At 46.1% G+C, this 57,671-nt stretch carries 50 protein-coding genes, 1 tRNA gene, 3 rRNA genes and 1 riboswitch (2 of these 55 running past the window's edge); of the genes, 27 read left to right on the top strand and 27 right to left on the bottom strand.

All coding sequences use genetic code 11. The annotated features are described in order from the left end of the window. Positions 1 to 314 carry the 5' portion of a 16S rRNA (guanine(966)-N(2))-methyltransferase RsmD gene (gene rsmD / locus GZN30_RS12165; RefSeq protein WP_075649202.1) on the bottom strand. Its footprint begins 286 nt before the window's first position, so only the first 314 of its 600 coding nucleotides appear in the window; its start codon is at positions 312 to 314; its stop codon lies off the left edge, out of view. A gap of 209 nt (positions 315 to 523) precedes the next feature. On the opposite strand from rsmD, the gene ftsY reads away from it, so the two are divergent. The 6 genes from ftsY (at position 524) to glpG (ending at position 5,959) form a co-directional block, all read left to right on the top strand. Next, positions 524 to 1,711, top strand: a complete 1,188-nt coding sequence (gene ftsY, locus GZN30_RS12160) for a signal recognition particle-docking protein FtsY (protein ID WP_075649203.1) — start codon at positions 524 to 526, stop codon at positions 1,709 to 1,711. 27 nt (positions 1,712 to 1,738) lie between these two features. After that, the gene (gene ftsE, locus GZN30_RS12155) at positions 1,739 to 2,413 is read left to right on the top strand and encodes a cell division ATP-binding protein FtsE (RefSeq protein ID WP_075649204.1); all 675 of its coding nucleotides are present in this window, start codon (positions 1,739 to 1,741) and stop codon (positions 2,411 to 2,413) included. Further along, positions 2,403 to 3,365 (top strand): permease-like cell division protein FtsX, encoded by a 963-nt coding sequence (gene ftsX / locus GZN30_RS12150; protein ID WP_075649205.1) that lies wholly within the window; start codon positions 2,403 to 2,405, stop codon positions 3,363 to 3,365. Before ftsE ends, ftsX begins: the two co-directional genes overlap by 11 nt. Before the next feature lie 193 nt (positions 3,366 to 3,558). Then, on the top strand, positions 3,559 to 4,416 hold the full coding sequence (rpoH, locus tag GZN30_RS12145) for an RNA polymerase sigma factor RpoH (RefSeq protein WP_075649206.1): 858 nt from the start codon (positions 3,559 to 3,561) through the stop codon (positions 4,414 to 4,416). Between the two features lie 392 nt (positions 4,417 to 4,808). After that, positions 4,809 to 5,129, top strand: coding sequence for a thiosulfate sulfurtransferase GlpE (glpE, locus tag GZN30_RS12140; protein WP_075649207.1), 321 nt, complete (start codon positions 4,809 to 4,811; stop codon positions 5,127 to 5,129). Positions 5,130 to 5,137: 8 nt separating this feature from the next. Beyond that, complete coding sequence (gene glpG / locus GZN30_RS12135) at positions 5,138 to 5,959, top strand: rhomboid family intramembrane serine protease GlpG (protein ID WP_075649208.1); 822 nt, start codon at positions 5,138 to 5,140, stop codon at positions 5,957 to 5,959. Between the two features lie 47 nt (positions 5,960 to 6,006). On the opposite strand, the gene GZN30_RS12130 is transcribed toward glpG, so the two are convergent. Further along, the gene (locus GZN30_RS12130) at positions 6,007 to 6,417 is read right to left on the bottom strand and encodes a flagellar basal body-associated protein FliL (RefSeq protein WP_075649209.1); all 411 of its coding nucleotides are present in this window, start codon (positions 6,415 to 6,417) and stop codon (positions 6,007 to 6,009) included. Positions 6,418 to 6,578: 161 nt separating this feature from the next. On the opposite strand from GZN30_RS12130, the gene GZN30_RS12125 reads away from it, so the two are divergent. Together GZN30_RS12125 and ubiA are read left to right on the top strand one after the other, a co-directional pair. After that, positions 6,579 to 7,118, top strand: a complete 540-nt coding sequence (locus GZN30_RS12125) for a chorismate lyase (RefSeq protein ID WP_075649210.1) — start codon at positions 6,579 to 6,581, stop codon at positions 7,116 to 7,118. After that, positions 7,119 to 7,973, top strand: coding sequence for a 4-hydroxybenzoate octaprenyltransferase (gene ubiA / locus GZN30_RS12120; protein ID WP_075649211.1), 855 nt, complete (start codon positions 7,119 to 7,121; stop codon positions 7,971 to 7,973). It abuts the gene before it with no gap. Positions 7,974 to 8,056: 83 nt separating this feature from the next. Here ubiA and plsB read toward each other — a convergent pair whose 3' ends face one another. Next, entirely contained in the window at positions 8,057 to 10,513 is a 2,457-nt protein-coding gene (gene plsB, locus GZN30_RS12115) for a glycerol-3-phosphate 1-O-acyltransferase PlsB (RefSeq protein ID WP_075649212.1), read from the bottom strand. Positions 10,514 to 10,706: 193 nt separating this feature from the next. Between plsB and GZN30_RS12110 the strand changes: the two genes are divergently transcribed. The 4 genes from GZN30_RS12110 (at position 10,707) to dinF (ending at position 14,069) form a co-directional block, all read left to right on the top strand. Next, on the top strand, positions 10,707 to 11,069 hold the full coding sequence (locus tag GZN30_RS12110) for a diacylglycerol kinase (protein ID WP_269472801.1): 363 nt from the start codon (positions 10,707 to 10,709) through the stop codon (positions 11,067 to 11,069). Positions 11,070 to 11,154: 85 nt separating this feature from the next. Then, positions 11,155 to 11,778: a transcriptional repressor LexA gene (gene lexA, locus GZN30_RS12105; RefSeq protein WP_075649213.1), complete on the top strand. Its 624-nt coding sequence runs from the start codon at positions 11,155 to 11,157 to the stop codon at positions 11,776 to 11,778. Positions 11,779 to 11,875: 97 nt separating this feature from the next. After that, the gene (locus tag GZN30_RS12100; protein ID WP_075649214.1) at positions 11,876 to 12,688 is read left to right on the top strand and encodes a class I SAM-dependent methyltransferase; all 813 of its coding nucleotides are present in this window, start codon (positions 11,876 to 11,878) and stop codon (positions 12,686 to 12,688) included. A 76-nt stretch (positions 12,689 to 12,764) separates the two neighbouring features. After that, the gene (gene dinF / locus GZN30_RS12095; RefSeq protein WP_171972061.1) at positions 12,765 to 14,069 is read left to right on the top strand and encodes an MATE family efflux transporter DinF; all 1,305 of its coding nucleotides are present in this window, start codon (positions 12,765 to 12,767) and stop codon (positions 14,067 to 14,069) included. Between the two features lie 56 nt (positions 14,070 to 14,125). Here dinF and sthA read toward each other — a convergent pair whose 3' ends face one another. After that, a complete protein-coding gene (sthA, locus tag GZN30_RS12090) occupies positions 14,126 to 15,526 on the bottom strand; it encodes a Si-specific NAD(P)(+) transhydrogenase (protein WP_075649216.1) in 1,401 nt (466 codons plus the stop codon). A gap of 278 nt (positions 15,527 to 15,804) precedes the next feature. On the opposite strand from sthA, the gene fabR reads away from it, so the two are divergent. Both fabR and GZN30_RS12080 read left to right on the top strand, forming a co-directional pair. Further along, positions 15,805 to 16,446 (top strand): HTH-type transcriptional repressor FabR, encoded by a 642-nt coding sequence (fabR, locus tag GZN30_RS12085; RefSeq protein WP_075649217.1) that lies wholly within the window; start codon positions 15,805 to 15,807, stop codon positions 16,444 to 16,446. Beyond that, entirely contained in the window at positions 16,446 to 16,832 is a 387-nt protein-coding gene (locus tag GZN30_RS12080) for a YijD family membrane protein (RefSeq protein ID WP_075649218.1), read from the top strand. Before fabR ends, GZN30_RS12080 begins: the two co-directional genes overlap by 1 nt. A 66-nt stretch (positions 16,833 to 16,898) precedes the next feature. On the opposite strand, the gene trmA is transcribed toward GZN30_RS12080, so the two are convergent. Continuing rightward, a complete protein-coding gene (gene trmA / locus GZN30_RS12075) occupies positions 16,899 to 18,005 on the bottom strand; it encodes a tRNA (uridine(54)-C5)-methyltransferase TrmA (RefSeq protein ID WP_075649219.1) in 1,107 nt (368 codons plus the stop codon). 185 nt (positions 18,006 to 18,190) lie between these two features. Continuing rightward, a riboswitch (cobalamin riboswitch) is annotated at positions 18,191 to 18,392 on the top strand. Between the two features lie 51 nt (positions 18,393 to 18,443). On the opposite strand from trmA, the gene GZN30_RS12070 reads away from it, so the two are divergent. From GZN30_RS12070 to murI, 3 genes are read left to right on the top strand one after another with little or no spacing between them, the layout of a single operon-like run. After that, the gene (locus tag GZN30_RS12070) at positions 18,444 to 20,252 is read left to right on the top strand and encodes a TonB-dependent receptor domain-containing protein (RefSeq protein WP_075649220.1); all 1,809 of its coding nucleotides are present in this window, start codon (positions 18,444 to 18,446) and stop codon (positions 20,250 to 20,252) included. 38 nt (positions 20,253 to 20,290) lie between these two features. Then, on the top strand, positions 20,291 to 20,983 hold the full coding sequence (locus tag GZN30_RS12065) for a Dph6-related ATP pyrophosphatase (RefSeq protein ID WP_408646836.1): 693 nt from the start codon (positions 20,291 to 20,293) through the stop codon (positions 20,981 to 20,983). Between the two features lie 30 nt (positions 20,984 to 21,013). Beyond that, positions 21,014 to 21,808: a glutamate racemase gene (gene murI / locus GZN30_RS12060; protein ID WP_075649222.1), complete on the top strand. Its 795-nt coding sequence runs from the start codon at positions 21,014 to 21,016 to the stop codon at positions 21,806 to 21,808. Here the strand turns inward: murI and GZN30_RS12055 are convergent. Further along, positions 21,774 to 22,229, bottom strand: a complete 456-nt coding sequence (locus tag GZN30_RS12055) for an RNA recognition motif domain-containing protein (RefSeq protein ID WP_075649223.1) — start codon at positions 22,227 to 22,229, stop codon at positions 21,774 to 21,776. The two genes, murI and GZN30_RS12055, sit on opposite strands and share 35 nt — an antisense overlap. 559 nt (positions 22,230 to 22,788) lie before the next feature. On the opposite strand from GZN30_RS12055, the gene GZN30_RS12050 reads away from it, so the two are divergent. The 4 genes from GZN30_RS12050 (at position 22,789) to GZN30_RS12035 (ending at position 27,918) form a co-directional block, all read left to right on the top strand. Further along, a 16S ribosomal RNA gene (locus GZN30_RS12050) occupies positions 22,789 to 24,343 on the top strand. A 305-nt stretch (positions 24,344 to 24,648) separates the two neighbouring features. Beyond that, a 23S ribosomal RNA gene (locus GZN30_RS12045) occupies positions 24,649 to 27,539 on the top strand. A 92-nt stretch (positions 27,540 to 27,631) separates the two neighbouring features. Then, positions 27,632 to 27,747, top strand: a 5S ribosomal RNA gene (gene rrf, locus GZN30_RS12040). The 16S, 23S and 5S rRNA genes sit together here with 1 tRNA gene alongside, the layout of an rRNA operon. Positions 27,748 to 27,841: 94 nt before the next feature. After that, positions 27,842 to 27,918: transfer RNA gene (locus GZN30_RS12035), tRNA-Asp, on the top strand. A 354-nt stretch (positions 27,919 to 28,272) separates the two neighbouring features. Here the strand turns inward: GZN30_RS12035 and GZN30_RS12030 are convergent. Together GZN30_RS12030 and GZN30_RS12025 are read right to left on the bottom strand one after the other, a co-directional pair. Continuing rightward, positions 28,273 to 28,842: a uracil-DNA glycosylase family protein gene (locus tag GZN30_RS12030; RefSeq protein WP_075649486.1), complete on the bottom strand. Its 570-nt coding sequence runs from the start codon at positions 28,840 to 28,842 to the stop codon at positions 28,273 to 28,275. Continuing rightward, positions 28,842 to 29,768, bottom strand: a complete 927-nt coding sequence (locus GZN30_RS12025) for a D-2-hydroxyacid dehydrogenase (RefSeq protein WP_075649485.1) — start codon at positions 29,766 to 29,768, stop codon at positions 28,842 to 28,844. Before GZN30_RS12025 ends, GZN30_RS12030 begins: the two co-directional genes overlap by 1 nt. Positions 29,769 to 29,840: 72 nt before the next feature. On the opposite strand from GZN30_RS12025, the gene GZN30_RS12020 reads away from it, so the two are divergent. Further along, a complete protein-coding gene (locus GZN30_RS12020) occupies positions 29,841 to 30,428 on the top strand; it encodes a YjaG family protein (RefSeq protein ID WP_075649484.1) in 588 nt (195 codons plus the stop codon). A gap of 54 nt (positions 30,429 to 30,482) precedes the next feature. Here the strand turns inward: GZN30_RS12020 and GZN30_RS12015 are convergent, their stop codons facing one another. After that, positions 30,483 to 31,586: a CNNM domain-containing protein gene (locus tag GZN30_RS12015; protein ID WP_075649483.1), complete on the bottom strand. Its 1,104-nt coding sequence runs from the start codon at positions 31,584 to 31,586 to the stop codon at positions 30,483 to 30,485. A gap of 351 nt (positions 31,587 to 31,937) precedes the next feature. Here GZN30_RS12015 and hupA point away from each other — a divergent pair, with 351 nt between their 5' ends. After that, positions 31,938 to 32,210 (top strand): nucleoid-associated protein HU-alpha, encoded by a 273-nt coding sequence (gene hupA / locus GZN30_RS12010; RefSeq protein WP_075649482.1) that lies wholly within the window; start codon positions 31,938 to 31,940, stop codon positions 32,208 to 32,210. A gap of 46 nt (positions 32,211 to 32,256) precedes the next feature. Continuing rightward, a complete protein-coding gene (locus tag GZN30_RS12005; RefSeq protein WP_075649481.1) occupies positions 32,257 to 32,952 on the top strand; it encodes a DUF1481 domain-containing protein in 696 nt (231 codons plus the stop codon). Between the two features lie 56 nt (positions 32,953 to 33,008). Here the strand turns inward: GZN30_RS12005 and purD are convergent, their stop codons facing one another. Both purD and purH read right to left on the bottom strand, forming a co-directional pair. Further along, the gene (purD, locus tag GZN30_RS12000; protein WP_075649480.1) at positions 33,009 to 34,298 is read right to left on the bottom strand and encodes a phosphoribosylamine--glycine ligase; all 1,290 of its coding nucleotides are present in this window, start codon (positions 34,296 to 34,298) and stop codon (positions 33,009 to 33,011) included. A gap of 282 nt (positions 34,299 to 34,580) precedes the next feature. Beyond that, positions 34,581 to 36,173, bottom strand: a complete 1,593-nt coding sequence (purH, locus tag GZN30_RS11995; protein WP_075649479.1) for a bifunctional phosphoribosylaminoimidazolecarboxamide formyltransferase/IMP cyclohydrolase — start codon at positions 36,171 to 36,173, stop codon at positions 34,581 to 34,583. 261 nt (positions 36,174 to 36,434) lie between these two features. Between purH and zntR the strand changes: the two genes are divergently transcribed. Then, on the top strand, positions 36,435 to 36,872 hold the full coding sequence (gene zntR / locus GZN30_RS11990) for a Zn(2+)-responsive transcriptional regulator (protein ID WP_075649478.1): 438 nt from the start codon (positions 36,435 to 36,437) through the stop codon (positions 36,870 to 36,872). Positions 36,873 to 36,887: 15 nt separating this feature from the next. Here zntR and GZN30_RS11985 read toward each other — a convergent pair whose 3' ends face one another. The 11 genes from GZN30_RS11985 to GZN30_RS11935 all read right to left on the bottom strand — a co-directional run bounded on the left by GZN30_RS11985 (position 36,888) and on the right by GZN30_RS11935 (position 49,071). After that, entirely contained in the window at positions 36,888 to 37,871 is a 984-nt protein-coding gene (locus GZN30_RS11985; RefSeq protein ID WP_075649477.1) for a sensor domain-containing diguanylate cyclase, read from the bottom strand. Positions 37,872 to 38,052: 181 nt separating this feature from the next. After that, entirely contained in the window at positions 38,053 to 39,069 is a 1,017-nt protein-coding gene (gene adhP, locus GZN30_RS11980) for an alcohol dehydrogenase AdhP (protein WP_075649490.1), read from the bottom strand. A 310-nt stretch (positions 39,070 to 39,379) separates the two neighbouring features. Beyond that, on the bottom strand, positions 39,380 to 39,676 hold the full coding sequence (fis, locus tag GZN30_RS11975; RefSeq protein ID WP_000462885.1) for a DNA-binding transcriptional regulator Fis: 297 nt from the start codon (positions 39,674 to 39,676) through the stop codon (positions 39,380 to 39,382). A gap of 23 nt (positions 39,677 to 39,699) precedes the next feature. Continuing rightward, positions 39,700 to 40,668, bottom strand: coding sequence for a tRNA dihydrouridine synthase DusB (gene dusB, locus GZN30_RS11970; RefSeq protein WP_075649476.1), 969 nt, complete (start codon positions 40,666 to 40,668; stop codon positions 39,700 to 39,702). 139 nt (positions 40,669 to 40,807) lie between these two features. Further along, positions 40,808 to 41,695, bottom strand: a complete 888-nt coding sequence (prmA, locus tag GZN30_RS11965) for a 50S ribosomal protein L11 methyltransferase (protein WP_075649475.1) — start codon at positions 41,693 to 41,695, stop codon at positions 40,808 to 40,810. A 108-nt stretch (positions 41,696 to 41,803) separates the two neighbouring features. Beyond that, positions 41,804 to 43,147, bottom strand: coding sequence for an acetyl-CoA carboxylase biotin carboxylase subunit (accC, locus tag GZN30_RS11960; RefSeq protein ID WP_075649474.1), 1,344 nt, complete (start codon positions 43,145 to 43,147; stop codon positions 41,804 to 41,806). Between the two features lie 14 nt (positions 43,148 to 43,161). After that, the gene (accB, locus tag GZN30_RS11955) at positions 43,162 to 43,620 is read right to left on the bottom strand and encodes an acetyl-CoA carboxylase biotin carboxyl carrier protein (protein ID WP_075649473.1); all 459 of its coding nucleotides are present in this window, start codon (positions 43,618 to 43,620) and stop codon (positions 43,162 to 43,164) included. A 59-nt stretch (positions 43,621 to 43,679) separates the two neighbouring features. Further along, complete coding sequence (gene aroQ / locus GZN30_RS11950; RefSeq protein WP_075649472.1) at positions 43,680 to 44,129, bottom strand: type II 3-dehydroquinate dehydratase; 450 nt, start codon at positions 44,127 to 44,129, stop codon at positions 43,680 to 43,682. A 293-nt stretch (positions 44,130 to 44,422) separates the two neighbouring features. Continuing rightward, complete coding sequence (acs, locus tag GZN30_RS11945; RefSeq protein ID WP_075649471.1) at positions 44,423 to 46,375, bottom strand: acetate--CoA ligase; 1,953 nt, start codon at positions 46,373 to 46,375, stop codon at positions 44,423 to 44,425. Between the two features lie 225 nt (positions 46,376 to 46,600). Beyond that, positions 46,601 to 47,233 carry a 3'-5' exonuclease gene (locus tag GZN30_RS11940; RefSeq protein WP_075649470.1) on the bottom strand — a complete coding sequence of 211 codons (633 nt, stop codon included), beginning with the start codon at positions 47,231 to 47,233 and terminating at the stop codon, positions 46,601 to 46,603. Between the two features lie 11 nt (positions 47,234 to 47,244). Next, positions 47,245 to 49,071 carry a DUF294 nucleotidyltransferase-like domain-containing protein gene (locus tag GZN30_RS11935; protein WP_075649469.1) on the bottom strand — a complete coding sequence of 609 codons (1,827 nt, stop codon included), beginning with the start codon at positions 49,069 to 49,071 and terminating at the stop codon, positions 47,245 to 47,247. Positions 49,072 to 49,259: 188 nt separating this feature from the next. Here GZN30_RS11935 and GZN30_RS11930 point away from each other — a divergent pair, with 188 nt between their 5' ends. Together GZN30_RS11930 and GZN30_RS11925 are read left to right on the top strand one after the other, a co-directional pair. Further along, positions 49,260 to 50,447: a 3-phenylpropionate MFS transporter gene (locus GZN30_RS11930; protein ID WP_075649468.1), complete on the top strand. Its 1,188-nt coding sequence runs from the start codon at positions 49,260 to 49,262 to the stop codon at positions 50,445 to 50,447. 75 nt (positions 50,448 to 50,522) lie between these two features. After that, complete coding sequence (locus GZN30_RS11925; protein WP_075649467.1) at positions 50,523 to 53,954, top strand: hybrid sensor histidine kinase/response regulator; 3,432 nt, start codon at positions 50,523 to 50,525, stop codon at positions 53,952 to 53,954. Between the two features lie 13 nt (positions 53,955 to 53,967). On the opposite strand, the gene GZN30_RS11920 is transcribed toward GZN30_RS11925, so the two are convergent. From GZN30_RS11920 to GZN30_RS11900, 5 genes are all read right to left on the bottom strand, one after another. Then, the gene (locus GZN30_RS11920; protein ID WP_075649466.1) at positions 53,968 to 54,453 is read right to left on the bottom strand and encodes a hypothetical protein; all 486 of its coding nucleotides are present in this window, start codon (positions 54,451 to 54,453) and stop codon (positions 53,968 to 53,970) included. A 150-nt stretch (positions 54,454 to 54,603) separates the two neighbouring features. Then, positions 54,604 to 56,331, bottom strand: a complete 1,728-nt coding sequence (locus GZN30_RS11915; protein WP_075649465.1) for a sodium:solute symporter family protein — start codon at positions 56,329 to 56,331, stop codon at positions 54,604 to 54,606. Positions 56,332 to 56,343: 12 nt separating this feature from the next. Further along, on the bottom strand, positions 56,344 to 56,607 hold the full coding sequence (locus GZN30_RS11910; RefSeq protein ID WP_075649464.1) for a DUF4212 domain-containing protein: 264 nt from the start codon (positions 56,605 to 56,607) through the stop codon (positions 56,344 to 56,346). 217 nt (positions 56,608 to 56,824) lie between these two features. Then, positions 56,825 to 57,451, bottom strand: coding sequence for a MarC family protein (locus GZN30_RS11905; RefSeq protein ID WP_075649463.1), 627 nt, complete (start codon positions 57,449 to 57,451; stop codon positions 56,825 to 56,827). A gap of 191 nt (positions 57,452 to 57,642) precedes the next feature. Continuing rightward, positions 57,643 to 57,671 carry the final stretch of a response regulator gene (locus tag GZN30_RS11900; RefSeq protein ID WP_075649462.1) on the bottom strand. The gene runs 607 nt beyond the window's last position, so 29 of the gene's 636 nt are visible here — the last part of the coding sequence; its start codon lies off the right edge, out of view — the gene reads right to left on this strand; it ends in the stop codon at positions 57,643 to 57,645.

The raw sequence follows: 57,671 nt of genomic DNA, 5'->3' as shown, positions 1-57,671 counted from the left end.
AGTGATGCGATATTCTGCGCCAATTGTTTATATGCCGCAGGGTTGAGCTCAATCAACGTAACCATTTCAGCTTGGCGTGAAGCCGCTTCAAAACCGAGACCACCAGAGCCGGCAAAAAGGTCTAAGCACTTCGCTTGCGGCACATCTTGTGCTAACCAGTTAAATACCGTTTCTTTCACGCGGTCAGTGGTAGGGCGTAGCCCTTCAGCGTCATGAACGGGTAATTTTCGTCCACGCCATAAGCCACTAATAATTCGGACAAAGCCGGTTGAAGTTTTTTTTTGTGATGTGTTTTGCTGGCGACGTCTTACCATAGATTTTTTGACCGCTAATAAAGTGATACTATACCCAGTCGCTCAGCGTTTACGCGCTGAGTACAGCCAAATTTCATTGATGACAAAGTGTAACCTTAAATTGCCTTTAAGGTGGTAACTTTTCACTCTGTTGTCATTTTCTTTTTCAATTTGCGTAAGCTTAACGAGAAAGACTTAGAATTAATTAAGACAATCTAGGATATCCCCAGATGACGGAAAAAAAGAAGCGCGGATTGCTCTCTTGGCTTGGTTTTGGTGATGATGACCAAGCGAAACAACCAGAACAAGAGCAAAAGGTAGAACAGACTCAAGCTGAAGTGGTGCCAGAAGAGGTTGTTGAGCAGGTTGAAGAGCAAGAAACCGTTGCCGAACCAAAGCAAGAGCAGCAAGCTGCTAAAGCAGAAGCAGAAGCAGAAGCAGAAGCACCAGTCGTTGCTCCAGCAGAGCCACGAGTGCAAGAGCAAGCAAAACCAACAGAAAGCTTTTTTGCTCGCCTAAAGCGCAGCCTTGCGCGCACGAAAGCAAACATCGGTGCTGGTTTCTTTGGTTTGTTCAAAGGTAAGCAGATTGATGACGAGCTGTTTGAAGAGCTGGAAGAACAATTGCTGATCGCTGACGTCGGTATGGACACCACGCTTAAAATTATTGAGAACCTAACTGAAAAAGCGTCTCGTGCCGATCTTAAAGATGGTGAAGCGCTTTATGGTCTACTCAAAGAAGAAATGGCGGAGATCTTGTCTAACGTTGAGCAGCCACTTGAAGTGGACACCAGCAAAACGCCTTATGTGATCTTAATGGTTGGCGTAAACGGTGTAGGTAAAACCACCACCATCGGCAAGTTAGCGAAGCAATTCCAATCGCAAGGTAAAAAAGTGATGCTTGCGGCAGGTGATACCTTCCGTGCTGCGGCGGTAGAGCAGTTGCAAGTATGGGGTGAGCGTAATGATGTTCCGGTTATTGCTCAGCACACTGGCGCTGACAGTGCATCGGTTATCTACGATGCTATTGAAGCGGCGAAGGCGCGTGGTTTTGACGTAGTGATCGCAGATACTGCGGGTCGTTTACAAAACAAAGCTAACCTAATGGAAGAGTTGCGTAAGATTGTGCGTGTGATGAAGAAGATTGATGATTCTGCACCACACGAAGTGATGTTGACGTTAGATGCTGGTACTGGTCAAAACGCGATTAGCCAAGCGAAACTATTTAGCGATGTGGCACCGATTACAGGTATCACTCTGACTAAGTTAGATGGTACGGCGAAAGGTGGCGTGATCTTTGCCCTCGCCGATCAATTCCAAATCCCAATTCGTTTTATTGGTGTGGGTGAAGGCATTGATGACTTGCGTCCGTTTGAAACACAAGAGTTTATTGACGCACTGTTTAGCCGCGAAGATTGATCGGTTTGTGAGTAAGAGGAACAACGGGTGATTAAGTTTCAGCAAGTAAGCAAAGCTTACCGAGGTGGTCGACAAGCTCTGCAGAAAGTCGATTTTCATCTGCGTCGGGGTGAAATGGCATTTTTAGGTGGTCATTCAGGAGCGGGTAAAAGTACTTTGCTCAAGTTGATATGCGCCATTGAGCGTCCTACCGATGGCAAGATCAGCTTTAATGGACACGATATCACTCGTATTCCAAATAAAGACATCCCTTTATTGCGTCGCAATATCGGGATCGTTTTTCAAGATCATCGTTTATTGATGGATCGCTCGGTGTACGACAACGTCGCTCTGCCAATGCGTATTGAATCTATCTCTGAACATGAGATCAAACGTCGTGTTTCTGCGGCGTTAGATAAAACCGGTTTATTGGATAAAGCCCGCTGTTTACCTAGCCAGTTGTCTGGTGGTGAGCAGCAGCGAGTAGGTATTGCTCGTGCGGTAGTCAATCGCCCGACGCTGTTATTGGCCGATGAACCGACGGGTAATCTGGACCAAGAGTTGTCGGCACGTGTGTTGCGATTGTTGGAAGAGTTTAATCGTGCAGGGGTAACCATATTGCTTGCTACCCATGATGTTAACCTTGTTAACTCGCGCCCTCAGTATCGTCACTTGGAATTAAACCAAGGCTTTTTGAGTGAGGTCGAAGACTATGGTCGCTAATAAGCGCAACAACAAGGCGGCGAAAAAAAGCGAACGCGCTCAGCGTGATGGCTATTTTGCTATCCACTTTAAACAGGCGAAAGCCTCATTTATGAACTTATGGTCACGTCCTCTAGGTAATATTCTGACCTTGGCCGTGATTTCAATGGCGCTCACTCTACCCGCAACTCTTTATCTGTTAGGTAAAAACGTAGCGGTAGCGACAACCAATGTTGCCGGTCCTTCTCAGGTGAGTGGCTATATAAAAGAGCAGACGCCAGAGCCGCGTATCATGGTGTTGAAAGATGAACTGGAGAGTTTGTCTGAGGTAGCAAAAGTTGAATATATTTCGCCGCAACAAGGCTTAGCCGATCTCAGCCAATATTCTGGTTTTGATCAAGCGATCTCATTGCTTGAAGACTACTCGTTGCCAGGTGTGTTAGTGATCACTCCGGCAATAGACGATAAGCAAGCCGTAAAAGCTTTGGCGAAACGCATTCAAGCGGAAGAAGAGATCACCGATGTTCGCCTTGATGAAGACTGGTTTAGTCGCTTAGACGCGATTAAAAACTTGGTGACGGGTATCGTTGTGACCTTGTCTGTCTTGATGCTGGGTTCGGTGTTCCTCATTGTGGGGAATACGCTGCGATTTAATGTACAAGCCAATAAGCATGAAATTCAAACCATGAAGTTGATAGGTGCAACTGACAGCTTTATTTTGCGACCATATCTCTATTCTGGAATGTGGTTTGGCTTACTTGGTGCACTAACGGCTTGGATTCTTACAGCGTTAATCACAGTTCTGCTTAATAGCAGTGTTGAACAGTTGGCGCTTCTGTATGATAGCCGCTTCCGATTAATCGGGCTGAGTTGGGATGAGACCTTACTGCTATTGATGTTGGGTACCTTCCTTGGGTGTTTAGCGGCGAAAGTCTCTGCCCAGCGCCATCTCAATGAGATAGAGCCTGTATGATCAAGTGATCAAAAAATTATCACTATTTATCTTGAAAAAAGTATACGCTACCGTATACTTTTTCTTTCTTTGCACTATTAGTTAAAACTTTTGTTTCAACTATTTTGGTTCTGACTGCTTGAATCCTGTTCATTTTGGGTTCAGTATTGATGGGCTAAAACATACTCCAGATCATAGTTTGATGAGGACTTGAATGACTAACCAAGCGTATTCGATAGCTGTAGTTTCACAAGATAGCTTAGATAGCTACATTCGCTCAGTGAATGGCTACCCAATGCTAACAGCTGATGAAGAGCGTGAACTAGCTGAACGTTTACATTACGACGGTGAGATCGATGCCGCTAAAGGCTTGATCCTTTCGCATCTGCGTTTCGTTGTCCATGTGGCTCGTGGCTACTCAGGTTACGGTTTGCCAATGGCTGACCTAATTCAGGAAGGTAACATCGGCTTGATGAAAGCAGTGAAACGCTTCAATCCAGAAGTGGGTGTTCGCTTAGTATCATTTGCTGTGCACTGGATTAAAGCTGAAATCCATGAATATGTACTGCGTAACTGGCGTATCGTTAAAGTTGCGACCACTAAAGCGCAGCGTAAACTGTTCTTTAACCTACGTAAGTCGAAGAAACGTCTTGGTTGGTTTAATAATGGTGAAGTTGAAACCGTTGCGCGTGAGCTAGGTGTGGAGCCAGCAGAAGTGCGCGAGATGGAATCACGTCTAGCGGCACAAGATGCAACGTTTGAGTTTACGGCTGACGATGATGACAATGGTAGTGTCAGTGCGGCACCTATGCTGTATTTAGAAGATAAGTCTTCAGATGTCGCAGAGAACGTTGAAGCGGCAAACTGGGAAGCGCATACCAATAATCGATTAGGATTGGCATTAGCGAGCTTAGATGAGCGCAGCCAGCATATCGTTCGCTCACGCTGGTTAGTGGATGATAAGGCAACCTTACAAGATTTGGCTGATAAGTATGGCGTTTCAGCGGAGCGTATTCGACAGTTAGAAAAGAATGCGATGAAGAAACTGAAGATGGCAGTGGGTGAGATGTAACCCAAGCGTCAATAAGAATCACAGAAAACCGAGATCAAATGATCTCGGTTTTTTTATGCCTGATCGCCGGTGGTGATCTGTTTTTTGTTCGATAGCCTGTGGGTAACTCTGTGAGGAAATTCTTGGTTAGATGTCAGAAAGCGGGGTGAATAAAGGCTTTGAAGGGGGATTTGAATTGGGGATATAGTTCTAATTACTCACAAAAAAATAAGGATCATCACAACATCTAGTGGATCGAAATTGAATTAGACACTTTATCAACGCAATCCACAGAGTTATCCACAAATGGTGAAGAAGTGATCGCAAGTGGATAACCCTATTGCTATCGTGTACTTGTTGAGCACTGGATAGGTTACAATGCTGACATTAAATAAAACCAATAGAGAAAGTAAATGGACCAGTTTCAGCATATCGATGTACAAGCAGCACATGATTTGATGGAGAGTGCTCAAGCGCACATGCTTGATATTCGTGACCCACAGTCATTTGCGGTGGCACATGCCTCACAAGCATTTCATTTAACCAATGATACGATTAATCAATTTATGCAAGAGGCTGATTTTGAGGAACCGATCTTAGTGATGTGTTATCACGGGATTAGTAGTCAAGGTGCTGCACAGTATTTGGTTAACCAAGGCTTTGAGCAGGTGTATAGTGTTGATGGTGGCTTTGAAGCTTGGCATCGCGCCAACTTACCCGTTGAAACTAACTAGGTAGTACTATGATCAAACTGATTACTCTTACCCATCCAAGAATGGCACAAGCCTTTATTGACTATATGGCATCACGTCATGTCGATATTAAGATGATGCCCGAGGGGGGAGGTCAGTTTACCTTATGGCTGGTGGATGCTCAGCATCAGGTAGAAACCGAAGCCGAGCTTAAGATGTTTCTCGATAACCCCAACCATGCTAAATACCAAGCCGCATCATGGGATATGGCGGAATCACGACAAAATAATTTCCGGTATAACTCGCCAAGTATGCTCGCGATGGTTAAAGCGAAGGCGGGACCATTTAGCTTATTGATCATGGCAAGCTGCATCCTGATCTTTGTCTTGCAGCAGTTCGGTGCGGGGCGACCGGTTTTTGATGCGTTGCATTTTCCAGCCTTTGCTGGACAAGAGTGGCAAATTTGGCGTTGGTTTAGCCATGCCTTATTGCATTTTTCAGTAATGCACATCGCTTTTAACTTGTTATGGTGGTGGCAGCTTGGTGGTGATATTGAACAGCGCTTAGGCAGTGGCAAGCTGATCAAAGTGTTTTTGCTGTCGGCTGCCATTTCTGGCTTTGGTCAGTATTGGGTCGAGGGGGCGAATTTCGGTGGTTTGTCTGGCGTTGTCTATGCGTTAGTCGGTTATATCTGGATGTTTAGCTACCGAGCTCCGAGTCGAGGGCTACTTATGCCCAAACCCATTCTCGGTTTTATGCTGGTCTTTTTAGTGCTTGGTTTTGTGCAGCCATTTATGGCCATCGCCAATACAGCACATCTAGTTGGGTTACTTTCGGGCATCGCCATCGGTTTATGGGATACTCGAAAATAGAAAAAGCGGCATGCGCCGCTTTTTTTGTATCTGCAGTTTGCTTATCGTTATTGGTAGAGATACTTGGTAAACAGTAAATCTGCGATAACCGTTTTACCGGTTTCAGGTAAGAGGATTTTGTTCAGTTCCGCAACTAAGCTTTTACGCATATCTTCGCGCCCTGCTAAAGATTTCACGGTTGCTTCCGTCTGTTTACCGAGCATTTCAATCACTGCATCACGAATTAAAGGTTGATGCTTTTCAATGATCGGTAAGTCGATTTGGTTGGCGACCATGATGTCGATACGTACTTGGATATAGCCCAGTCTGTTGCCTTGAGTATAGAAGTTCGTGGTTAAATCAGGTTCTAGGGTAAAGTAAGCAAGCTGCGGTGTACTCGGCTCTTCACTTGCCATGCTAGGTGCTGCGAAAATCAATGCAACAGCTGCAAATATTTGGACTAGGTAACGTTTAAACATATTTCTAACTTTTCTTTCTTCTGATCACGATATTCGAATCGCCGGAGTCTTGTTACAATAGAGCATCTATTTGTAAGGAATAATGGTGAATTGCTTGCTCTGCAGTTCACCCATAAATTGTAGCTTTATTGTACGCGATAGAGCGACTGATTGAATACTGTATGAATCAAATGATTGCGCTTTATTTGTCTTCACTGCGCCAAGTGGAATGGCAACAGCCTGAAAAGTTTAACTTTCCTTCTGAGATAGCAAAGGAATGGTTACAAGAACAAGGCTCACTGTCACGCTTACTCGAAACTTATTGCCAACAATTGAATGTAGATCTATTCCACAATGATATTGTTGCACCCACTCAACTTGATCAACAGGAATTGAGTTTGTTGACTGCTGAGCAATGTCTGTTGCGCAAAGTGGTACTCAAAGGCGATGGTGAGCCTTGGGTTTTAGGTCGAACCCTGATCCCAGAATCCTCATTAGTCGACCAACCGCATGATTTGACTCAGCAAGGGGAAATTCCACTAGGTTTGACCGTGTTTAGCTCGAACAATGTTAAACGTGATGCCTTGCAAGTCGCTTGGGTGAAGACGCCAAGCGGTTTGTGTTTAGCGAGACGTTCGCGTTTGTGGATGAATGATAAACCGATGCTGGTCGCCGAACTGTTTTTACCGAGTGCACCGATTTACTCAAAGGAGAGAGCATAAATGACTGCCACAAAAGCGCGTGCTTATTGGCAATTAATGCGAATGGACAAGCCGATAGGTACGCTGTTATTACTTTGGCCGACGATGTGGGCATTGATTATCGCGGCACAAGGTATTCCGAGTATCGAAGTGTTACTGGTTTTTGTACTCGGTGTGGTATTAATGCGAGCGGCGGGCTGCGTTATCAATGACTTTGCTGATCGCAAGGTGGATGGGCATGTAAAACGAACTCAACATCGTCCGTTACCATCGGGTTTGGTTAGCAGTCGTGAAGCGGTGACATTATTTATCGTCTTGGCGCTACTTTCGTTTGTCCTCGTGCTGACGATGAATCCATTGACGATTAAGCTTTCGTTTGTCGGTATCTTTCTTGCGTTTATTTACCCGTTTATGAAGCGCTATACGCATCTGCCACAATTATTTTTGGGTTTGGCTTTTAGTTGGGCGATTCCAATGGCCTGGGCTGCGCAAGCGAATGAATTGCCGCCAATGGTGTGGTTTTTGTTTGTCATGAATGCGTTGTGGACCATTGCCTACGATACTCAATATGCGATGGTTGACCGCGATGATGACCTGAAAATTGGCATTAAATCGACCGCAATTTTATTCGGACGTTTTGACAAAATGGTGATTGGCGCATTGCAACTGATTACCCTGATGATGTTGATTGCTTTGGGGATGTGGTATTCGTTAGGCACGAGTTTTTATTGGAGTGTTTTGGTTGTCGGTGCGCTGTTTGTTTTCCAGCAGCATTTGATTCGCCATCGTCAGCGCGAACTGTGTTTCCAAGCTTTTCTCAATAACAACTATGTGGGTATGGCAGTCACACTTGGTTTGCTAGTGGCATTTTGGTAAATCGACCAAGCCAGCGTTTATAGCGAGCGACAACGAGAAATAGAAAAGGGCATCGAATGATGCCCTTTTTCGTTGCTGAGAACTTACTCTTCCGTTAGTTGCTCTAACTCGCAATGCTCTGCTGCTTGGCAGACGCTTTCACGAATGGTTAGACGAACTTCGGGGTAAAGCATGGTGTAAAGCAGTTCAGCAAATTGGCGCGTTTTCTCTAAGTCACAGTTGCCATCAATATCAAGATAGTGTTGCTCTTTCAACGTGGTAAACAACGCAGCAAAAACGCCTTTATCGAAGAACTCTGGAGCATTGATGCCATGTAGACGCCCTAGGCGCTGAGCAATATCTTGGCTCTTGATTTCAAGATCAGATTTGCCAAGCTCTGGCATTGCCACCAATAAATTCAGTGCAATTGAGTAACGTTGCAAAGTTTCAGAGATAGTTCGACCAAGCAGAACCAGTACCTGAGTATTGTTTTGCTTAATTTCCACCATCTCTTGCTCGATGCTGATCAATCCTTGGTTAGCCAGCTCGTTGACATAGGCCTCGACTGCTTGATCCAAGTTTGTTTCATCAATGCTCAAGAATAATTCTTGCTTTAAGAATGGGTACACCTGAGCTACATTGGCTTTGATTTGCGCCATGGTGAGCTTTTGGCGGCGTACTAGCATTTGAGCAATCAATGCAGGGATAGCAAACAAGTGAATAATGTTGTTACGGTAGTAAGTCATTAGGATCGATTGGTTGCGGTCAAGCGATACAATTTCACCCATAGTGTCCGTTTCTAATACAAACTTATCCAGTGACTCCGCGTGTTTTACTAACGTTTCTGCATCTTCATTTGGTACTGTACAAGTTGAAGAGTAAGGCACGTTTTTCAGCAATGACAGGTAGCAATCGATTTGTCGCACCAAGCTATCACGTGAGAGTGCGCGTTGGCGTGATGCCAGTAAAGCTGTCGCACATAGTGTTAAGGCGTTGGCAGCCGCGGCATCATTAATATGCGTCATCATCTTGGTGGCGAGACCATTCACCACCGGCGTTAACCATTGTGGTTTAGAACCGCCCATCGGGTCGATATCTTTGGTCCACTCTGGTGCATGCTCATTGAGGTATTGGTTGACTGGGATCGGCTCACCAAAATTCACATAGCCTTGACCAAAGTTGCGCAGCTTACGAATGGTGCGTAGTACAAGACCGGCATTTTCTTTCTCTTTGCGGCTGCCACGCAATTCTTTTGCGTAGGTGCCGACTTCCATGACATGCTCGTAACCAATATAAACCGGTACAAGAGTTACAGGGCGATTTAGACCGCGCAACATCGCTTGAACTGTCATTGCTAACATACCGGTTTTTGCTTGTAACAGACGACCAGTACGCGAGCGACCACCTTCACTGAAGTATTCTACCGAGTAACCTTTAGCAAATAGCTCCGCTAGATACTCACGGAAAATCGTAGAGTAAAGCTTATTGCCTTTGAAGCTGCGGCGAATAAAGAAAGCACCACCACGGCGGAAAATAGGACCAGCAGGGAAGAAGTTTAGGTTGATACCAGCAGCGATATGCGGTGGAACCATTCCCTCGTGGTACAAGACATACGAGAGTAATAAGTAGTCCATATGACTGCGATGACACGGCACATAAACAATTTCATGACCATCTTGCGCTAAGCGACGCACTGTCGCAGCGTTGTTGATGTTGAGTCCTTGATAGATGCGATTCCACAGCCACCCCAGCACTCGGTCACCATTGCGTACTAAAGAATAAGAGAAGTCAGCCGCAATCTCATCCATAATGTCATGAGCTTCTTTGCGCGCTTTTTCTAGTGAAATATCTTTACTGCTCGCTTCGTCTTCAATGGCTTTCTCAATCGCTTTGGATTTCATTAGACGATTAAATAGCGCTTGGCGACTTGGTAGATTTGGACCAGAAGCTGCCAATTTTTGGCGAGAGAAGTGGATGCGAGCGACGCGGGCAAGTTTATGTGCAATGGAAGCGTCGGTGCCATGAGAGCTCGCCATATAGCGTAATGAAACCACTGGGCTGATGCGCACTAAACAGTCACGACCTGATAGCAGGACAGCTTTGGCTTTTTGTGGTCCGTTGAGCGATTGTAGGTAAGTTGCGTGCTTACCTTCTTTACCCGGTTTACGTCCCCAAAGTACGGTAACGGGAATGACCTGAACATCCAACTCGCTGTCTTCTTTATGAAGTGCTAGTAGTTCAGAGAAGAGAGCGATAGACTCTGCGGGCACATCGCTGTCGTTGCCGATAACGGTTTGGCGCGAAGAGGTAAATACGTAGCGATTAAAGCTTTTGCCATTTATCTCAAGAGGCTCTAACGGGTCAGGTAGACCCAGTGACTTCACCTGCTTTTGCAGGCTAAGTAAGTCCACAGCAGAACGGTAAGGTAGTGCGTAAACAATGGGCTTGTTAATATCAATGCTATGATCTTCAATCGGATTTGAAGGTATAGCCGTTCCCTTTACCAGCACCGAAAGCGGCAGCTTTAAAAGCGAGCGTGATAGTGAACGTCCAGAAGACATAAAGGTTCTTTGCCTCGATTAGATAATAAGCATATTTCCAGTTCTTTGAGTCTAGAACTCGAAATATGCCCAAGCGATTTTTTTAGGCAGCAAGGATACCAGAAACTGGTCGAACCTTTTAATTATTATTGAATGGAAAACCAGCAATTCTGGTGATGATTGCGCTTAGTGATTACATTTTTGAGAGATTATTGTGAAACCAAATACCACTCATGGTTTAAAACGTTTAATGAATGCCACTCGCTATTCATGGCAAGGGTTGGTCGCAGCGTTTAAAAATGAAGCGGCTTTTCGTGAAGAGATTTTGTTGGCTGCAATTATGTTGCCGGTGGCGTTTTGGCTTGATGTGACTCAACTAGAACGCATTCTGTTGGTGGCGACTGTTGTGTTGGTATTGATTGTTGAATTGATCAACAGCGCGATCGAAGCGGTAGTTGATCGAATCGGATCTGAGCGTCATGAACTCTCGGGTCGCGCGAAAGATATTGGTTCTGCAGCCGTGCTATTAGCCATGCTATTAACGGCTTATACTTGGGCGACGATCCTGTTTTTCTAACCCTCTAAAAAATCATCAATTCGCTTTTCATTTGTTCAGTTACTGGATATACTCACAGTTAACTGTATAAAAAGACAGGTGACTTATGAAGCCGTTAACGCCCCGCCAGCAACAAGTTTTTGATTTAATCAAAAGTAAAATTGATGATACCGGCATGCCGCCAACGCGTGCTGAAATCGCAAAAGAACTCGGTTTTCGTTCAGCGAACGCCGCTGAAGAACATCTGAAAGCACTTGCTCGTAAGCAAGCGATTGAAATTATTCCTGGTGCCTCTCGTGGTATCCGTATTCTGCTCACAGATGATGCGGCAAACGATGCTCAAGGTTTGCCTCTTATTGGTCAAGTTGCTGCTGGTGAGCCTATTTTGGCGCAAGAGCATGTTGAAGCTCACTATCAAGTGGATCCAAGCATGTTTAAGCCACAGGCAGACTTTTTACTGCGAGTTAACGGCGAGTCGATGAAAGATATCGGTATTATGGATGGCGATCTGCTTGCTGTGCATAAAACCCAAGATGTACGAGATGGACAAGTTGTGGTTGCCCGTGTAGACGATGATGTGACCGTTAAGCGTTTAGAACGTAAAGGCTCTACCGTGCTGCTACATGCAGAAAACCAAGAATTTGAACCAATCAAAGTGGATCTAACCAGCCAGCACTTAGCGATTGAAGGCATTGCGGTGGGTATTATTCGTAACACCGATTGGATGTAATTATTAACTGCAAGCTAATGAGAAAGATTATCATTAGCTTGTTTTTCTAATTGATATTCATTATCATCTTTATTATTGCTAATTAAGGAAGATGATAATGGCTGGCCCGCAACGACCCCCTAAAACTCGCTATCAGATCCCAGCGAATTTGCTACAGCCATTATGGTTTCGCAGCCGAGAGAGTTTGGCTGATGATGGCTTGGTTTACGATCCAATCGCCGCCAGTGCGTGTCACCGCTGTAAGCTCGCCCCAGAGTGTTTTTCAGGTGATATCGCTCAAAAGCAACTCCTACATGCCACACTCACTCAGTTATGTGATGAGCAAGTGAACGCCTTCCTTAAACAAAACCCTGATGGCTGGATTATTAATGTCGGCGCCGGTCTCGATACGCGCTTTTATCGGGTCGACAATGGCTTATGCCATTGGATAGAGTTAGATGTCACTGAAAACTTACTGTGGAGACAGAAGCTGTTCCACAATAGTGAGCGTTATCATCACCAGTGCGGCAGTGTGACTGAACTTTCATGGCTCGATGAGCTGAATATTCCTGAAAAAGCACCAGTAATGTTGGTGTGTGAACACGCATTGCTCGATATTCAGCAGCCTCAAGTCGCGAGTTTTGTTCAAGCACTTGGACGCCATTTTGATGATGCCCGAGCCTGTCTCGTTCTCGCTGGAGATTTAAGCCAGACTAAACTCGGACAAGGAATGGGCTCTGGACAATACGCTCACGGCTACGAGTCGGCTCGAGATGCGATGCTGCAATACCTACCATGGCTCCGCCGAGTGAGGATCTTTTCTCCTTTAGATAAACATTGTCACCGCTGGAAGTGGTGGCAGCGTCTATTAACTAATTTTTCAGCGATTAAACGTCGTCTCACGCCAGTAGTAGTTCTGCTTCGCTGGTGATCCAGTTACACTTTGCGCATCTTGAGTGCAAAGTAGTAATTTCGTGGATATTTTTCAAACTCTTTCTAATCGAGCGATGCATAAGCAAGTGCTATCGCTCGCGATTCCTATGGTGCTATCTAATGTGACGGTTCCGCTACTCGGTTTGGTCGATGCCGCGGTGATTGGTCATTTGGAGCATGCCTGGTATTTAGGCGGTGTCGCGTTAGGTGGCATGGTGATCAGTGTGACTTTCTGGCTACTCGGCTTTTTACGCATGTCGACGACAGGGTTAGCCGCTCAAGCATGCGGTGCCAGTGAACGTCATCAACTTGGTCTTGTTTTTGTCCAAGGTCTAATGATGGCGTTGGGTTTTGCTTGCTGTATCTTAGCGTTACACCCTTGGCTCAGCGATTTTATCTTCAATTACAGTGATGCCAGTGCGGAAGTGAAGCACTATGCTGAGCAATACTTCACTGTGCGTATTTGGAGTGCGCCTGCTGCATTGGCAAACTTTGTACTATTGGGTTGGTTGCTTGGTACGCAGAATGCCAAAGCACCGATGTGGATGGTGATCATTACTAACCTAACCAATATCCTGCTCGATATCCTATTTGTTATTGGCTTTGGTTGGAAGGTGGAAGGAGCGGCGCTCGCTTCGGTTATTGCGGATTATTCCGGAGCAAGTTTTGGTCTTTTATGCGTCGCCCACACGTGGAGAAAGCAGCAACTGCCGGCGTTTTTCTCACTGTTGAAAGAGACCTCTAATGGCATTATGCGTTTTGTGAAGCTTAATCGAGATATCTTTTTGCGTTCCTTATGCTTACAGGCGACATTTACCTTTATGACTTTTCAGGGGGCGAGCTTCGGTGATGAAATCGTTGCCGCTAATGCTGTTTTGATGAGTTTTCTGATGTTGATTTCCTATGGCATGGATGGGTTTGCCTATGCAATGGAGGCGATGGTTGGTAAGGCGATTGGCGCAAAAGATCGACAACAGCTATCTCAGTCATTAGTAGGGACGTTTTTCTGGAGCTTCATTATCTGTACCACATTGACAGTCATTTTTGCTGCGGCAGGATCAGGGTTGATCAATTTGATCACGGATATTGATTCGGTTCATGATACCGCTTTGAATTATTTGCCTTGGTTGGTGGCAATGCCGCTTGTCTCCATGTGGTGCTTTCTATTGGATGGCATTTTTATTGGCGCGACGAAAGGGCGAGAGATGCGAAACGGTATGTTTGTTGCCACAAGCTGCTTCTTTGCGATGTTTTACTTGTTCTCTGATCTTGAGAATCACGCATTATGGCTGGCGATGCTCAGTTTTATGGCGATGAGAGGTATTACTTTAGCGATAGTATTGGCTTACCAGTGGCAGAAAGACCGTTTTCTTGCGTAAGCTTACAATGAAAAGCCGCTGATTAAAGCGGCTTTTTACGGACGTATCACCGTCGATTAAAACAGTCGATTTAAGCCATTTAGTGCGGCTACGCGATAAGCTTCAGCCATCGTCGGATAGTTGAATGTGGTATTGACGAAATACTCAATGGTATTCGCTTCGCCTTTTTGCTCCATAATGGCTTGCCCGATATGGATGATTTCCGCAGCACGCTCACCAAAACAATGGATGCCTAGGATTTCTTTCGTCTCGCGATGGAAGAGAATCTTTAAGCTACCAATATCTTTACCCGCAATTTGTGCACGAGCAAGGTGTTTGAAAGACGATCGACCTACTTCATAAGGTACTTTAGCGGCAGTCAGTTCTTGCTCGGTTTTACCCACTGAGCTGATTTCAGGAATGGTGTAGATCCCGGTTGGAATATCGTCAATAAGGTGGTTTTCCGCTTGCCCTTTAGTGATCGCTTGGGCGACGAATCGACCTTGGTCATAAGCGGCACTTGCTAAACTTGGGTAACCAATCACATCACCCACAGCAAACACATGTTCGACTTCAGTTTGATAATTGCTGTTAACCTTTAACTGACCGCGAGAGTCGGCGGCAAGTCCTAGTGCGGCAAGATTGAGTTTTTCTGTATTACCTGTGCGGCCATTGGCGTATAGGATACAGTCCGCCTTCATCTTCTTACCGGATTGTAGATGGACAATCACGCCATCTTCGGTCCCTTCAATTTGTTCGTAAGTTTCGTCATTACGAATCACCACGCCACTATTCCAAAAGTGATAAGAAAGGGCATCAGAGACTTCATTATCTAAGAAGCTCAGTAGGCGATCTCGTGTATTGATTAGATCGGTTTTAACCCCAAGTCCACGAAAGATAGAGGCATACTCACAGCCAATTACGCCCGCGCCATAAATAATGATATGGCGAGGGTCGTGTTTAAGGCTGAGAATGGAATCACTGTCGTAGATGCGTTCATGGTTAAAGTCGACATTTTCTGGGCGATACGGGCGAGAGCCAGTTGCAATCACGAATTTATCGGCAGTGTATACCTCTTCGCTACCATCACTCTGCATGACCGCAACCGTATGACTGTCGGTGAAGCGGGCTGCGCCAAATAGGAGTGTACATTCGTTACGGTCGTAGAAGCCTTGGCGAAGACGAGTCTGTTTATCAATGACAGTTTTGGCGTGGTTGAGGATATTGGAGAAGGTGGAGTGTAAGCTGGTGTTATTTTTGCAAAATAATGGGTTGTTGTTAAATTCAATGATACGACTGACAGCATGACGAAGTGCTTTTGAAGGAATGGTTCCCCAGTGTGTACAACCGCCCCCAACACTGCTCTCTTTTTCTATGATTGCGACGTTAAGACCGGCTTTAGTCAGCCCCATTGCGGCTCCTTCGCCGCCAGGTCCGCTCCCTATTACAATGACATCAAAATGATTGCTTACGGCCATAACTTATTCCTTGTTATACTGTTTTAACATTGCTTTAGCGTGATTTTAACGATTTCTCGCTGTGGGTAAATGTTTGTCACACTAGAGAGTCGACGTGATCACGTGGAACAGATGAAATTTGTCGTTTTTACTCTGTGTGAGATCTCTAATTTGAGGAGAAAGGATTGTATTTGCTACCCAACTGGGGTTTATTTCACCCTAGCGAGGAAAGGCTTAAGTCATAAGGAGAATCATTGTATATTAGGGAATCCCTTGTCAGGAAAAGTAGAAAGTAGAACATGAAAACCATGGGAATTCGCGCGCAGCAGAAAGAGAAAACGCGTCGTTCATTAATTGATGCCGCATTCAATCAGTTGAGTGCAGACCGAAGCTTCTCAAATTTAAGTCTTCGGGAAGTCGCGCGTGAAGCGGGAATTGCTCCTACCTCATTTTATCGTCACTTTAAGGATATGGATGAGCTAGGATTAACCATGGTCGATGAAGGTGGCTTGTTGCTGCGTCAATTGATGCGTCAAGCTCGTCAACGGATTGTCAAAGAGGGCAGTGTCATTCGTACCTCTGTGGAAACCTTTATGGAATTCATCGAGAGTAGCCCTAACGTTTTTCGTTTATTACTACGAGAACGCTCAGGAACCTCTTTTGCTTTCCGAACCGCTGTAGCGCGAGAAATTCAGCATTTTGCGGCTGAATTAACCGAATTTTTGATCAGTACAGGAATGAGCCGCGACGAAGCCTTCACCCAAGCAGAAGCGTCAGTCACATTAGTATTCAGTTCAGGCGCGGAAGCTCTAGATCTCGATCGACGTGAGCGTGAAATTTTAGCTGAACGTTTGATCATGCAGTTGCGAATGATAGCCAAAGGGGCTTATTGGTATCGCAAAGAACGTGAACGTAACCGACTAAAAGGCGGGATAGATTAATGTCTAATGAAAATAATCCAATTAATCATGGTTCGGAAAAGAAAACACTGGTTCTTGCTCTAATTGCAGGTATGTGTGGTGACTCATTGCTTTCATGGCTAACAATGAGTGAGGTTAGTTTCTCAATTTTCCCAATCATTGCGCTGGTATTGGCTGTTCAAGCGCTATACAAAGAGTATCTAACTAACCCAGTTTCTGAGGACATCCCTCTAGTAGGACTGGCGTGTTTCTTTGTCGGTGCATTTGGACACTCGGCTTTCTTAAAAGCTCAATACCCAGAAGCAGGCTCTAACTTCTTTGCCATTATGGTATCAATGTTACTGATGCTATGGATTGGTAAGAAACTTGGCTATATGTCTAAGAAAGAAGAAAAAGTCGCTGAATAAGCACAAAAAAACGAGCCTAAGGGCTCGTTTTTTTATCGCTATAATTGAACGTTGAACGGTTATTCGTTACTTACGTTCAAGCATCACACCCGCTTCCATATGGTGGGTATATGGGAACTGATCGAACAGAGCGAAACGGGTTACTTTATGCGTTTCACTTAGCACATCTAAGTTCTCTTTCAATGTCTCTGGATTACAAGAGATGTAAAGCACGCGCTCGTAACCTTGCACCATCTTACACGTATCAATATCCATACCCGAACGCGGTGGATCAACAAAGATGGTGTTGCAGTTGTAGCTGTTTAAATCGATACCCGCATCTTTCAAACGACGGAACTCACGTTGACCTTCAATCGCTTGGGTAAACTCCTCCGCAGACAGACGAATAATTTGTACGTTATCGATCTTGTTAGCCGCGATGTTGTACTGCGCAGACTCAACCGATGGTTTCGCTAGTTCTGTCGCCAGTACGCGGTTAAAGTTTTGCGCCAACGCCAAAGAGAAGTTGCCGTTACCACAGTAAAGTTCAAGTAAGTCACCTTCGCTGTCTTGCGTACAGTCGACCGCCCACTCTAGCATTTTGGTGGCGACTTTAGCGTTAGGTTGGGTAAAGCTGTTCTCAACTTGTTGGTAGATATACGGCTTACCATTAACATCCAGCTTCTCTACTACGAAGTCCTGGTCGAGAACGATCTTCATTTTACGCGCACGACCGATCAGGTTTAGGTTGAAACCTTCATCGTTTAGGCGTTGTTTGAGTGCTTTTGCTTCAGTAATCCACGCATCATCCAGTTGACGATGGTAAAGCAGAGAAACCAGAACTTCGCCGCTCAGTGTCGATAGGAAGTCAACTTGGAATAGCTTACGACGCAGTGACTCGTTATCTTTCATTGCTTCCATTAGTAATGGCATCAAATCATTGATTAGGCGGCTTGCGGCAGGGAACTGATCAACACGGTATTTTTCACGAGTTTCTTGGTTAAACATGATGTAGTACATGTCTTCACCTTCGTGCCACACGCGAAACTCTGCACGCATACGGTAGTGCTGCTCTGGTGATTCAAACACTTCTAACTCTGGCACATTGTATTGAGCAAACATCTCATTGAGACGTTCAACTTTCTCAGCCAATTGTTGCTGATAGTGCTGTGGATTTACATCAAGACTCGCCATAGTAATAACCTTTGTATGGTGCATTTTAGTTAAGAGCGCAGATTTTATTCGATATCAACCATATGTCCAGTTTTGCGAAGGCGCAGGGCAAACTTTCGCGTAATAAAATGAGACATCAATTCTATCAATGGTTACTAAATTATAGCGCCATCAGATATTTGCTGGACAAATAACCAACGGTTCAATACCATCTCTGCGAAGCTGGTGCTATCTAGAAGTATAGATGGCTGAAAAGGGAATCTGGTGAAAATCCAGAACTGACGCGCAGCGGTAATAGAGAACGAACTCTCATAAGACACTGCACCTAGCATGGTGTGGGAAGTCGAGTTAGTAGATTACGATGTAAAGCTCTTAAGTCCGAATACCTGCCAGCAACTGAGCACACTATTGGAAGCAAACCTTCAGCTCAGTAGGATTTACGCGATTTAGGATAAAAAAATGAACCGTTCTATTCTAGCTGTGACTGTTGGGTCACTGCTTTCTTACGCCCCTTATTCTCTAGCCGAAACAGCCGATGAAACGGTTGTGGTCACGGCGAACCGTTTTGAGCAGCCGATTAAAGATATAACAGCATCGATAACAGTAATCGATAAGCAAGAAATTGAAGATATTCAAGCAAAATCTATCGTTGATATATTAAAACGAGTTCCAGGTATTGAAATAACACAAAACGGTGGTCGAGGTCAGAATGCTTCAATTTATATGCGTGGCTATAACAGCGACCAAGTACTAGTTCTTGTCGATGGCGTTAGAATACAGGGTGCATCTGGTGGTGTCTCTTTTAATTACATACCTGTTAATCTGATCGAACAAGTAGAGGTTATCCGCGGTGCTAGTTCTGCTTTGTATGGTTCAGATGCTATTGCTGGTGTAATTAATATCATCACAAAATCTACAGTTGCAAAGAATGGAGCGCAAGCTTCTATTGGAGCAGGTAGTGACAGCCAAAGAGAAGGAAACTTCGTTGCTGAAAAAGTTTTTGAGAACGAAGGTAGCTTGAAGTTCGCTGGTGGTTATGAGTCTACAGATGGCTTTGATATCATTGAATCAGGTACAGGAATGGATTTTGGTTATGAAAACCAAAACCTATATGCAGCGTATTCAAACAACCTTACAGGAAACTTTTTTGGCAATTTATCTGTAATGTGGATTGATAGCTTGTCCCAATATAATCAAGGTGGCAAGTACTACAATTCAACAAAGAATCTAAGCATTACCGGAGATATAGAGTATCGAGGTGAAAACCTTAGTTCAGTTTTTCGTCTAAATCAGCAAGCGATAGAATCTATTGAGTACTCGCAGGCTCAAGGGCCTGATAATGCGGGTACTGTGCGGGATATCGACTTGACGACAGTCCAGTTTTTTAATCTCTACGATTTAAACGAGAGCGTTAATTTTGGCGCTGGTGCTGACTGGCGAAGAGAAGAGCTTTCGAAAGACTCTATGGGTTGGGGGCTTGATAGCTTGGCTGGTGATCATAGAGATACGATGGGGGCGTACTTGTCTTCAGATGCGACGTTTGGTGGCGTGCAGTTAACTGGCGCAGTACGACACGATAAGCATGATGAATATGATAGCTACAATACATGGTCACTGGGTGGTGCATATCATTTTAATGAAAATCATCAAGTAAGAGTAAATATTGGCACTTCATTTAAAGCTCCAAGCTATGCTGACCTATCGAATAATCCAGATCTTGAGGCTGAAGAAGGGCTAAATAGAGAAGTTGGTTACCTTGGCGAATATGAGCTCTTTAGTTTAGAGTTATCAGTATACGACAACGATGTTGATAATCTGATTATTTGGTATGAAGGCTCACCATGGTATCCACTAAATGTGGATGCAGAATTAAAAGGTGTAGAGGTTATTGTTGGGTTTGATACAGCAATGTTAAGCCATACACTAATCGCAGAGTTCAAGGATCATCAAGACTCTAGTGGTACCAAATTAGCGAAGAGAGCAGATGAAAACTTTAAATGGTTGGTTGATAGCTCTTATGGTGATTTTGATTTCAACGTTACTTATACCTACACAGGAGAGCGTCTTGGTAGCCCGAAGGAAAGCTATGACCCAGAAAACATTATGTCTTCACTGAGTCTGTGGGATGTTTCTGTTGGTTACTGGATTAGTCCAGAGCTCGTGGTTAGAGGTCGAGTGGACAATTTAATGGATAAAGAATACCAAACGTCTCCTGGGTACAATGCTCCAGAAAGACGATTTTTTGTTAATGCAACAATGCAATTCTAATCCCAAAACCGCCTTCGGGCGGTTTTTTCCTGTCCGAGATAAAAATGAAGAAAAACGTCATCGTTAGTTGGTCTTCCGGTAAAGACTCAACCCTTACCTTAGAACGCTTAATGGACAGCGACCAATATCATGTTGTTGGTCTATTCACCACTTACCTAGAAGACGAAGTTCCCTTCCAAGCGACACCGATCGAAGTGGTAGAGATGCAAGCAGACTTGCTTGGAATACCGCTAGTGAAAATTGCATTGCCGGAAGTCTTTCCGAGTAATGAGGTTTATCAATCTCTAGTCGTCCAAGGTTTAAGAGGCGCAAAGCTTGGGTTTAGTTGTGTGGCATTTGGTGACATGTTTTGTAATGGCATCGCCGACTATCGTCGTAGCTATATCGAACCAGCGGGGTGGGAGTGCGTCTTCCCACTGCTTGGCCAAGAACCAAAAATGTTAGCGGATGAGATAATTGCAAGAGGTATCCAAACGATGCTGGTTACGGCAGACAGCTCGCGAATCTCAAGAGAGTTGTGCGGTCGTTGGTACGATCAAACTCTACTGGCTGAATTACCAAGCGATGTGGACCCTTGCGGCGAAAATGGTGAGTTCCATACATTAGTCACTGAAACGGCGAGCTTCAATGGTGTGTTGGCGCTGCAACTAAATCAGGTAGAGCATGGAGAGCGTTTCTCTCACCAAAGATATACCGCCAAGATATTGCGAAAAGTAAATCCGAGGGTATGATCGCGTCATCTTCTCTACTGGAAATATTTTGTGACTCAGCAGCAACCCAAAGTACTCATTTTTGACTCAGGTGTCGGTGGTTTATCTGTATATAAAGAGATAGTTGCCCGCTTGCCGCAACTTGATTACTACTATTTGTTTGATAATGCTGCTTACCCATATGGGGAGTTAGAGCGCCAAACTCTGATTGAACGAGTCGAGTTACTGGTTTCTGCGATGGTCGAACAGCACAGCATTGATCTTGTCGTGATCGCGTGTAATACCGCCAGCACCATCGTATTACCCAAACTTCGTGCAATTCTTTCCATTCCAGTTGTGGGGGTAGTGCCGGCAATTAAACCTGCCTCTAATCTCGCTAATAAAGCGGTGGGGCTAATTGCTACACCTGCGACAGTGCAGCGTGAGTACACCCATGATCTGATCCGAGACTTTTCGCAGAATAAACCGGTAGAGATGCTTGGTTTAACTCGATTAGTCGATATTGCTGAAGAGAAGTTAAGAGGAACTCCGGTTTGTCATGACGAAATGACGACACTGCTTGCACCACTGATCGGCAAGATAGACGTTGCCGTCTTAGGCTGCACCCATTTTCCGCTAATAAAAGAAGAAATTCAGCAGGTACTAACAGCGCAAGTATTGCTGGTGGATTCAGGGGAGGCGATAGCAAGGCGGGTACAAGAGTTACTGTCAGTAGAGTCGAGTATGGAGAAACAAGGAAAGAAAGAGATTTATTCCAGCGCAACTCCTAGGCAAGAAGATGCGCTGAATAGTGCATTAATGAAGTTAGGGTTTAGCTCAGTTCGTCCCTTTCCTCTTGAGATTTAGGCTCATTCGCAATGCGAACTTTTAAAGTCCGTTGCATGTAGTCTTTCTCGTTTAGTCCTGCGATGGCGGTCTCTGCATCAGTGGCTGCCATTACTACAAAACCAAATCCTCTTCTTTTCCCAGTGCGTTTGTCTTTCATAAGACGAACGGCAAACACTTCACCATGTTTAGCAAATAACTCCTTAACGTGAGATTCATTCGCCTTATAAGGAAGGTTCCCCACGTAGAGGGTTTTAGTCGCCGGGTCATTTAGAGGCGTGCTCATTTCAATTGTTGTTGCGTTAGAGAATTTAAGAACAAAAGCGGAAGCAACAACACCAATAACAAAGCTAATAGCAGGAGAGATATTTATCTGAGAAAAGATAATACCGCCGAGCACCGCTATAGCGATTATCAATACTATCGATTTATTTGAACTCATAATCAGAATACTACTTCTAGGTCAGAGAAAAAGTTAAGTATCTATTATTAACAAAATAGACACATAGATCTTACGTATATGGTTGGCCTTTTTCCAACGTGATGATGTGACATGACTCAAATGTTGAAATTTTATCCTATTTTTAATGATTTGCTTAGTTTTTATGCGAACAAAATGTTTTTTTGAAAAAAGCCTTGTCATGTTTTAAATCCTCCCTATAATGCCGCCTCACTGACACGGGATGAGACGCAAGTCACACTCGGTGAGGGAAAAGAAGAGAAAAGAAAGTTTGAAAAAACGCTTGACTCTCAAGTTGGGAAGCGTAATATACGCACCCCTAACGACGCGGTACTGAGTATCTCGGAAGTTAGAAAAAGCTCTTTAAAAATAAGAACCTATCAATCTGTGTGGGCACTCGTTGATGATAATCCAAATTAGAAGCTTAGGCTTCAAATTAGATTTCAATGAAACGAAGTGACCATTGAATCGAAAGATTCAGCACAGTCAATTCAAACATTACTATGTAATGTTCAGTATTCATTGAGTCGAACAAAATCTTAAATTGAAGAGTTTGATCATGGCTCAGATTGAACGCTGGCGGCAGGCCTAACACATGCAAGTCGAGCGGCAGCGACAACATTGAACCTTCGGGGGATTTGTTGGGCGGCGAGCGGCGGACGGGTGAGTAATGCCTAGGAAATTGCCCTGATGTGGGGGATAACCATTGGAAACGATGGCTAATACCGCATGATGCCTACGGGCCAAAGAGGGGGACCTTCGGGCCTCTCGCGTCAGGATATGCCTAGGTGGGATTAGCTAGTTGGTGAGGTAAGGGCTCACCAAGGCGACGATCCCTAGCTGGTCTGAGAGGATGATCAGCCACACTGGAACTGAGACACGGTCCAGACTCCTACGGGAGGCAGCAGTGGGGAATATTGCACAATGGGCGCAAGCCTGATGCAGCCATGCCGCGTGTATGAAGAAGGCCTTCGGGTTGTAAAGTACTTTCAGTAGGGAGGAAGGTTCATGCGTTAATAGCGTATGGATTTGACGTTACCTACAGAAGAAGCACCGGCTAACTCCGTGCCAGCAGCCGCGGTAATACGGAGGGTGCGAGCGTTAATCGGAATTACTGGGCGTAAAGCGCATGCAGGTGGTTAGTTAAGTCAGATGTGAAAGCCCGGGGCTCAACCTCGGAATTGCATTTGAAACTGGCTGACTAGAGTACTGTAGAGGGGGGTAGAATTTCAGGTGTAGCGGTGAAATGCGTAGAGATCTGAAGGAATACCGGTGGCGAAGGCGGCCCCCTGGACAGATACTGACACTCAGATGCGAAAGCGTGGGGAGCAAACAGGATTAGATACCCTGGTAGTCCACGCCGTAAACGATGTCTACTTGGAGGTTGTGGCCTTGAGCCGTGGCTTTCGGAGCTAACGCGTTAAGTAGACCGCCTGGGGAGTACGGTCGCAAGATTAAAACTCAAATGAATTGACGGGGGCCCGCACAAGCGGTGGAGCATGTGGTTTAATTCGATGCAACGCGAAGAACCTTACCTACTCTTGACATCCATAGAACTTAGCAGAGATGCTTTGGTGCCTTCGGGAACTATGAGACAGGTGCTGCATGGCTGTCGTCAGCTCGTGTTGTGAAATGTTGGGTTAAGTCCCGCAACGAGCGCAACCCTTATCCTTGTTTGCCAGCGAGTAATGTCGGGAACTCCAGGGAGACTGCCGGTGATAAACCGGAGGAAGGTGGGGACGACGTCAAGTCATCATGGCCCTTACGAGTAGGGCTACACACGTGCTACAATGGCGTATACAGAGGGCTGCCAACCAGCGATGGTGAGCGAATCCCAAAAAGTACGTCGTAGTCCGGATTGGAGTCTGCAACTCGACTCCATGAAGTCGGAATCGCTAGTAATCGTGGATCAGAATGCCACGGTGAATACGTTCCCGGGCCTTGTACACACCGCCCGTCACACCATGGGAGTGGGCTGCAAAAGAAGTGGGTAGTTTAACCTTTCGGGGAGGACGCTCACCACTTTGTGGTTCATGACTGGGGTGAAGTCGTAACAAGGTAGCGCTAGGGGAACCTGGCGCTGGATCACCTCCTTATACGATGATTATTGCGATGAGTGTTCACACAGATTGATGGTTTTGAAGCGAACGCTTCGAGCTATTATTGCTCTTTAACAATTTGGAAAGCTGACAAAACAACAATTTATTGTTGTTTGTAAAGTTCTCAAAGTATTCATTTATTGAATACACAAAAACACATTCAAGTGTTCTTGGGTTTTGTCTTACTGTTTTAAGTAAACAAAACATATTTGAGTCCGGCAAAATCGAGTCTGCATCATGTATAAAAATTGCAGACAACTTTGGTGATTTGATTATCAACTCGAAACTCCTTCGGGTTGTATGGTTAAGTGACTAAGCGTACACGGTGGATGCCTTGGCAGTCAGAGGCGATGAAGGACGTATTAACTTGCGATAAGCCCAGATTAGGCAGTAAAAGCCACTTGAGTCTGGGATTTCCGAATGGGGAAACCCACTAGCATAAGCTAGTATCGCTACGTGAATACATAGCGTAGCGAGGCGAACCGGGGGAACTGAAACATCTAAGTACCCCGAGGAAAAGAAATCAACCGAGATTCCGAAAGTAGCGGCGAGCGAAATTGGACTAGCCCTTAAGCTTTACACGCGTTAGACGAACGGTCTGGAAAGTCCGACGATACAGGGTGATAGTCCCGTAGTTGACGATGTGTGTTCAGTGAAATCGAGTAGGGCGGGACACGTGTTATCCTGTCTGAATATGGGGGGACCATCCTCCAAGGCTAAATACTACTGACTGACCGATAGTGAACCAGTACCGTGAGGGAAAGGCGAAAAGAACCCCTGTGAGGGGAGTGAAATAGAACCTGAAACCGTGTACGTACAAGCAGTAGGAGCAGGCTTTGTCCTGTGACTGCGTACCTTTTGTATAATGGGTCAGCGACTTATATTCAGTGGCAAGGTTAACCATCTAGGGGAGCCGTAGGGAAACCGAGTCTTAACTGGGCGTTCAGTCTCTGGATATAGACCCGAAACCAGGTGATCTAGCCATGGGCAGGTTGAAGGTTGAGTAACATCAACTGGAGGACCGAACCGACTAATGTTGAAAAATTAGCGGATGACTTGTGGCTAGGGGTGAAAGGCCAATCAAACCTGGAGATAGCTGGTTCTCCCCGAAAGCTATTTAGGTAGCGCCTCGGACGAATACTACTGGGGGTAGAGCACTGTTAAGGCTAGGGGGTCATCCCGACTTACCAACCCTTTGCAAACTCCGAATACCAGTAAGTACTATCCGGGAGACACACGGCGGGTGCTAACGTCCGTCGTGGAGAGGGAAACAACCCAGACCGCCAGCTAAGGTCCCAAATTATTACTAAGTGGGAAACGATGTGGGAAGGCTTAGACAGCTAGGATGTTGGCTTAGAAGCAGCCATCATTTAAAGAAAGCGTAATAGCTCACTAGTCGAGTCGGCCTGCGCGGAAGATGTAACGGGGCTAAGTAATAAACCGAAGCTGCGGCAATGAAGTTTACTTCATTGGGTAGGGGAGCGTTCTGTAAGCCGTTGAAGGTGTGTTGTAAAGCATGCTGGAGGTATCAGAAGTGCGAATGCTGACATGAGTAACGATAAAGGGGGTGAAAAACCTCCTCGCCGGAAGACCAAGGGTTCCTGTCCAACGTTAATCGGGGCAGGGTAAGTCGACCCCTAAGGCGAGGCCGAAAGGCGTAGTCGATGGGAAACGGGTTAATATTCCCGTACTTCTTACAATTGCGATGGGGGGACGGAGAAGGCTAGGTGGGCCTGGCGACGGTTGTCCAGGTTCAAGTGCGTAGGCTGAGAAATTAGGTAAATCCGGTTTCTCTTAAGGCTGAGACACGACGTCGAGCTACTACGGTAGTGAAGTCATTGATGCCATGCTTCCAGGAAAAGCCTCTAAGCTTCAGATTGTAAGGAATCGTACCCCAAACCGACACAGGTGGTCGGGTAGAGAATACCAAGGCGCTTGAGAGAACTCGGGTGAAGGAACTAGGCAAAATGGTACCGTAACTTCGGGAGAAGGTACGCTCTTGACGGTGAAGTCCCTCGCGGATGGAGCTATTGAGAGTCGCAGATACCAGGTGGCTGCAACTGTTTATTAAAAACACAGCACTGTGCAAAATCGTAAGATGACGTATACGGTGTGACGCCTGCCCGGTGCCGGAAGGTTAATTGATGGGGTTAGACTTCGGTCGAAGCTCTTGATCGAAGCCCCGGTAAACGGCGGCCGTAACTATAACGGTCCTAAGGTAGCGAAATTCCTTGTCGGGTAAGTTCCGACCTGCACGAATGGCGTAATGATGGCCACGCTGTCTCCACCCGAGACTCAGTGAAATTGAAATCGCTGTGAAGATGCAGTGTACCCGCGGCTAGACGGAAAGACCCCGTGAACCTTTACTACAGCTTGGCACTGAACATTGACCCTACATGTGTAGGATAGGTGGGAGGCTTTGAAGCAAGTACGCCAGTATTTGTGGAGCCGTCCTTGAAATACCACCCTTGTAGTGTTGATGTTCTAACGTCGACCCCTAATCGGGGTTACGGACAGTGCCTGGTGGGTAGTTTGACTGGGGCGGTCTCCTCCCAAAGAGTAACGGAGGAGCACGAAGGTGGGCTAATCACGGTTGGACATCGTGAGGTTAGTGCAATGGCATAAGCCCGCTTAACTGCGAGAATGACGGTTCGAGCAGGTGCGAAAGCAGGTCATAGTGATCCGGTGGTTCTGAATGGAAGGGCCATCGCTCAACGGATAAAAGGTACTCCGGGGATAACAGGCTGATACCGCCCAAGAGTTCATATCGACGGCGGTGTTTGGCACCTCGATGTCGGCTCATCACATCCTGGGGCTGAAGTCGGTCCCAAGGGTATGGCTGTTCGCCATTTAAAGTGGTACGCGAGCTGGGTTTAGAACGTCGTGAGACAGTTCGGTCCCTATCTGCCGTGGGCGTTGGAGAATTGAAAGGGGCTGCTCCTAGTACGAGAGGACCGGAGTGGACGAACCTCTGGTGTTCGGGTTGTGTCGCCAGACGCATTGCCCGGTAGCTAAGTTCGGAATCGATAACCGCTGAAAGCATCTAAGCGGGAAGCGAGCCTTGAGATGAGTTCTCCCTGATACTTTAAGTATCCTAAAGGGTTGTCGGAGACTACGACGTTGATAGGTCAGGTGTGTAAGTGCTGTGAGGCATTGAGCTAACTGATACTAATTGCCCGTGAGGCTTAACCATACAACACCCAAGGGGTTTTGATGGACTCAAAGAAAGAACAAAACTTGATTGTGTAGAGAACACAAAAACAGCTTTCCGAATTAAAGAATTTGCTTGGCGACCATAGCGTTGCGGACCCACCTGATTCCATGCCGAACTCAGAAGTGAAACGCAATAGCGCCGATGGTAGTGTGGGGCTTCCCCATGTGAGAGTAGGACATCGCCAGGCTTGCTTACTTGTTTTCAGATTTTGAAAAATCTGAAGGCAAAACTAAATAAAGCTACCTAACCATAAGACTTTATTTAGCAAAAAATACCGCTGCGGAGTGGTAGTTCAGTTGGTTAGAATACCGGCCTGTCACGCCGGGGGTCGCGGGTTCGAGTCCCGTCCACTCCGCCACTTATTTAACCCGATGCGAAAGCGTCGGGTTTTTTAATATCTAAAGAAAAGTTCCTTTTGCAAAGGAATTGAGTCCCGCTGGATTGCCAGCCCAGCCACTCCGCCACTTATTGAGAAGCCCTCACTAGATGTGCCCGCAAGAAATAGCAGGGCTTTTTTCATTTCTGCTGGAAATGAAATTAGAACGCTCGATATCGAAGATATCTCGCTTCGAGATGTGGGAACCGAGAGTGCATGCTCTACTTCGATCACTTAGCGAGAACTTCTCGACCCTCAATTCTACGCTCTTGCTCTTCTCCCGCATCTGTAGCGCAGCGTTCTCCTTTCCCGCATCCGTAGCGAAGCGTTCCATCTTTATATCTTCTGCTGCACATACTCTCGAATGTAAGTGACAACTTCCGCTTCAAACCAAGGGTTCTTTTTTAACCAGAGCGTATTGCGAGGGGAAGGATGAGGCATAGGAATATATTCCGGAGCCCACTGGCGCCAATTTCGCACGGTTTCGGTCAGTGTTTTAGGCTTATCGTTAAGGTAGTAGTTTTGTGCATACTGACCGATCAATAGCGTCATTTCGATGTTGGGGAGTTGTTCAAGAACAGCTTGGTGCCATTTGGGAGCACACTCTTTTCTTGGTGGCAGATCGCCACTATGTCCCTTACCCGGGTAGCATAAACCCATTGGCATAATCGCGATCTTACGTAGGTCATAGAAGGTTGGCTTATCGATTTGAAGCCATGTTCTTAATCTATCACCACTAGGATCATTCCAAGGTATTGAGCTTTCGTGCACCCGTGTTCCTGGTGCTTGACCAATGATCAGCAGGCGCGCATCTTGATGTGCCTGAATTACCGGATTTGCACCTAGCGGTAATTCGGGTTCACATAATCGGCATTGTCGAATGTCGCTTAATAGTTGTTCTAACATTAATACCCTTTACTAAAATCAATGCAGCCACGTAGGGAATAACCTTGCTCCCATTCTATGTAATGGTCAGCAAAGATCTTAACGACTTGCTCAGGAAAGCTCACAGCGGCGATATGAGGTGTGATAGTTATATTCGGGTGTGACCAGTATGGATGTTCGCTCGGTAACGGCTCTTGCGGGAATACGTCAAGGAAAGCGTGGGCGATGTTACCTCGATCTAGCGCTTCAATTAGTGCTGTTTGTTCCACACTACTGCCACGCCCTACATTAAAAAACAGTATCGAGTTGGCTTGTGATAGCGCCATTTGGTTAAAGATACCCTGGGTGCTTACCGTCTCTGGTAACGTGCTAACGACGATGTCGGCTTTGCTTATCGCACTGGCAAGTTCATCAATGTGATAGATGTAGTCAAAAGAAGAGTCTGCTTTGGGTATGCCTCTGGTGTTCACTCCGATAGTGACGATCCCGAATACTTTTGCCATTTTTGCTAGGTAACTACCAATCTCACCAGTACCGGCAATTACCATCGTTTTACTATTGAGTGTTTGGTAAGGGTGGGGTAGCCATTGTTGCTTGCGTTGCTGCTGACGATAAAGGCCAAAATGACGGAAATGTTCAATGCTCAACCCAAGTACATACTCAGCGATCTGTTGACCAAAGATCCCTTTTACATTTGTCAGCAGATAATCTTGGCGTAGGCTATCTTTGATTAGAGTATCGATACCTGCGTAGGTTGATTGTACCCACTGTAAGTTTTCGAACTGGTTTAGCTGCGGGGCAAGCAGTGGTGGTGCAGCTAAAACGATATGCGCTTCACGAGGCTCTTGAGTGATTGCCAAGTTTGGCAAATCGTAGGATTCGACCAGCTTTTGGTATGTCTCATTTTGCTCTGTCAAAATAAAGAGTTTTTTCGTGAAATTGTTCATAGGCTTTGCTTTTTTCCCTGCTGGTTATCAAGTAAACTGCCGCTGTATTTTTCTGCAACCAATTGAGCCATTATGCTAAGAAACCCACTTCAGCTTCGTCTTGAGAAGTTAGAACCTTGGAAACAGATAACCTTCATGGCTTGTCTGTGTGAGCGTATGTACCCAAACTACGCAATGTTTTGTGAAAACACTCAGTTTGCTCCTGCTCGCACTTACCGTGATATTCTAGATAGTATCTGGGAACAGCTTACAGTAAAAACGGCAAAGGTTAACTTTGAGCGCCAACTGGAGAAGTTAGAAGAGATTATCCCAAGCTCAGAAGATTTTGACTTCTACGGTGTTTACCCTGCCATTGATGCTTGTGTTGCTTTGTCTACCATGATCCATGGTCTTTTGGATCGTGATGACCTTTTCGAAAGCATGCAGAAAGTCAGTCAGCAATCAGTAGTGACTGTCGCGCAATTAGAAGAAGCGCAGACTGGTATTGAGATTACTGATGAAAATCAGAAAGACAACGAAGCTGTATGTGCAGAGTGGGATGTGCAGTGGGCTATCTTCCGTCCTTTAAAAGACGCAGAAGAGCGCGATATTGATTTAATTAAGGATCTGCGCGCAGAATTGAAAGATGAAGGCGTGAGTAACATTGGTATTGGTCTTTAATCGATATTAAAAAAGGGAGCATTTGCTCCCTTTTGTCTTTCTATAATGATTCGATTATGACTTGTCTTTGTCTAATGATTCAGACTCTTCTTTCGCATCGTCTTCGTCGTCATCACGGCTTTCAATCACACCGTGCTGTTTCTTCCACTTCTCCCAGCGCTCAAAAGCAAGCTCTTGCATGTCTGTTGCTCGGTCTGCTTCATCGACAATTTCTTCACCGATTAAATGCTCGAAAATATCTTCTAGTGTCAGTAGACCTTGTACCGTGCCGTATTCATCGACTACTAGCGCAAGCTGAAGGCGCTTAGACAGCATTTGGTCAAATGCCTTAGGCAATGGCATGTTATTCAGTAGAACGTGCACAGGACGCATTACAGCGCCAAGCTGCTTATCACCGCTACCAGACTGTTTTAGTTTGAATAGCTCAAGACGGTGTACAAAACCGACGATGTTGTCATTAGTTTGGCTGTAAACCAATGGACGTGAGAATGGCGTATCACGGTGTTCAGTTAAGAACTCTTTGATCGTCATCTCTGCATCAACGCGAAATACCACTGGGCGTGGTGTCATCACTTGAGTTACTGGTACATCTTGAATGCCCAGTAGGTTGCTCAGGATTTTAGACTCACCTTCAGCAAACTCACCGCTTTCTTTTGCAAGTAAAGCCATTGCTGATAATTCATCACGCATTTTTGGTGCTTCATGACCACGCGCAAGACGCTTAGTAATCTGTTCTGAGAACCAAACAAACGGAGTCAGTAGCCACACCATCCAGCGCAGAGTGGTTGCGGCAAACGGAGCAAGCTGACGCCAGTATGTCGCACCGATTGTTTTTGGTACGATTTCAGAAAGCACTAGAATTGCTAACGTTAGGACGCCTGAGAATACACCTAACCATTCACTACCAAATACCACCGCAGCTTGCGCACCCGCTGTTGCCGCACCGATAGTGTGAGCAATAGTGTTAAGCGTCAAGATAGAAGCTAGTGGGCGGTCGATATCCTGTTTCAAAGCCGTGAGTCTATCCGCTGAAGGATGTCCTTGTTGGCGCATTTGAGCAATAAAGCTCGGAGTAATACTTAGTAAGACCGCTTCGAGAACTGAACAGATAAAAGATACGCCAATCGCGACAGTGACGTATATAGTTAGCAGCAACATATTGTTCCTATAAAAGTTATTACCACGACCTAATTTTGCTGCGAAATGCTATCAGTAATCTTAATGAGAGCACGTTCGGTATACCTGGGCATTATTGGTGTGTGTATTTTGTCATCGCTCAAGCCCCGTAATATCAGGCTTCACATGACTTGAGCGGTTTATAAATAAGGTTAAATTGGTTGAAAAACAAGTATTGATTATGACTCAACCAGCAACAATTTGTGAGTTAATACTCATAATATGGTTAAAAGTCACGCATTAAAGCGAAAGAATGCTTACAAACCTTTGCCAGATGGGGCATTTATGTTTTAGAGTGAGTTGAATTCGATAACATATGAGAAGGGAAACCTAATGAACAAGACCCAATTAATCGACTTTATCGCTGAGAAAGCAGACCTATCAAAAGCACAAGCTAAAGCTGCTCTTGAAGCAACTCTTGAAGGCGTATCAGGCGCACTTAAAGAGGGTGACCAAGTTCAACTAATTGGTTTTGGTACATTCAAAGTAAACCACCGTGCAGCACGTACTGGTCGTAACCCTAAGACTGGTGCTGAGATCCAAATCGCAGCTGCAAACGTTCCTGCTTTCGTTGCTGGTAAAGCACTTAAAGACGCAGTGAAATAATAAAATAACGCCAAGGTCAAACTGGCCTTGGCGTTTGCAAAACTCTATGAAAAAATTTCTTCTACCTTCACTAATCACTTCTTTTCTTCTCGGCTGCTCAGCTGATATCTCAAATACTACTCTTGAAACCACAGTAAATAGCTCTGGTGGTCAAAGCATGGGCGATGCTGCAAGCCTGTATTGGTTTACCGATAGGTTAGCAGTCCCATTGAGTGGCGCTGACTATGTGGTTGCTGGCGATTATGGCTGGTATCAGAGTCAATATCGTTGGGAAGAGGGAACGGTACGAGAGTTGATTCGTGAAGGTGAGCAACTGAAAGGCAATCAAGGTTTAGTGCCTTACAAATTGCACGTGCGCTTCAATTTGCAAGGTGAAGCGGTTTATCAGCAGTACCGTCTCGATGGTAAAGTGCTGCCGATAAAAAATGATATGCTTAGTCAATTAATGGACGAAGCCAATAACGTCGCGAAGAAAACCAAGCAACAGCAGAAAGACGGTCTTGAATTAATCCAAGGTTACTGGGATGGTAATGAATTTGAGACTTGCACGGGAGAGGAATATCACAAACTCGCATTTAATCAGAGTTTACCTAGCTTCGTCGTTGACCGTTTAGCCGACATTGACAGCTTTGTCGCATTTGTTGGCAGTAGAGAAGGCGATGAGTTGGTGATTGAAGACCTTCTGATGCTCAGAGACGATAACCAATCTTGTATTGAGCAACCGAAGCTCCTCGAAGAATAGATGTAAAAAGGCGCTCAATGAGCGCCTTTTTACATAAACAGCTATTAGAACCATGATTATGCGTTATTTTCGCGCTCAATCGCTCTATAACCTATGTCATTACGATGGAACATACCTTTCCAGCTAATTTGCTGAGCAAGCTCGTAGGCGCGTTTTTGGGCTTCAGAAACCGTATTGCCTAAAGCCGTTGCACAAAGTACACGACCACCGTTTGTCACGATATCACCAGCGTTATTATCGGTACCTGCGTGGAAGACCTTCTCACCTTCAATTTCGACTTGTGGTAAGCCTGAAATGACATCACCTTTGTTGTAAGCGGCTGGGTAACCACCCGCAGCGAGCACAACACCAATCGATGCGCGTGGGTCCCACTTCGATTCAACTTGGTCAAGTTTCTTGTTTAGCGCAGCAAGACACAGTTCAACCATATCTGATTGCATACGCATCATGATTGGTTGAGTCTCTGGGTCACCAAAGCGGCAGTTGTACTCAATTACTTTTGGAGTGCCATCTTTATCGATCATTAGTCCAGCATATAGGAAACCGGTGTATGGGTTGCCCTCGGCTGCCATGCCGCGAACCGTTGGGTAAATCACTTCTTCCATAATGCGGTCGTGGATTTCAGTGGTGACTACAGGAGCTGGTGAGTAAGCCCCCATCCCCCCAGTGTTTGGTCCAGTATCTTTATCACCGACACGTTTGTGATCTTGGCTGGTGGCCATTGGAAGAACATTCTCACCATCGACCATCACGATAAAGCTCGCTTCTTCACCGTCAAGGAACTCTTCGATTACTACACGGCTACCCGCATCGCCAAATGCATTACCAGCCAGCATATCTTGAATCGCATCTTCTGCTTCTTGCAGCGTCATTGCCACAATCACGCCTTTACCCGCCGCGAGGCCATCTGCCTTCACCACGATAGGCGCACCTTGTTCACGAACGTAGGCTAGTGCTGGCTCGATTTCAGTGAAGTTAGCGTAAGCGGCAGTAGGGATTTGGTGACGAGCTAAGAAATCTTTAGTGAAGGCTTTAGAACCTTCTAGTTGCGCAGCGCCTTGAGTTGGACCAAAGATCGCAAGACCTTCTGCTTGGAACGCATCTACCACACCAATCACTAATGGTGCTTCAGGACCAACGATGGTTAGCTCAATTGAATTTTCTTTGGCGAAATTAACTAAGGCATCAATGTCTTCTACACCGATGTTGACGTTTTCAAGCTTAGGCTCAAGAGCGGTGCCTGCGTTACCTGGGGCAATAAAGATTGTTTCTACGTTAGGGTTTTGTGCGACTTTCCAACCCAGTGCATGTTCACGACCGCCCGAACCAATAATCAATACATTCATGTTTTAAAATCCTTATAGCTGCTTCAGTGCCTTTATTTCTGTGTCAAACATGCTCACTTATGGTTATAAGCTCCGCGTATTTTTCTTGAACTAAAGTCACTGACTTGCTCTACGTATTTCAAATATCGGAATATTTAAAAAACAAAATTATAAGTCTTGCTCAAAGTAATTGGTGATGTGGCTAGGCAGCAATTGAGCCCATCCCCGGGAGCATAGTCCGCTATGTGACCGGGGTGGACGAAAGCAGCTAACAACGCCACAGTGCCAATTACAAAGAGGAAATTAGTGGCGGAAATGACGCATGCCGGTAAAGATCATCGCCATACCATGTTCATCGGCTGCTGCGATAACTTCGTCATCACGCATTGAACCACCTGGTTGAATCACACACTTGATGCCCGCTTCTGCTGCCGCATCAATGCCATCACGGAATGGGAAGAAAGCATCCGATGCCATAACGCTACCAGCAACCTCTAGCCCCTCATCTGCAGCTTTAATGCCGGCAATTTTCGCTGAGTAGACGCGGCTCATTTGACCAGCGCCAACACCAATCGTCATATCGCCTTTAGCGTAAACAATCGCGTTCGATTTGACATATTTCGCTACTTTCCAGCAGAACAGTGCGTCTTTTAGTTCTTCTTCCGTTGGTTGACGTTTTGAGACAACTTTTAGATCGCCCAGGCTCACCATGCCTTGGTCTCGGTCTTGAACTAGTAAGCCGCCGTTTACGCGTTTCACGTCAAAGCCAGTGGTTTGCGTTGACCACTCACCACACTCTAGAAGGCGAACATTCTTTTTCGCTGCAACCACTTCGATTGCTTCAGCGGATACTGATGGAGCGATGATTACTTCAACAAACTGACGTTCAACGATGGCAGAGGCGGTAGCGGCATCTAACTCTTGGTTAAATGCGATGATGCCACCAAATGCAGACGTTGGATCGGTTTGGTAAGCGCGGTTGTAGGCTTCTAAAATATCTTTACCTAGCGCAACACCACAAGGGTTGGCGTGTTTTACGATCACACATGCTGGCTCACTGAATTCTTTGACGCATTCTAATGCGGCATCAGTGTCGGCGATGTTGTTGTAAGAAAGCGCTTTACCTTGGATTTGGCGGGCGGTTGCGACCGAAGCTTCTTGTGGATGCTCTTCAACATAGAATGCGGCATCTTGGTGACTGTTTTCACCGTAACGCATATCTTGCTTCTTAATGAATTGCTGGTTGAATGTGCGAGGGAATTTACTTTCTTCGTCGCCTTCTTTGTTCTCTCCATAGGAAGGAACCATAGTGCCGAAGTAGTTGGCAATCATGCCGTCATAGGCTGCTGTATGCTCGAAAGCCGCAATCGCGAGATCAAAGCGAGTTTCTAGTGTTAGTGATGACTCATTGGCGTCCATCTCTGCAATAACTCGATTGTAGTCGTTGGCGTTAACAACAATCGTCACATCTTTGTGGTTTTTCGCGGCTGAGCGAACCATCGTTGGACCACCGATATCGATGTTCTCAACCGCATCAGCAAGCGTGCAGCCTTCTTTCGCTACAGTCTCAGCAAATGGGTAGAGGTTGACGACAACCATATCAATTGGATTGATGCCGTGTTTTTCCATTACGTCATCATCTTGACCGCGGCGACCTAAGACGCCACCGTGAACTTTTGGATGTAAGGTCTTAACGCGACCGTCCATCATCTCTGGGAAACCAGTGTAATCAGATACTTCTGTTACTGAGATACCTTTTTCAGCCAATAGGCGAGCAGTACCACCAGTCGACAGAATGTCGACACCACGCTCAGCTAGAGCTTGAGCAAACTCAACAATACCTGTTTTGTCTGATACGCTGATAAGCGCGCGGCGAATAGGACGAGCGTTATTCATGCTTCCATTTTCCTCAAATTCACGAATTAAAAGATGCTTGCCAAAAATGAACTTGTTTCTAACTACAGTTAGAATATTGGCCAGTTTTGGTAAAGACCTTTTGCCATTTCAAAGAGCATTTGCGATGCTCTGAATTTGATGGCGCACATTCTAACTAATTTATTACAAAAAAGCTCGCGCAATCGTTTGGCATCGCAAAAATAATTGTAATTTCCATCATCTTTAACGTGATAAGTAACGAAAGGGTTAATAGGAAAAGTTATGTTCCAGATTGGAGAATTGGCAAAACGCTGTGGTGTAACGACGGATACGCTTAGGTTTTATGAGAAAAATGGTTTGATAAAACCGGCAGGGCGCAGTGAATCTGGTTATCGTTTATATAGTGAAAAAAACCAAGAACAAGTGGCATTTGTGCTTAAAGCGAAAGACTTGGGTTTGAGTTTGGAAGAGATCAAAGAACTGCTTGAGATCAAGCTCGAGGCCACTGAGCATAGTTGCGCCGAAGTCAAAGCGATCACCACCGCGAAACTGCAAGTAATTGACGAGAAAATTGAAGAGTTAACTCGGATTCGAACCGCTTTGAAAAAGATTAATGATGCGTGTTGTGGCGATGTTGATGACAATGCCAGCCACTGTTCTATTCTTGGCGCTTTAGCGAGCGAGGAAAAGAGTGAAGGTTGTTGTCATCACCACGGATAGTGGTTGAATTGCCAATTAGCAAGCGCGCAGAATTTGTGATTTGGCTGCTGAGTGTACTTTTAGATCGGGCAGATTATCATGATAAATAGTGACTTGATCTCGGCCCATGCGTTTTGAATAGTACATGGCTTTATCTGCGTTGATTAATAGCGCTTTCACCGAGCCCACTTCTTGGGTGCACTCTGCGATGCCAATGCTCACTGTCGGGAATATTTCCTGATCATCAACCAGACACGCGGTCGAACGGATAGAAGAGCGAATGCGTTCAGCAATATCAAATGCTTGAATTGCGTTGGTATTACTGAGCACTACCCCAAATTCTTCGCCGCCTAAACGACCAATATGATCGCTGCTACGAATTTGTTTATGACAGATCTCTGCAACGTGCTTGATTGCTTCATCACCGGATAGGTGACCGACCATATCATTGATTTCTTTGAAGTGATCAATATCGATCATCAAGCACACGAGATGACGTTCCTGCAGTTGTTGCTTTTCAAACTCACGCTCTAGTTCTAAGAGAAATGCGCGGCGATTGAGTACGCCGGTAAGCTCATCGGTTTCAGAGAGTTTTTTGAGCTTCTTCTCGAGTAGGTGAGTTTGGGTGACATTGCGGACAGACCACATCACTTGTTGCTGGTGGTTTAATGGCTCAACATAATTGATGATGGCTTCAAACCAGCTTTCTTCTGGTAGATCTGGATTTTGCAGGTCTTCAAGAGAAAGCAGAAGATGATCTTGTAGCTTGATGCTGTAGCGGACGACTTGCGTCTGTTTAGAGGCAATAACCTGATCGATATAAGTTTGTAGTTCGGCAGCTTTACTTGCAGAGAGCACCTGGTCTAACTTGAGACCGATGTAACTTTTGGCATTAAAATTTGCAGCGTAGTAGTGCCCACCGTAACTATCAACGTAGCTTCCTTCTTCATCTAAGATAAAGACATGATCAGGTAAGGCATTGAGAATGAAATCTAGCCATTCCTCTCTATTTTTTACCATGCGATGTCTATCTCTTATCAAAGTTGGAACCGAGCATTGTAACGGATTATTTGCATATGACAATTGTGTTTATAAATAGATAGCTCACTAGTAAGAAGGTAGGATGGGGTTGATTTTGCCAAGGTCGCGGCATTAAAACGTTAAGCAGGCAGTGATATGGCTGCCTGCTTGGGGAGAGTGACTAGCTCAGATCCATGACGATACGACCGGTTATTTCACCTTTCTCCATATCCGCAAAGATATCGTTTATATCTTCTAGCTGTTTTACTTGAGTTATGGCTTTGACTTTACCTTCCGCGGCAAACTGTAAGCACTCTTGCAGATCTTTACGTGTTCCTACGATTGAACCAATGACTTTGACACCATTAAGTACCGTATCGAAGATAGGGATTGGCATTTCTTCTGGTGGAAGCCCAACCAATACACAAGCACCACCGCGACGAATCGAAGCATAAGCTTCTTTAAACGCAGGTTGAGACACTGCGGTACAGACCACACCATGGACACCACCATTGGTGATTTCACGGATACGTTCTGATGGGCTTTCTTTCATAAAGTCAATCGTGTGCTGCGCACCAAGCTCTTTTGCCAACGCAAGTTTTTCATCACCAGTATCCACAGCGATAACATTCATTCCCATTGCGACGGCGTATTGAATCGCGAGGTGACCAAGACCGCCAGCACCAATTGCTGCAACCCATTGCCCAGGTTTAACGCCTGTGACTTTCAGCGCTTTGTAAGTGGTCACACCAGCGCAAAATAGAGGTGCGGCATCCACATAGTTCAAACCATCTGGAATCTTAATCACGTATTCGCCATTGGCTAAGCAGTATTCAGCGTAACCACCATCGACAGAGTAACCGGCATTGTGCTGGTCAAGACAGAGCGTTTCTTGACCTTCTAAGCAGTAGTCACAGTGACCACAAGCACTGTATAACCATGGGACACCGACACGGTCGCCCACTTTTAGGTGATGGATTTCACTGCCAACCTCGACAATCTCCCCTACGCCTTCATGACCTGGTACCAGAGGCATTTTCGGCTTAACAGGCCAGTCGCCATGGCAAGCGTGCAAGTCGGTGTGGCAGACACCACAGGCATGGACTTTGACGAGGACGTCGCGTGGTTTCACGTTTGGTAGTGGAATTTCTTTAATGACCAGTGGTCCTTTAAATTCACTTACTACTGCTGCTTTCATCATTGTTATTCTCCGTTTGTTTTAATTAGCCGACAACCAATCCTGATTGTTCGGGTCTGACAAACCTTTGTGCGATTAATAAAAAGCTTCGCCTTAAATGAGAATTATTCAATGTAAATGTTGGCTTTCGTTTTGCGATCGAGTCGTTAATCACGCCGAGTTGAGAAAAGAGTGCACAAAATGTATGGATTTACGTGCTAGAAGTGATGGGAGTTCCGGTGAGTGATTTATCAATGTTTAAAGCGTAGAAAAGAAAAAAGGTCATGCTATTGCTAACATGACCTCTTAATTAATGATGAACCAACAAAGATTAGTTCATGCCGTATTTTTTCAGTTTCTTACGAAGAGTACCGCGGTTGATGCCCATCATAGTTGCTGCGCGAGTTTGGTTACCGCGAGTGTACTGCATGATGGTGTCTAGTAGTGGCTGTTCAACTTCAGCTAGAACTAATTCGTATAGTTCTGTAACTTCTTGACCGTTTAATTGAGCAAGATAGTTTTTAAGAGACGCTTTAACAGAATCACGTAGTGGCTTTTGCGTGATTTGATCTTGTGAAGTTACTGTAGTTACTGTTAATGCTTCTGAAGTTAGATTTTGTTCGAACATATTCGGTCTAGCTCTTCTCGTAATTATGGTGCAACGTTATCAAAATAACCTTCTAACGCCTCAAGTTGCTCTGCAGCAAGGTCGATTGCGTTGAAGGTACGGCGAAACTCGTTAGCCTGCTCATGCTCTTTTAGGTACCAACCCACATGCTTACGAGCAATGCGAGGGCCTAAGAACTCTCCATAAAATTCATGTAGAGCGTTCACATGACCAAGCATAATGCCTTTCACTTCCTCAAGAGGAAGGGGCGACATCACGGTGCCGTTTTCCAAATAGTGCTGGATTTCCTGGAAAATCCAAGGACGACCCTGGGCAGGGCGTCCAATCATCAGAGCGTCTGCACCGGTATAATCCAGTACAAATTTCGCCTTCTCAGGGCTATCGATATCACCGTTAGCGATAACCGGAATTGAGATAGCTTGTTTTACCGCCTTGATGCTGTCGTATTCGGCCTCACCTTTGTACATACACGCTTTAGTGCGCCCATGAAGGGCTAAAGCCTGTATGCCGCAGTCTTCGGCTAATTTAGCGATGTAGACACAGTTTTTGTTTTCTGGGTCCCAGCCAGTACGGGTTTTCAATGTCACAGGGACATCGACTGCATTGACTACCGTTTTCAGAATATCTTCGATGATATCTGGATACTTAAGTAATGCAGAGCCGGCTAGCTTTTTATTCACTTTTTTAGCTGGGCAGCCCATATTGATGTCGATGATTTGCGCACCGTTTTCAACACTAAACTGAGCTGCTTCAGCCATAAGCTGGGGATCAGCGCCTGCGATCTGTACCGAACGAATGCCCGATTCGCCTTCGTGTACCATGCGCTGTTTTGATTTCGCAGTCTTCCAAAGCTTTGGGTTCGACGACATCATTTCACTGACGGCCATACCCGCGCCATATCGGAGACACAACTCTCGAAAAGGTCTATCCGTAACGCCCGCCATTGGAGCAACGATTAGTTTGTTCTTAAGTTGATAATTACCTATTTTCAAAACGTCTTCACAGTTCTGTACCAGCAAGGGCGCGCATTTTACGCATTTTTTCACTGCGTGAAAAGACTAATATTTGAGCATTTACAAATTGTTTTGTTAATTTGTTTAAATTTCAGTCTATTAGCCGCAAAAACCTTGTCTAGCCTTGCTTGCGACCTGAGATGCGACACCATTCACTTTGCTCTTTAATTGGATCAATGTGAAGCTCGTCACGGTAATGGTCAGCCACATCTTCCGCTTGGGTATCTAAAACGCCCGACATTGCTAACAAACCATTTTCTTTGACCAAACCTTTAATGATTGGAGCCAGTTCACGTAATGGGCCTGCCAAAATATTAGCAACTACCACATCTGCGATTAGACCTTCAGGTTGATCTTGAGGAAGGAAAACTTCAAGCTGTTCCGCCACGCCATTACGCTCGGCGTTATCTTTAGACGCGAGTAGAGCTTGAGGATCAATGTCGATCCCGATAACTTGTTCAGCACCAAGTTTGATCGCCGCGATCGCGAGGATGCCTGAGCCACAGCCGAAGTCGATAACCGTTTTGCCTTGTAGATCGAGACCTTCTAGCCACTCAAGACACAGCGCAGTTGTCGGGTGAGTACCTGTACCAAAAGCAAGGCCTGGGTCGAGCATAACATTGACGGCATCTGGCTCTGGGATTTCACGCCAGCTTGGGCAGATCCATAGACGCTCACCGAATTTCATTGGGTGGAAGTTATCCATCCATTCGCGTTCCCAGTCTTTATCTTCGATTTGCTCAACTTTGTAAGCAAAGTCTTCCGCGAGCATATTGCTTGCTTTGATTTGGTTTAAAACAAACTGAGTGTCAGCTTCGGCATCATACAGTGCCAGAATATCGGTATCACCCCATAAGCGAGTTTCACCTGGTAGAGGTTCAAATACTGGTGTGTCTTGCGCATCTAAAAAGGTTACGGATAGCGCGCCAGTCTCTTCCATTAGCATGTCACCGATCATTTCGGCGTTTTCATTGGTCGCATTGAGTTTGATTTGAATCCAAGGCATGAGTATGTGCTCTTAACGTGGTTGAATCAGAATATTGGCGCAGAGTTTAGCAGCCAGAAGCAAAAATGCCCACGTAATGTGGGCATTTAACGCGATTAAGCGAGGCGATTATTGCAGACCAAGCTTCTTCTCTAGGTAGTGGATGTTTGCACCACCGTGTTGGAAGTTCTCGTCATTCATAATTGAAATTTGTAGCGGCACGTTTGTTTTGATGCCTTCTACAATCATCTCACCCAGTGCATTTTTCATGCGTGCGATGGCTACGTCGCGGTTCTCACCGTAAGTGATCAGCTTACCGATCATTGAGTCGTAGTGAGGTGGTACTGTGTAACCAGAGTAGATATGAGATTCCCAACGTACGCCCATGCCGCCAGGTGCATGGAAACGTTCGATCTTACCTGGAGAAGGTAGGAAACGCTCAGGATCTTCTGCGTTGATACGACATTCAATCGCATGACCACGGATCTTAATGTCATCTTGAGTGAATGACAGTGGTTGACCTGCGGCAACACGTAGCTGCTCTTTGATTAGGTCAACGCCAGTGACCATCTCAGTTACTGGGTGCTCTACCTGAATACGAGTGTTCATTTCGATGAAGTAGAACTCGCCGTTTTCGTATAGGAATTCGAACGTACCAGCGCCGCGGTAGCCGATTTCAAGACAAGCACGAGTACAACGTTCACCGATGTACTTACGCATCTCTTCCGTGATGCCTGGGGCTGGAGCTTCTTCAACCACTTTTTGGTGACGACGTTGCATTGAACAGTCACGTTCACCTAGGTGAATTGCGCCGCCTTGACCGTCAGCAATCACTTGAACTTCAACGTGACGAGGATTTTCTAGGAATTTCTCCATGTAAACCATGTCGTTGTTGAAGGCTGCTTTTGCTTCTGCGCGCGTCATTGCGATAGCTTGAGTTAGATCAGCTTCGCTACGTACAACACGCATACCACGACCACCGCCGCCGCCAGACGCTTTGATGATTACTGGGTAACCAATGCGTTTTGCGTGAGCTTTGTTCTTCACTTCATCGTTGTCTAGTGGACCGTCAGAACCAGGTACACATGGAACGCCCGCTTTTTTCATTGCGTTGATAGCTGAAACCTTGTCACCCATCATGCGGATGGTATCCGCTTTTGGACCAACAAAGATAAAGCCACTACGTTCAACTTGCTCTGCAAAGTCTGCGTTTTCAGACAAGAAGCCGTAGCCTGGGTGAATCGCTACTGCGCCAGTCACTTCAGCCGCTGAAATGATGCGTGGAATGTTTAGGTAGCTATCAATACCGCGCGCAGGACCGATACAGATTGATTCATCTGCAAGCAATACGTGCTTAAGGTCGCGGTCAGCCGTAGAGTGTACCGCTACGGTTTTGATGCCTAGCTCTTTACATGCGCGAAGAATACGAAGTGCAATTTCACCTCGGTTCGCGATGACTAATTTATCTAGCATAGCTTCAGCCTCGATTATTCGATTACTACTAGCGGCTGGTCGAATTCTACTGGTTGACCATCTTCTACTAGGATTGCAGTTACCACACCAGATTTATCTGCTTCGATTTGGTTCATCATCTTCATCGCTTCAACGATACATAGAGTATCGCCAGCTTTAACGCTTTGACCTACTTCGATGAAAGATTTCGCGTCTGGACTTGGAGAGCGGTAGAAAGTACCAACCATTGGAGAAAGAACTTGGTGACCCGCAGGCGCTGCTGGAGCCGCTGCTTCTGCTGCAACTGGAGCCGCCGCTACTGGTGCTGCCACTGGAGCAGGTGCTGCTGCGTATTGAATCGGTGCTGCTTGTACAGGAGCTGCTGTGCCGTGACGACTGATGCGTACTGACTCTTCACCTTCAGAAATCTCTAGCTCAGCGATGCCAGACTCTTCTACTAATTCAATCAGCTTCTTAATTTTACGGATATCCATGTTTGCTTTCTCTTTTATCTTGTGAGTAAGACAACCCGCGAGGGTTGCAGAGTGTTAGGTTACTTTGCCTGCAGTTGCTTGATCGCGGCAGACAATGCAAATTCGTAGCCTTGTGCACCTAAACCACATATCACGCCTTGTGCTTTATCAGACAAGTATGAGTGATGTCGAAATGGTTCTCGGGCGTGCACATTGGACAAATGTACTTCTATAAATGGGATTGCTACGCCAAGTAAGGCATCACGCAGCGCTACGCTGGTGTGAGTAAATGCCGCTGGATTTATAATGATAAAATCCACTTGGTTGTATGCAGCATGAATCGCCTCAATTAGCTCATATTCGCGATTGGATTGAAGATGCTCGAGTTCAACGCCCACATTTGCCGCTTGTTGCGTCAAAGTGGCGACGATTTGGTCGAGTGTTTGCGACCCATAATGTGCAGGCTCGCGAAGCCCTAATAAATTAAGGTTCGGACCGTTCAGAAGTAGAATTCGTGATTTTGCTGACATTATGTGGCTATCTTCCTTTATCGTGAGTGAAACGAGTCGGTTTCCTAATATACGATAAATCAACGCGATTTTTCAGTGCAAATCGAGCGATTTTAAAAAAATCGTCCACGATTATAGCTAATTCAGCGCAATTAGCAGCAATTTACTGGTCTAATCACCCACAATTGCTTGTATTTTCTGTAACAGAGATAACAGAAAAGCCATGTAGAAAAGTCAAATAGGCGACAAATAATCAGATCTGAACACAAAAAAAGCCGTCACTCAGTGACGGCCTTAGCAGTTATTGGTGGAAATTACGCCAATTCGGCTTTTTCTGCGATAAGTTTGTCTACCACACTTGGATCCGCAAGGGTTGAAGTATCACCAAGGTTACTGGTGTCACCCGTGGCGATCTTACGCAGGATACGGCGCATGATCTTACCTGAGCGCGTTTTCGGTAGAGAGTCTGTCCAGTGCAGCACGTCTGGTGTTGCAATTGGACCAATTTCCTTACGCACCCAATCTTTAACTTCTTTGTGCAGCTCTGCTGATGGGAACTCACCATCATTGAGCGTCACGTAAGCGTAGATAGCTTGACCTTTGATATCGTGAGGAATACCAACAATCGCAGCTTCGGCAATCTTGTCGTGTGCAACCAGTGCTGATTCAATTTCGGCGGTACCCATACGGTGCCCCGATACGTTCAGTACGTCATCAACACGGCCAGTGATCCAGTAGTAACCATCTTCATCACGTCGCGCGCCATCACTGGTAAAGTACATGCCTTTAAAGGTCGAGAAGTACGTTTGCTCAAAGCGTTCATGATCACCATATACGGTACGCATCTGACCTGGCCATGAATCTAGAATCACTAGGTTACCTTCAGCTGCTGTCTCTTCAATGATGTTACCCATGTTGTCGACAAGTGCCGGTTGTACGCCGAAGAATGGACGTGTTGCCGAACCCGGCTTCAGATCGGTGGCGCCTGGTAGTGGAGCAATCAAGATACCGCCAGTCTCAGTTTGCCACCAAGTATCAACGATCGGTGATTTTTCATTACCGATGGTTTTGTAGTACCACTCCCACGCTTCTGGGTTGATTGGCTCACCAACCGAGCCCATAACACGCAGACTAGAGCGAGAAGTGCCTTCAACCGCTTCGTTGCCTTTCGCCATTAGTGCGCGGATAGCCGTTGGTGCAGTGTAAAGAATGTTCACTTGATGTTTATCTACCACTTCACTCATACGAGCAGTGTTTGGATAGTTTGGCACACCTTCAAATAGGATTGTTTTCGCACCATTGGCTAGTGGACCATAGATTAGGTAAGTATGACCGGTGATCCAGCCCACATCCGCCGTACACCAGAAAGTTTCACCTGGTTGGTAATCAAATACGTATTTAAACGTCATGGTTGCGTAAACCAAGTAACCACCAGTGGTATGCAGTACGCCTTTAGGTTTACCTGTTGACCCCGAGGTGTAAAGGATGAACAGTGGATCTTCGGCTTTCATTTCTTCTGGCGGGCAAACTTCAGAAGCGTTAGCTGTTGCTTCATGCCACCAAACATCACGATGTTCATGCCAGTCAATATCGCCACCGGTGCGTTTCAGAACCATCACTTTTTTAATCGTCGTGACTTCTGGGTTAGTCAGTGCTTCATCAACGTTCTTTTTCAGTGGAACGGCACGACCGCCACGCACACCTTCGTCAGCGGTGATCACGACCTTTGCATCGGAGTCGATGATACGACCAGAGAGTGCTTCAGGAGAGAAGCCGCCGAATACCACAGTGTGGACTGCGCCAATACGGGTACAAGCTAGCATCGCAATTGCGGCTTCTGGAACCATTGGCATATAAAGACAAACAACATCGCCTTTATGTACGCCTTGCTCTTTCAGTGCGTTGGAAAACTTACACACTTCTTTGTGTAATTCGTTGAAGGTCAGTGTTTTGTCATCGGCAGGATCATCGCCTTCCCAGATAATCGCGATGTCATCACCGCGCTCAGCAAGGTGGCGGTCAATACAGTTAGCAGAAACGTTAAGTGTGCCATCTTCAAACCAACGAATGTCAACATGACCAGTATCAAACGAGGTGCTTTTCACTTTAGTGAACGGTTTGATCCAATCTACGACTTTGCCGTGCTCACTCCAGAATCCTTCTGGATCTGAGACTGACTGCTGATACATGGCAAGGTAGGTGTCATTATCCGCATGTGTTGTTGCTTTGATATTCTCTTTTACCGGATAAACGTGGACTTCACTCATTGCTTCTCTCCTTGTGAATTGAGCGATAATTTAAACGCGAGGTTGTAGGGTGAGCGTTTAAAATCACATCTTTAATCTTCTAGCTCTGAGCCAACTTGCCCAAACCTAGCAATGCTATAACTTTCAATCACAGCGCCCATTTTCTCAATTAGACTTTAGGATTAATGCGCAATAGGGAGAGTGATTGAGAGCGCATTTCAGCGCCCAATTAATGAATTCAAACAATTAGCGCTGATAAGGAATACTTAGACTCGGTAGGTCGCCTTTGGTCAATCGTACAAAGACCAGCGCCGCAGAGATGGCATCTTGCAGCGCATCGTGTTTGTCTTGTAAGGGCAGGTCTAAGTGCTTGCAGATTGCATCTAAACTTAAGTCGAAGTAAGCATTGGGCAGATGCTGTTCTAATTTGTCATGGTAGATCTGGCTCACTTCAATCAGTGGATTTGGCAATGGAAAGCCAAGCTGCTTCTTACATGCCAGATCGAGGATCTTTTTATCGTAGCGAATGTGGTAGCCCACTAACGGTCGATTGCCGATGAACTCAAGTAGCTTGAGCAGTGCTTGTTTTTCATCGATTCCATCTTCGAGATCTTTATGCCGAATCCGGTGGATCTTTACTGAGCCAGAATCGAGAGATTGAGGCGCACGCAAGCGAACCTCAAAGGGTTGGCTGGTAATAATGCGATTATCAATGATCTTAGTCGCGGCGATGGTCACCAATTCAGCCCGATTAGGGTCTAAGCTGGTGGTTTCACAATCGAGTGAGACGTACTCACCTTTAGCGACAGCTCCAAAGTAGTGCTGAAAAGGAGAGCCTTTGAGTTTGTAGTACCAGTAACGTCTTTGAAGCCAGTTCATACTCGTCCTCACTAATCTCTTATTTGATAATGATAGCCTAAGAATTGCTTGAATTTTTTCACCACATGCAGACTGTGGCGCAGCAGATCTCGTTCGCTTCTGTCGAGCTGTTTGAGGTCAATTCGATTGTGGCTATGCTGGTTTGATAGTTGCTGTGCAAGGCGAAGCTTAAAGAATAGCTTTAACGCTTCATTGAGGTTATCGGCTGTCTCGGGTTCGAGTATTTTCTTATGACGCAGTGCTTCAATACGCTCAAAGGTGTTGTTTTCATTGATGCCATATTCAAGCGCTAAGGTACGGATGCCGTGCACCACGGGGAATATACCGCCGCTTTTTAGATCGAGCCCTTGTTTATCATTCTTCACGTTGCCAAAGAGTGTCAGAGGCAAGGAAAACTGCAGAGCGGGGCGAGAGAAGTCCTGTAGGGTGAGCATGTTGTTAAACATGATGCTATGTAAGTGTTCACTTACTGGTTTAAGTAGCTCGTCATTACCGGCGACCGCATGGGCATCTGCCATGATTGCAAGCTTCATCACTTGCTCTGCATTGGTGGCTTTCGACCACTGTTTTAGGGTCTTTTGCCAATCAGATTGCGACTTGACCCATTCTGGATTGTTGACCATGACATTACCAGGACAGAGCGGGTAACCTAACTGCTGCAGTGTATGGGTCAGCTCATTCATGACATTGCCACACTGTGACCATTCCAAACCATCTTTGAGGATCAAGGCGTTGTCTTGATCGGTTTTTAGAATTTGCTCGCCGCGCCCTTCTGAGCCTAACACAATCAAGCAACAGTGATCGTGGAGGGCGGGAGGGACAACTAACTCGAATGCTTTTTCGATGATTTGTTCATTGACCGCAGAAATGAGCTCCATGATGAAACGAGTACGGATGCCGTTGCTAAGTAAGCTATCCACCAGTTGGCGCTGTTTATTGGAGGCAATAGCCAGCTCATCGACGCTGGTGGCGCGTGCAATACTCAGGGTGAGCACATGTGAGTGAGTCGAAAAGGCACTGAGGATTTGCGTCATATCCAACATGCCGACGGGTTGATTGCCGTCGCACACCATGAGACGCTTCATGCGATTTCGCGTCATGGAAATCATCGCATTGAATAGAAAATCCCCTTCATCAACATGCATCACAGGAAAAGTGGCAACTTCCCCCACAGGGGTATCAAGTGGCAAACGGTCTAGCATGACCGCATGCAGCATATTGGTGCGGGTAATAATGCCGTAAGGTAGTTCGTTAGGGTGCGCTTGCCGGCGTTGGTCATCGTCTGCCAATTCAATTAATGCAGAATCGACCGCATTAGATTTCAGAAACCGCGTGACCTCATCCAATGGTTGGTCATATTTCAAAATGCGCGGTGGATGATAGATCTCGCTATCGACTTTAGTCAGAATGAATTCGGCGAGGTTTTGCTGCTGTTGAGCCGCCTCAATTAAAGCTTGGCGTTTTGATAAGTTATTATCGAAGTACGCCGCAAATTGACCGTTCTGTTCATACAAGTCGAGAAATACTTCTTTAGGCAGTAAATAGGAGAGCGTATCTTCAAGCGCAATGTAGTTGTGGCGCGCTTCTCCCTCAAATAAAGCGCGTACATCGAATAGATCATCATTCGCGTAGTGGGCAAAGATCTCTTTACCATCACTGGATTGTTCTTCAACCACCCCTTTGATCAAAATGTGCAGGTGTCGACTGGTCGTCCCACTTTTGAGGATGGTATCTCGCCCACGAAAATAGGCGACATCCAGTGAAGCTCTCAAGGTTTGTTGCTGGGCTTCATCGAGTCGGTCAAATGGGGGAGATTGCATGTTGAATTTATCTGGCATAGCGCACCTACAAAGACAATCGAACTATCGTCTAGTGTGACAAATCGCGCCATTTTCGCCAGACGACTTTGGTCGAAGCAAAGTCCATCTTTGCAAAGAGGAAATGCGTGTTTTTGAATGTTCCCTTTTTATCCATTCCAGTTGCGTGGATAATATCGTCAGCTTAATGTCTTGAATTAGAGGTCACCATGTTTACCCCTTCGCCTTACGGCTGGATTTCTCAATACCTAGTCGGTTTCTTTTTCGCCTATGGTGTCTATCTCCCATTTTGGTCACTTTGGTTTGAAAACCAAGGTGTATCACCAGCTGATATTGGTCTTTTGGTCGGTATTGGTTTTGCAACGCGTTGTGTTGCCAACTTAGTTATCACACCACGTATTCACAAAGTCGAGCATCTCATGCCGGCGCTGCGTGCGTTCAGTTTGGCTGGCTTGCTATTTGTTGGTTTCCACTTCTTTACTGGTGGCAGTTTCTGGCTTATGGCAGTCGCGACGGTGTTATTTAACCTTTGCTGTGGTCCTATCGTGCCGATCTCGGATGCAATGGCGAACCATTATGCTCGCTTAAAAATGCTCGATTATGGTCGTACTCGTCTATGGGGCTCGATTGCCTTTATCGCCGGATCAACTGTGGTGGGTTATCTCGTCTCGCTCTATGGTACGGATATGATTCTCTACACGGCAATGGTGGGGATGTTAGCCGCATTGCTGTTCTCGATGCGTGCGATTAATCCGATGCCAGTCACGGAAAGTGAAGCGCAGATGGAGCGTCCGAAAGTGCTCGCACTGCTACGTGAAAATAGCGTAATTCGCTTTTTGGCTTTGGTGGCTTTAATTCAAGGTAGTCATGCCGCTTACTACAGTTTCAGTACCATTTATTGGAAAGAAGCAGGCTACTCGGAAGCAACGATTGGTTACTTATGGAGCCTAGGTGTGCTGGCTGAGATTGCCATCTTTGCCTTAAGTAAGCGTCTATTTGTTGGTTGGAGTTTACGCGCGCTGTTTTTAGTGGCATCGGTTGGGGTGATTGTGCGTTGGGGGCTCACCGCATCGACCACGGCACTGGTAGCATTGGTCGCTATTCAGTTGCTGCATGGTGTGACGTTTGCGGTTGCTCATATCGCGGCAATTCAATACATCCAAGCGTCGGCACAAAACCGCATGGTGGCTCTACAAGCGCTGTACAATGCGATTCCTCTTGGTGCATTTATTGCGTTGATGACGGCGCTCAGTGGTTGGGGTTATGAAAACTGGGGCGCGAATGTGTTTTGGGTGATGGCCGCGATGGGAGTATTAGCTCTGTTTATTCGTGCAGAGCCGAAAACACGTCAACGTCACGATGAGTTAAATAAAGCGGAGCTTGAAGCACAGAATTAACCTCATCTGATTGATATTTATACACTCTGTTAGTTTAATAGCGTTATCTAACAGAGTGTAATTTAAGGATATCGCATGCAAGGATGGCTAGTGATTCCCGTATCATTATTGTATCTCGGTCTGTTGTTTTGGATCGCGTGGTATGGCGATCAAAAACGCAGTTGGCTGGCGAAGTGGCGGCCTTGGATATATAGCTTATCCATTGCGGTATATTGTACTTCGTGGACATTTTACGGCACGGTCGGGCAAGCAAGCAGCAATCCGTGGTCTTTCCTTCCTATCTATATTGCCCCCATCATCGTTTTCACCTTAGGTTGGCGAATCCTCGCCAGACTGATCATTATTGCTAAGCGCGAACACATTACATCGATAGCGGACTTTATCGCGGCTCGATATGGTAAGTCACAAGGGCTGGCGGTTGTGATCACCTTAATCGCAGTAGTCGGTATCTTGCCTTATATCGCTTTGCAACTGCGTGGTATTACCATGGGGCTTGAAGTTGTTGCGCCAACCTTGAAAGAGCAAGGGCTACTTGCTGGTGTTGATGCTTCGTGGTTTGTGGTCTTGGCGCTGGCTATATTTACCATGCTGTTTGGTACTCGCCATATCGATAATACCGAACATCATCGTGGCATGATGATGGCGATCGCGTTTGAGTCGATTGTAAAGCTGGTGGCATTTATGACCGTCGGCTGTTTCATTCTCTTCCTCGCCTTAAACCGCAGTGACATTGTCTTAATGGACTTGGCGGCGCAAACCTATCAGGCGCCCAATTGGCCAACATTGATTATCCATACGGTGTTGACCATGTTAGCGATTCTCTGTTTACCGCGTCAGTTCCATACCATGGTGGTGGAGAATGAGCGCCCACAAGACTTACACACCGCGCGCTGGTTATTTCCACTCTATCTGATCTTAATGGGCTTGTTTGTCTTGCCGATTGCATGGGTTGGTCAAGGGCTACTTGCTGGCGTGAGTGCTGACACTTACGTCATCAGTTTACCAATGTCTGTTGGGGCAACCGATATGGCGTTATTGGCATTTTTAGGTGGCACATCGGCTGCCAGTGGTATGGTGATTGTCTCGACCATCGCACTGGCTATCATGGTATCCAACGACTTGGTGATGCCATTACTGCTGCGTCGGATGCGCTTGAGTAATCGTGGTCATCGCCAGTTTTCTGGATTGCTATTGGTGATCCGCCGTGGTTTGATTTTGTTGTTGCTTCTAGGGGCTTGGGGTTTTTATCAGGTACTGGGCAACATTCCTTCGCTGTCGGCGATAGGATTTCTCTCGTTTGCCGCGATAGGTCAGTTTGCGCCAGCACTGATTGGCGGTATGTATTGGCGCCAAGGAAATCGTAAGGGTGTTTACGTTGGGCTGCTATTTGGCTTTGCGGTATGGCTAATCACGCTAATGAATGCGACAGGCTTGTTGGCCGGTGATAGCCATAACAATGTACTGCTTTGGTTAATAGAACCACCGACCATCTTGCGTGAGGTGGGCTTACAAGCTTCAGAATGGGGGATAGTGCTGAGCTTAAGCGCCAACACCTTATGCTATATATTGATTTCTATCCTGACGCGCGCCAGTTTGAGTGAGCGACTGCAATCGGCTTCGTTTATTGGTACGCCGTTGCCGGAAAGTGAGAACATGAGCCTCTACCAAAGCCGAGTGACGGTGGCTGAACTAGAGATGCTCGCTTCACGGTTTGTCGGTCGCCATCGAGTGCGCAGCGCCTTTCAACAATATTGGGGGCAGCAACGACAAACGTTAATGCCCAATCAGCAAGCACCTTCAAGTTTGATCCGCCATACCGAGCGTGTCTTAGCTGGGGTGTTTGGTGCCTCTTCCGCTAAGTTAGTGCTTACTTCTGCTTTGCAAGGCAGAAACATGCAGTTGGAAGAGGTGGCGACCATTGTCGACGAAGCCTCTGAACTGTATGACTTTAGTCGTGGCTTACTGCAAGGTGCGATTGAACATATTGGCCAAGGGATTGCGGTTGTCGACAAGCAGTTAAGGTTGGTGGCATGGAACCAGCGCTATCTAGAGTTGTTCGAATTTCCCCCTGGGTTGATTCAAGTCGGTCGCCCGATTGCTGACGTGATTCGTCATAATGCCGAGCAAGGTTTGTGTGGTCTTGGTGACCCAGAGGATCATGTGCGGCGCCGGATATACCACTTAGAACAAGGTACTCGTCATACTTCTTCGCGTGTTCGCCCTGATGGGCGCGTGATCGAAGTGCAAGGAAATCCGATGCCAGGTGGCGGATTTGTGATGAGTTTTACCGATATCACCGTCTTCCGTGATGCCGAGCAAGCCTTGAAAGAGGCCAATGAAACGCTTGAAGAGCGTGTGCAGGCTCGTACGCAAGAGTTAGAACGTCTCAACAAGCAACTGGTCACGGCGACTCAGCGCTCTGAACATGAGTCGCGTTCGAAATCCCGCTTCTTAGCCGCGGTCAGTCATGACTTAATGCAGCCGCTTAATGCCGCGCGCTTGTTTGCTTCATCTCTTTCTGAAGTGGCGAAGGAGAGTGAAACCAAGCAATTGGCCAATCACATTGAAAGTGCTCTTGGGGCTGCCGAAGATTTGATTGGCGATCTTTTGGATATTTCTCGCCTCGAGTCCGGCAAGTTAGACGTTAATGTGCACGGTTTCGCGATTAACGATGTGCTCTCCAATCTTAATGCCGAGTTCAGTGCTTTGGCTAAACAGCAGGGTATTGAGTTTAGTATGGTGCCGAGTCAGTTGCTGGTGGAATCTGATCCCAAATTACTGCGCCGTGTGGTTCAGAACTTTTTGACTAACGCGTTCCGCTACAGTCCACGTGGAAAGGTGGTGTTAGGAGTCCGCCGTGATGGCGATGATGTTCGAATCGAAGTTTGGGATAACGGTGAAGGGATCAACGAAGATAAGCAGCAAGAGATCTTTGAAGAGTTTAACCGAGGCAATCAGGTTCGCTCGGACCAAGGGTTGGGGTTAGGTCTTGCGATCTCCAAAGGGATTGCCAATGTGCTTGGTCATCAGATTGCGATGCGTTCTTGGCCCGGTAGTGGCAGTGTGTTTTCGATTCGTCTAAAACGAGCTGCCTTTGCGGCGCCGCAAGCCGTTGCTTCACCGATTCAAGCTGCATCGGATCTCAGCCATATCAAAGTGCTGTGCGTCGACAATGAAACCGACATTTTGATCGGTATGGAGCAGTTACTCGCTCGATGGGGATGCGATGTGCGATGCGCCGTTGATATTGTTGAGAGCATGCAAGCGATAGAGGATGCTTGGCAGCCGGATGTGATTCTCTCCGATTACCGTCTTGATAATGGTCGTACCGGGCTTGAGGTATTGCAGCAGTGTCGTTTACGTCTTGGGGATAGCTTTATCGGGGTGATCATCAGTGCTGATCGCACCCCTGATATGTTGGCAGGCATCGAGTCGAACAGCTTTAGCTTTATACCTAAACCAGTCAAGCCACTCAAACTCAGGGCGATACTCAACTGTATCGCCTAGGACGGATATCTGGTTATTGTTCACTTAGCAGCGTTTCGTATTTTACAAACGCTGTTTGAGTGTCACCGTAATACAGCACGCCGTCTGCTTGCGCCGCAACACGTAACCAACTTTGTTCTGATGCCGGTGCGGGTAGTTTGATAAACCAGTTTTTACCGTCCTCACTTGCTGGCTGCATATCGAGAGGTTTAGCTTGCTGATCAGCATCGTCAACCAGAGATAGCTTGATGCCTTCTAGCGGAAAAGCGGATGTCAGCGATAGCTCTAATCCTTCGGCGGTTAGATTCTCTGAACGGAACTTGATTTTAAATTCGCCATTTTCCATATCACAGATACCACTGGTGTAGCGGCAGTTTGATTTGCTCAGCAGCTTGTAGCTTTGCCCCTCTTTAGCCGCGTGAGGCTTCTCACTCAGAGCTAAGTCGGTACCAAAGTAAGCGATAATAGAAAGAATTGGCGCGACCAACAGGGCGATGATGATGTGTTTGTTTTTAAACATAGGGCTTCCTTGCTACTACGACGGGCTAAAATTTTATACCTAATAACTCATGAGCTTACTGAGTTAAGTTATTGGGTATAGAACTTTATTTAAACAGACTAAGAGGAATAAAAAAGCCCCCGTAGGGGCTTTTGTGCTTTAGGTTAGATTTTAGTGGTCGACTGCGTCACCTGCACCAGCTGGTACACGTACGTGCTCAACCAGATCTTTCACTTCTTGTGGTGTTTCCGCGGTTACTTTCGATACAGCGAATGCCACGATGAAGTTGAATAGCGCACCAATCGCACCGAATGCATTTGGTTCGATGCCGAAGAACCAGTTGCTACCCCAGCTTTCTAGGTAAGTCCAATCCGCAACAAATAGGATGCCTTTGTGTTGGAATACGTAGAATAGCGTCACACTGATACCTGCGATCATACCGGCAATCGCACCTTCTTTGTTGATGCTCTTGCTAAAGATACCCATCATCAATGCAGGGAAGATGGAGGATCCGGCAAGACCGAAGGCGAGGGCTACCGTACCGGCGGCAAAGCCTGGTGGATTGAGACCTAAGTAGCCTGCCACCGCAATTGCCACCGCCATCGATATCCGGCTAGCAAGTAGCTCTTTCTTCTCAGAAATGTTCGGGTTGATAACACCTTTAATTAAGTCATGGGATATCGCCGAGGAGATAGCCAACAATAGACCCGCTGCGGTAGACAGTGCCGCTGCCAGACCACCCGCCGCGACAAGTGCGATTACCCAGTTAGGCAGTTTCGCAATCTCAGGGTTAGCCAGTACCATGATGTCACGGTCAACTTTCAACTCGTTGGTGGCTGGGTTTGAGGTGTACTCAATCAGACCATCGTTGTTTTTGTCATCAAAGCCCAGTAGACCTGTTTTTTCCCAGTTCTTGAACCAGTCAGGACGCTCATCATAAGCAAGGTGCTGACCAGGAGCTGGATTCACAGTATCCATTAGGTTTAGACGCGCCATCGCAGATACAGCAGGAGCTGTTGTGTATAGGATTGCGATGAACAGTAGTGCGTAACCTGCTGACGTTCGTGCATCACGTACTTTAGGTACAGTGAAGAAACGGATGATTACGTGCGGTAGACCTGCGGTACCAATCATTAGTGACATGGTGTAGACGAACATGTTGAGTGTATCGCCACGAACTTGGGTGGTGTATTCACTAAAGCCAAGTTCTGTCACCACCTGATCGAGCCGGTCGAGTAGATAGACATCGGTGCCGGAAATGGTACTCCCAAGACCGATTTGTGGCAGAGGGTGACCAGTTAGCTGCAGAGAGATAAAGATTGCAGGGATAGTGTAAGCAAGAATGAGTACGCAATATTGAGCAATCTGCGTGTACGTAATACCTTTCATGCCGCCCATTACCGCGTACATAAATACGATACACATACCGATCAGTAGACCTGTTGAGTAATCAACTTCTAGGAAACGACCAAATGCTACACCCACACCTTTCATCTGACCGATAACGTAAGTTACTGATGCGATGATAAGACACACAACCGCAACGATACGTGCAGTGTTTGAGTAGAAGCGTTCGCCCACGAACTCTGGCACGGTAAACTTACCAAACTTACGTAGGTAAGGTGCCAGTAGTAGAGCAAGTAGTACGTAACCACCAGTCCAACCCATTAGGAATACGGAACCACCGTAGCCCATAAAGGCAATTAGACCCGCCATTGAAATGAACGATGCTGCTGACATCCAGTCAGCGGCTGTCGCCATGCCGTTTGCAATTGGGTTTACACCGCCGCCAGCGACATAGAATTCTTTCGTTGAGCCAGCACGAGCCCAGATTGCAATACCTATGTAGAGGATAAATGTCGCCCCTACAACTAGGTAAGTGATAGTTTTCAAATCCATCTGAGCTACTCCTTACTCATCTACATTAAATTCGCGGTCGATCTGACGCATCTTCCACGCATAGTAGAAAATGATCCCTAGGAAGGTATAGATGGAGCCTTGTTGAGCAAACCAGAAGCCAAGTTTGTAGCCACCAATCTGGAATTGGTTAAGCACATCAACAAATAAGATGCCACAGCCAAAAGATACGAAGAACCAAACAACCATTAAACCGATCATTAGTCTTACGTTCTTTTCCCAATAGGCTTTGGCTCGTTCCTGACTTTCAAACGCCATTGCCGTCTCCTTACGCATGTTTGTTGTTAAGAATTTGTTTCACGATTTACAATAGCAGCGTCGTGACAAGATCTCTTTTCAACTTTAGTCGGCAATGGTTTTTGATTAAATTCTTTTAAAACAATGGCTTAAAATATTTGCTGGTATTTTATGAATGTTAATTTTGTGTTAACTAAGCCAAAGGTCTAATGCTGTAGCACGAGTAATGGTGGATCGATCACACAAAATAGAAGTCGCGAATCCCCATTAATAGATTATTTAGTGCAACAGCCGCCAAAATCAGCCCCATGACACGACTAATGATCGCCGCGCCTACGCTGCCGATCCGCTTGTGGATATGGCTAGCCATTAATAGAAATAACAGCGTAATGATCAATACGGAGAGCATGACACCGGCGGTGATTGCTTGGTCGATAAGCGAGTAGCGGTGGTTATCGGTCAGCATCACAATTGCCATCATGGCACCCGGAGAGGCAATCGAAGGCATTGCGAGAGGGTAGACGGCGAGATCCGCTAATTCAGAGTGGCTTAATTCTTGGGTTAATTTTTTTTCTTGATCGGGCTTACTCTCCCCAAAGATCATGGTGAGTGCAAACAGGAGTAACACTAACCCACCCGCAGCTTGAAAAGCAGGCAACGGAATTTGCATCGCTTCCAGTAACAATTGACCGGCAATTAAGAAAAACAGCAACAAACCGGTTGCGATGGCGACAGCCTTGAGTGCCACGAGGCGGCGCTGTTTAACAGACAAATGTTGAGTTTGTGATAGGTAAACAGGCACGGTTCCGACCGGATCGATGACTGCCCACAAGACGACGAATTGAGTAAGCACAATACTAAGCAAAGTGATCTCCCAGAGTTAGTTAGATGGGTGAGACTATTGTGACGTGAGAACCCACTCAAATTGCCATCGGGCAAAAGGCGAGCTATAACGATACGAATTATCTCAGGAATTAACAGAGGGATAGGTGTGTTAAAACACCAACATGCTAAGTGTAGCAAAAGTCATGCAAGAGAAAGTTAGCGTTGAGTGAATTAACCTTCAGACTCAAGCTGCTGCAACA

The organism is Vibrio ponticus (genome assembly GCF_009938225.1).
Taxonomy (GTDB): Bacteria; Pseudomonadota; Gammaproteobacteria; order Enterobacterales; family Vibrionaceae; genus Vibrio; species Vibrio ponticus.
Note: the sequence above shows the minus strand (reverse complement) of the source record. Positions and strands in the feature narration are given on the sequence as shown.

Excerpts from the sequence above, each read along its gene's own strand:
- ftsY (WP_075649203.1), top strand. The coding sequence starts at position 524 with ATGACGGAAAAAAAGAAGCGCGGATTGCTCTCTTGGCTTGGTTTTGGT.
- ftsX (WP_075649205.1), top strand. The coding sequence starts at position 2,403 with ATGGTCGCTAATAAGCGCAACAACAAGGCGGCGAAAAAAAGCGAACGC.
- rpoH (WP_075649206.1), top strand. The coding sequence starts at position 3,559 with ATGACTAACCAAGCGTATTCGATAGCTGTAGTTTCACAAGATAGCTTA.
- glpE (WP_075649207.1), top strand. The coding sequence starts at position 4,809 with ATGGACCAGTTTCAGCATATCGATGTACAAGCAGCACATGATTTGATG.
- glpG (WP_075649208.1), top strand. The coding sequence starts at position 5,138 with ATGATCAAACTGATTACTCTTACCCATCCAAGAATGGCACAAGCCTTT.
- GZN30_RS12130 (WP_075649209.1), bottom strand. The coding sequence starts at position 6,417 with ATGTTTAAACGTTACCTAGTCCAAATATTTGCAGCTGTTGCATTGATT.
- GZN30_RS12125 (WP_075649210.1), top strand. The coding sequence starts at position 6,579 with ATGAATCAAATGATTGCGCTTTATTTGTCTTCACTGCGCCAAGTGGAA.
- ubiA (WP_075649211.1), top strand. The coding sequence starts at position 7,119 with ATGACTGCCACAAAAGCGCGTGCTTATTGGCAATTAATGCGAATGGAC.
- plsB (WP_075649212.1), bottom strand. The coding sequence starts at position 10,513 with ATGTCTTCTGGACGTTCACTATCACGCTCGCTTTTAAAGCTGCCGCTT.
- lexA (WP_075649213.1), top strand. The coding sequence starts at position 11,155 with ATGAAGCCGTTAACGCCCCGCCAGCAACAAGTTTTTGATTTAATCAAA.
- GZN30_RS12100 (WP_075649214.1), top strand. The coding sequence starts at position 11,876 with ATGGCTGGCCCGCAACGACCCCCTAAAACTCGCTATCAGATCCCAGCG.
- dinF (WP_171972061.1), top strand. The coding sequence starts at position 12,765 with ATGCATAAGCAAGTGCTATCGCTCGCGATTCCTATGGTGCTATCTAAT.
- sthA (WP_075649216.1), bottom strand. The coding sequence starts at position 15,526 with ATGGCCGTAAGCAATCATTTTGATGTCATTGTAATAGGGAGCGGACCT.
- fabR (WP_075649217.1), top strand. The coding sequence starts at position 15,805 with ATGAAAACCATGGGAATTCGCGCGCAGCAGAAAGAGAAAACGCGTCGT.
- GZN30_RS12080 (WP_075649218.1), top strand. The coding sequence starts at position 16,446 with ATGTCTAATGAAAATAATCCAATTAATCATGGTTCGGAAAAGAAAACA.
- trmA (WP_075649219.1), bottom strand. The coding sequence starts at position 18,005 with ATGGCGAGTCTTGATGTAAATCCACAGCACTATCAGCAACAATTGGCT.
- GZN30_RS12070 (WP_075649220.1), top strand. The coding sequence starts at position 18,444 with ATGAACCGTTCTATTCTAGCTGTGACTGTTGGGTCACTGCTTTCTTAC.
- GZN30_RS12055 (WP_075649223.1), bottom strand. The coding sequence starts at position 22,229 with ATGAGTTCAAATAAATCGATAGTATTGATAATCGCTATAGCGGTGCTC.
- GZN30_RS12030 (WP_075649486.1), bottom strand. The coding sequence starts at position 28,842 with ATGTTAGAACAACTATTAAGCGACATTCGACAATGCCGATTATGTGAA.
- GZN30_RS12025 (WP_075649485.1), bottom strand. The coding sequence starts at position 29,768 with ATGAACAATTTCACGAAAAAACTCTTTATTTTGACAGAGCAAAATGAG.
- GZN30_RS12020 (WP_075649484.1), top strand. The coding sequence starts at position 29,841 with ATGCTAAGAAACCCACTTCAGCTTCGTCTTGAGAAGTTAGAACCTTGG.
- GZN30_RS12015 (WP_075649483.1), bottom strand. The coding sequence starts at position 31,586 with ATGTTGCTGCTAACTATATACGTCACTGTCGCGATTGGCGTATCTTTT.
- hupA (WP_075649482.1), top strand. The coding sequence starts at position 31,938 with ATGAACAAGACCCAATTAATCGACTTTATCGCTGAGAAAGCAGACCTA.
- GZN30_RS12005 (WP_075649481.1), top strand. The coding sequence starts at position 32,257 with ATGAAAAAATTTCTTCTACCTTCACTAATCACTTCTTTTCTTCTCGGC.
- purD (WP_075649480.1), bottom strand. The coding sequence starts at position 34,298 with ATGAATGTATTGATTATTGGTTCGGGCGGTCGTGAACATGCACTGGGT.
- purH (WP_075649479.1), bottom strand. The coding sequence starts at position 36,173 with ATGAATAACGCTCGTCCTATTCGCCGCGCGCTTATCAGCGTATCAGAC.
- zntR (WP_075649478.1), top strand. The coding sequence starts at position 36,435 with ATGTTCCAGATTGGAGAATTGGCAAAACGCTGTGGTGTAACGACGGAT.
- GZN30_RS11985 (WP_075649477.1), bottom strand. The coding sequence starts at position 37,871 with ATGGTAAAAAATAGAGAGGAATGGCTAGATTTCATTCTCAATGCCTTA.
- adhP (WP_075649490.1), bottom strand. The coding sequence starts at position 39,069 with ATGAAAGCAGCAGTAGTAAGTGAATTTAAAGGACCACTGGTCATTAAA.
- fis (WP_000462885.1), bottom strand. The coding sequence starts at position 39,676 with ATGTTCGAACAAAATCTAACTTCAGAAGCATTAACAGTAACTACAGTA.
- prmA (WP_075649475.1), bottom strand. The coding sequence starts at position 41,695 with ATGCCTTGGATTCAAATCAAACTCAATGCGACCAATGAAAACGCCGAA.
- accC (WP_075649474.1), bottom strand. The coding sequence starts at position 43,147 with ATGCTAGATAAATTAGTCATCGCGAACCGAGGTGAAATTGCACTTCGT.
- accB (WP_075649473.1), bottom strand. The coding sequence starts at position 43,620 with ATGGATATCCGTAAAATTAAGAAGCTGATTGAATTAGTAGAAGAGTCT.
- aroQ (WP_075649472.1), bottom strand. The coding sequence starts at position 44,129 with ATGTCAGCAAAATCACGAATTCTACTTCTGAACGGTCCGAACCTTAAT.
- acs (WP_075649471.1), bottom strand. The coding sequence starts at position 46,375 with ATGAGTGAAGTCCACGTTTATCCGGTAAAAGAGAATATCAAAGCAACA.
- GZN30_RS11940 (WP_075649470.1), bottom strand. The coding sequence starts at position 47,233 with ATGAACTGGCTTCAAAGACGTTACTGGTACTACAAACTCAAAGGCTCT.
- GZN30_RS11935 (WP_075649469.1), bottom strand. The coding sequence starts at position 49,071 with ATGCCAGATAAATTCAACATGCAATCTCCCCCATTTGACCGACTCGAT.
- GZN30_RS11930 (WP_075649468.1), top strand. The coding sequence starts at position 49,260 with ATGTTTACCCCTTCGCCTTACGGCTGGATTTCTCAATACCTAGTCGGT.
- GZN30_RS11925 (WP_075649467.1), top strand. The coding sequence starts at position 50,523 with ATGCAAGGATGGCTAGTGATTCCCGTATCATTATTGTATCTCGGTCTG.
- GZN30_RS11920 (WP_075649466.1), bottom strand. The coding sequence starts at position 54,453 with ATGTTTAAAAACAAACACATCATCATCGCCCTGTTGGTCGCGCCAATT.
- GZN30_RS11915 (WP_075649465.1), bottom strand. The coding sequence starts at position 56,331 with ATGGATTTGAAAACTATCACTTACCTAGTTGTAGGGGCGACATTTATC.
- GZN30_RS11910 (WP_075649464.1), bottom strand. The coding sequence starts at position 56,607 with ATGGCGTTTGAAAGTCAGGAACGAGCCAAAGCCTATTGGGAAAAGAAC.